At 38.0% G+C, this 57,671-nt stretch carries 58 protein-coding genes, 1 other RNA gene and 1 pseudogene; 23 read left to right on the forward strand and 37 right to left on the reverse strand.

Annotation, left to right across the window (positions count from 1 at the left end; all coding sequences use genetic code 11):
- Window positions 1-247: 247 nt before the first annotated feature.
- From IE867_RS08040 to IE867_RS08055, 4 genes are read right to left on the reverse strand one after another with little or no spacing between them, the layout of a single operon-like run.
- Window positions 248-1,348, reverse strand: coding sequence for an ABC transporter ATP-binding protein (locus tag IE867_RS08040; RefSeq protein WP_192484212.1), 1,101 nt, complete (start codon window positions 1,346-1,348; stop codon window positions 248-250).
- Between the two features lie 35 nt (window positions 1,349-1,383).
- Window positions 1,384-2,241 carry a sn-glycerol-3-phosphate ABC transporter permease UgpE gene (gene ugpE / locus IE867_RS08045; RefSeq protein ID WP_225629996.1) on the reverse strand — a complete coding sequence of 286 codons (858 nt, stop codon included), beginning with the start codon at window positions 2,239-2,241 and terminating at the stop codon, window positions 1,384-1,386.
- Window positions 2,238-3,122 (reverse strand): sn-glycerol-3-phosphate ABC transporter permease UgpA, encoded by an 885-nt coding sequence (ugpA, locus tag IE867_RS08050; RefSeq protein WP_192484213.1) that lies wholly within the window; start codon window positions 3,120-3,122, stop codon window positions 2,238-2,240. The genes ugpE and ugpA overlap by 4 nt, the downstream gene beginning before the upstream one ends.
- A gap of 3 nt (window positions 3,123-3,125) precedes the next feature.
- Window positions 3,126-4,499, reverse strand: a complete 1,374-nt coding sequence (locus IE867_RS08055; protein ID WP_192484214.1) for an extracellular solute-binding protein — start codon at window positions 4,497-4,499, stop codon at window positions 3,126-3,128.
- Window positions 4,500-4,800: 301 nt separating this feature from the next.
- Here IE867_RS08055 and IE867_RS08060 point away from each other — a divergent pair, with 301 nt between their 5' ends.
- The 5 genes from IE867_RS08060 to prmC all read left to right on the forward strand — a co-directional run bounded on the left by IE867_RS08060 (window position 4,801) and on the right by prmC (window position 8,792).
- Complete coding sequence (locus tag IE867_RS08060) at window positions 4,801-5,058, forward strand: type II toxin-antitoxin system HicA family toxin (protein ID WP_151194389.1); 258 nt, start codon at window positions 4,801-4,803, stop codon at window positions 5,056-5,058.
- On the forward strand, window positions 5,055-5,402 hold the full coding sequence (locus tag IE867_RS08065; protein WP_192484215.1) for a type II toxin-antitoxin system HicB family antitoxin: 348 nt from the start codon (window positions 5,055-5,057) through the stop codon (window positions 5,400-5,402). The genes IE867_RS08060 and IE867_RS08065 overlap by 4 nt, the downstream gene beginning before the upstream one ends.
- Before the next feature lie 211 nt (window positions 5,403-5,613).
- The gene (gene hemA, locus IE867_RS08070; RefSeq protein ID WP_192484216.1) at window positions 5,614-6,858 is read left to right on the forward strand and encodes a glutamyl-tRNA reductase; all 1,245 of its coding nucleotides are present in this window, start codon (window positions 5,614-5,616) and stop codon (window positions 6,856-6,858) included.
- Between the two features lies 1 nt (window position 6,859).
- Complete coding sequence (prfA, locus tag IE867_RS08075) at window positions 6,860-7,951, forward strand: peptide chain release factor 1 (RefSeq protein ID WP_192484217.1); 1,092 nt, start codon at window positions 6,860-6,862, stop codon at window positions 7,949-7,951.
- Window positions 7,944-8,792 carry a peptide chain release factor N(5)-glutamine methyltransferase gene (gene prmC, locus IE867_RS08080; protein WP_192484218.1) on the forward strand — a complete coding sequence of 283 codons (849 nt, stop codon included), beginning with the start codon at window positions 7,944-7,946 and terminating at the stop codon, window positions 8,790-8,792. Before prfA ends, prmC begins: the two co-directional genes overlap by 8 nt.
- Here prmC and IE867_RS08085 read toward each other — a convergent pair.
- The gene (locus tag IE867_RS08085; protein WP_192484219.1) at window positions 8,787-10,148 is read right to left on the reverse strand and encodes a flavin monoamine oxidase family protein; all 1,362 of its coding nucleotides are present in this window, start codon (window positions 10,146-10,148) and stop codon (window positions 8,787-8,789) included. The genes prmC and IE867_RS08085 overlap by 6 nt on opposite strands.
- A 317-nt stretch (window positions 10,149-10,465) precedes the next feature.
- Between IE867_RS08085 and IE867_RS08090 the strand changes: the two genes are divergently transcribed.
- Window positions 10,466-12,694: a glycoside hydrolase family 18 protein gene (locus IE867_RS08090; protein ID WP_192484220.1), complete on the forward strand. Its 2,229-nt coding sequence runs from the start codon at window positions 10,466-10,468 to the stop codon at window positions 12,692-12,694.
- Window positions 12,695-12,775: 81 nt separating this feature from the next.
- Window positions 12,776-15,136 carry a glycoside hydrolase family 18 protein gene (locus IE867_RS08095; RefSeq protein ID WP_192484221.1) on the forward strand — a complete coding sequence of 787 codons (2,361 nt, stop codon included), beginning with the start codon at window positions 12,776-12,778 and terminating at the stop codon, window positions 15,134-15,136.
- Between the two features lie 27 nt (window positions 15,137-15,163).
- Here the strand turns inward: IE867_RS08095 and IE867_RS08100 are convergent, their stop codons facing one another.
- From IE867_RS08100 to IE867_RS08110, 3 genes are read right to left on the reverse strand one after another with little or no spacing between them, the layout of a single operon-like run.
- Entirely contained in the window at window positions 15,164-16,267 is a 1,104-nt protein-coding gene (locus tag IE867_RS08100; protein WP_192484222.1) for an anhydro-N-acetylmuramic acid kinase, read from the reverse strand.
- A complete protein-coding gene (locus IE867_RS08105) occupies window positions 16,264-16,653 on the reverse strand; it encodes a hypothetical protein (protein WP_192484223.1) in 390 nt (129 codons plus the stop codon). The genes IE867_RS08100 and IE867_RS08105 overlap by 4 nt, the downstream gene beginning before the upstream one ends.
- 4 nt (window positions 16,654-16,657) lie before the next feature.
- The gene (locus IE867_RS08110) at window positions 16,658-17,314 is read right to left on the reverse strand and encodes a thioredoxin fold domain-containing protein (protein ID WP_192484224.1); all 657 of its coding nucleotides are present in this window, start codon (window positions 17,312-17,314) and stop codon (window positions 16,658-16,660) included.
- A 238-nt stretch (window positions 17,315-17,552) separates the two neighbouring features.
- On the opposite strand from IE867_RS08110, the gene IE867_RS08115 reads away from it, so the two are divergent.
- From IE867_RS08115 to dksA, 3 genes are all read left to right on the forward strand, one after another.
- Window positions 17,553-18,938: an APC family permease gene (locus IE867_RS08115; RefSeq protein ID WP_192484266.1), complete on the forward strand. Its 1,386-nt coding sequence runs from the start codon at window positions 17,553-17,555 to the stop codon at window positions 18,936-18,938.
- Between the two features lie 155 nt (window positions 18,939-19,093).
- On the forward strand, window positions 19,094-20,338 hold the full coding sequence (locus tag IE867_RS08120; RefSeq protein WP_192484225.1) for a dicarboxylate/amino acid:cation symporter: 1,245 nt from the start codon (window positions 19,094-19,096) through the stop codon (window positions 20,336-20,338).
- Window positions 20,339-20,638: 300 nt separating this feature from the next.
- The gene (gene dksA / locus IE867_RS08125) at window positions 20,639-21,052 is read left to right on the forward strand and encodes an RNA polymerase-binding protein DksA (RefSeq protein ID WP_192484226.1); all 414 of its coding nucleotides are present in this window, start codon (window positions 20,639-20,641) and stop codon (window positions 21,050-21,052) included.
- A 17-nt stretch (window positions 21,053-21,069) separates the two neighbouring features.
- On the opposite strand, the gene IE867_RS08130 is transcribed toward dksA, so the two are convergent.
- From IE867_RS08130 to glnA, 4 genes are all read right to left on the reverse strand, one after another.
- Entirely contained in the window at window positions 21,070-21,240 is a 171-nt protein-coding gene (locus tag IE867_RS08130) for a hypothetical protein (RefSeq protein WP_192484227.1), read from the reverse strand.
- A 23-nt stretch (window positions 21,241-21,263) separates the two neighbouring features.
- Complete coding sequence (gene cydB, locus IE867_RS08135; RefSeq protein WP_192484228.1) at window positions 21,264-22,439, reverse strand: cytochrome d ubiquinol oxidase subunit II; 1,176 nt, start codon at window positions 22,437-22,439, stop codon at window positions 21,264-21,266.
- Window positions 22,439-24,016, reverse strand: a complete 1,578-nt coding sequence (locus tag IE867_RS08140) for a cytochrome ubiquinol oxidase subunit I (protein WP_192484229.1) — start codon at window positions 24,014-24,016, stop codon at window positions 22,439-22,441. The genes cydB and IE867_RS08140 overlap by 1 nt, the downstream gene beginning before the upstream one ends.
- Before the next feature lie 331 nt (window positions 24,017-24,347).
- Window positions 24,348-25,760, reverse strand: a complete 1,413-nt coding sequence (gene glnA, locus IE867_RS08145; protein ID WP_192484230.1) for a glutamate--ammonia ligase — start codon at window positions 25,758-25,760, stop codon at window positions 24,348-24,350.
- A 149-nt stretch (window positions 25,761-25,909) separates the two neighbouring features.
- Here glnA and IE867_RS08150 point away from each other — a divergent pair, with 149 nt between their 5' ends.
- Window positions 25,910-26,392 carry an RNA pyrophosphohydrolase gene (locus tag IE867_RS08150; protein WP_192484267.1) on the forward strand — a complete coding sequence of 161 codons (483 nt, stop codon included), beginning with the start codon at window positions 25,910-25,912 and terminating at the stop codon, window positions 26,390-26,392.
- Window positions 26,393-26,397: 5 nt separating this feature from the next.
- Entirely contained in the window at window positions 26,398-28,656 is a 2,259-nt protein-coding gene (gene ptsP, locus IE867_RS08155) for a phosphoenolpyruvate--protein phosphotransferase (RefSeq protein WP_192484231.1), read from the forward strand.
- A 28-nt stretch (window positions 28,657-28,684) separates the two neighbouring features.
- On the opposite strand, the gene IE867_RS08160 is transcribed toward ptsP, so the two are convergent.
- The 7 genes from IE867_RS08160 to IE867_RS08190 form a co-directional block, all read right to left on the reverse strand.
- On the reverse strand, window positions 28,685-29,380 hold the full coding sequence (locus IE867_RS08160) for an outer membrane protein (protein ID WP_192484232.1): 696 nt from the start codon (window positions 29,378-29,380) through the stop codon (window positions 28,685-28,687).
- 268 nt (window positions 29,381-29,648) lie between these two features.
- Window positions 29,649-30,317: a hypothetical protein gene (locus IE867_RS08165; protein ID WP_192484233.1), complete on the reverse strand. Its 669-nt coding sequence runs from the start codon at window positions 30,315-30,317 to the stop codon at window positions 29,649-29,651.
- A gap of 82 nt (window positions 30,318-30,399) precedes the next feature.
- Entirely contained in the window at window positions 30,400-31,413 is a 1,014-nt protein-coding gene (locus tag IE867_RS08170; RefSeq protein WP_192484234.1) for a nucleoside-specific channel-forming Tsx family protein, read from the reverse strand.
- 98 nt (window positions 31,414-31,511) lie between these two features.
- The gene (locus tag IE867_RS08175; RefSeq protein ID WP_192484235.1) at window positions 31,512-33,296 is read right to left on the reverse strand and encodes an Hsp70 family protein; all 1,785 of its coding nucleotides are present in this window, start codon (window positions 33,294-33,296) and stop codon (window positions 31,512-31,514) included.
- Window positions 33,297-33,803: a DUF2760 domain-containing protein gene (locus IE867_RS08180; RefSeq protein WP_192484236.1), complete on the reverse strand. Its 507-nt coding sequence runs from the start codon at window positions 33,801-33,803 to the stop codon at window positions 33,297-33,299.
- Window positions 33,804-33,883: 80 nt separating this feature from the next.
- Window positions 33,884-34,060, reverse strand: coding sequence for a hypothetical protein (locus IE867_RS08185; protein WP_192484237.1), 177 nt, complete (start codon window positions 34,058-34,060; stop codon window positions 33,884-33,886).
- Between the two features lie 218 nt (window positions 34,061-34,278).
- Window positions 34,279-34,833, reverse strand: coding sequence for an L-threonylcarbamoyladenylate synthase (locus IE867_RS08190; RefSeq protein ID WP_192484238.1), 555 nt, complete (start codon window positions 34,831-34,833; stop codon window positions 34,279-34,281).
- Window positions 34,834-35,019: 186 nt separating this feature from the next.
- Here IE867_RS08190 and IE867_RS08195 point away from each other — a divergent pair, with 186 nt between their 5' ends.
- The 7 genes from IE867_RS08195 to IE867_RS08225 are packed head-to-tail and all read left to right on the forward strand — an operon-like array spanning window position 35,020 to window position 39,150.
- Window positions 35,020-35,403, forward strand: coding sequence for a hypothetical protein (locus IE867_RS08195; RefSeq protein WP_192484239.1), 384 nt, complete (start codon window positions 35,020-35,022; stop codon window positions 35,401-35,403).
- Window positions 35,404-35,409: 6 nt separating this feature from the next.
- Entirely contained in the window at window positions 35,410-36,051 is a 642-nt protein-coding gene (locus IE867_RS08200; protein WP_192484240.1) for a phosphoribosylanthranilate isomerase, read from the forward strand.
- The gene (locus IE867_RS08205; protein ID WP_192484241.1) at window positions 36,044-36,406 is read left to right on the forward strand and encodes an ApeI family dehydratase; all 363 of its coding nucleotides are present in this window, start codon (window positions 36,044-36,046) and stop codon (window positions 36,404-36,406) included. Before IE867_RS08200 ends, IE867_RS08205 begins: the two co-directional genes overlap by 8 nt.
- Entirely contained in the window at window positions 36,403-37,161 is a 759-nt protein-coding gene (locus IE867_RS08210) for a glycosyltransferase family 2 protein (protein ID WP_192484242.1), read from the forward strand. Before IE867_RS08205 ends, IE867_RS08210 begins: the two co-directional genes overlap by 4 nt.
- Window positions 37,154-38,113 (forward strand): LpxL/LpxP family acyltransferase, encoded by a 960-nt coding sequence (locus IE867_RS08215; RefSeq protein ID WP_192484243.1) that lies wholly within the window; start codon window positions 37,154-37,156, stop codon window positions 38,111-38,113. Before IE867_RS08210 ends, IE867_RS08215 begins: the two co-directional genes overlap by 8 nt.
- Window positions 38,103-38,528 (forward strand): acyl-CoA thioesterase, encoded by a 426-nt coding sequence (locus IE867_RS08220; RefSeq protein ID WP_192484244.1) that lies wholly within the window; start codon window positions 38,103-38,105, stop codon window positions 38,526-38,528. The genes IE867_RS08215 and IE867_RS08220 overlap by 11 nt, the downstream gene beginning before the upstream one ends.
- A complete protein-coding gene (locus IE867_RS08225) occupies window positions 38,521-39,150 on the forward strand; it encodes an outer membrane lipoprotein carrier protein LolA (RefSeq protein WP_192484245.1) in 630 nt (209 codons plus the stop codon). The genes IE867_RS08220 and IE867_RS08225 overlap by 8 nt, the downstream gene beginning before the upstream one ends.
- 74 nt (window positions 39,151-39,224) lie before the next feature.
- Here IE867_RS08225 and IE867_RS08230 read toward each other — a convergent pair whose 3' ends face one another.
- The 8 genes from IE867_RS08230 to dnaA form a co-directional block, all read right to left on the reverse strand.
- Window positions 39,225-39,551: a type II toxin-antitoxin system PemK/MazF family toxin gene (locus IE867_RS08230; protein WP_318779334.1), complete on the reverse strand. Its 327-nt coding sequence runs from the start codon at window positions 39,549-39,551 to the stop codon at window positions 39,225-39,227.
- The gene (locus tag IE867_RS08235; RefSeq protein WP_203249864.1) at window positions 39,548-39,808 is read right to left on the reverse strand and encodes an antitoxin MazE family protein; all 261 of its coding nucleotides are present in this window, start codon (window positions 39,806-39,808) and stop codon (window positions 39,548-39,550) included. The genes IE867_RS08230 and IE867_RS08235 overlap by 4 nt, the downstream gene beginning before the upstream one ends.
- A 39-nt stretch (window positions 39,809-39,847) precedes the next feature.
- Complete coding sequence (aroE, locus tag IE867_RS08240) at window positions 39,848-40,648, reverse strand: shikimate dehydrogenase (protein WP_192484246.1); 801 nt, start codon at window positions 40,646-40,648, stop codon at window positions 39,848-39,850.
- A gap of 147 nt (window positions 40,649-40,795) precedes the next feature.
- Window positions 40,796-41,719 (reverse strand): citrulline utilization hydrolase CtlX, encoded by a 924-nt coding sequence (gene ctlX / locus IE867_RS08245; protein WP_192484247.1) that lies wholly within the window; start codon window positions 41,717-41,719, stop codon window positions 40,796-40,798.
- 19 nt (window positions 41,720-41,738) lie between these two features.
- Entirely contained in the window at window positions 41,739-43,022 is a 1,284-nt protein-coding gene (locus IE867_RS08250) for an arginine deiminase (RefSeq protein WP_203249865.1), read from the reverse strand.
- Window positions 43,023-43,060: 38 nt separating this feature from the next.
- Window positions 43,061-44,134, reverse strand: coding sequence for an ornithine cyclodeaminase (locus IE867_RS08255; RefSeq protein ID WP_203249869.1), 1,074 nt, complete (start codon window positions 44,132-44,134; stop codon window positions 43,061-43,063).
- A gap of 218 nt (window positions 44,135-44,352) precedes the next feature.
- On the reverse strand, window positions 44,353-45,465 hold the full coding sequence (dnaN, locus tag IE867_RS08260) for a DNA polymerase III subunit beta (protein WP_192484249.1): 1,113 nt from the start codon (window positions 45,463-45,465) through the stop codon (window positions 44,353-44,355).
- Between the two features lie 14 nt (window positions 45,466-45,479).
- Window positions 45,480-46,994, reverse strand: a complete 1,515-nt coding sequence (gene dnaA, locus IE867_RS08265; RefSeq protein WP_192484250.1) for a chromosomal replication initiator protein DnaA — start codon at window positions 46,992-46,994, stop codon at window positions 45,480-45,482.
- A 631-nt stretch (window positions 46,995-47,625) separates the two neighbouring features.
- Between dnaA and ffs the strand changes: the two genes are divergently transcribed.
- Window positions 47,626-47,723, forward strand: an RNA gene (ffs, locus tag IE867_RS08270) — signal recognition particle sRNA small type.
- Window positions 47,724-47,735: 12 nt separating this feature from the next.
- Here the strand turns inward: ffs and IE867_RS08275 are convergent.
- Complete coding sequence (locus tag IE867_RS08275) at window positions 47,736-48,503, reverse strand: glucosaminidase domain-containing protein (protein ID WP_192484251.1); 768 nt, start codon at window positions 48,501-48,503, stop codon at window positions 47,736-47,738.
- A 148-nt stretch (window positions 48,504-48,651) separates the two neighbouring features.
- Between IE867_RS08275 and pepD the strand changes: the two genes are divergently transcribed.
- The 3 genes from pepD (at window position 48,652) to IE867_RS08290 (ending at window position 51,082) form a co-directional block, all read left to right on the forward strand.
- Window positions 48,652-50,130, forward strand: coding sequence for a beta-Ala-His dipeptidase (pepD, locus tag IE867_RS08280; RefSeq protein WP_192484252.1), 1,479 nt, complete (start codon window positions 48,652-48,654; stop codon window positions 50,128-50,130).
- Window positions 50,131-50,413: 283 nt separating this feature from the next.
- On the forward strand, window positions 50,414-50,617 hold the full coding sequence (locus tag IE867_RS08285; protein ID WP_225629999.1) for a type II toxin-antitoxin system HicA family toxin: 204 nt from the start codon (window positions 50,414-50,416) through the stop codon (window positions 50,615-50,617).
- A 36-nt stretch (window positions 50,618-50,653) separates the two neighbouring features.
- Entirely contained in the window at window positions 50,654-51,082 is a 429-nt protein-coding gene (locus tag IE867_RS08290; RefSeq protein WP_192484253.1) for a type II toxin-antitoxin system HicB family antitoxin, read from the forward strand.
- Between the two features lie 26 nt (window positions 51,083-51,108).
- Here the strand turns inward: IE867_RS08290 and IE867_RS08295 are convergent, their stop codons facing one another.
- The 9 genes and pseudogenes from IE867_RS08295 to IE867_RS08330 form a co-directional block, all read right to left on the reverse strand.
- Window positions 51,109-51,501 (reverse strand): hypothetical protein, encoded by a 393-nt coding sequence (locus IE867_RS08295; protein ID WP_225630000.1) that lies wholly within the window; start codon window positions 51,499-51,501, stop codon window positions 51,109-51,111.
- Between the two features lie 232 nt (window positions 51,502-51,733).
- Window positions 51,734-53,086, reverse strand: a complete 1,353-nt coding sequence (locus tag IE867_RS08300) for an AMP-binding protein (protein ID WP_192484254.1) — start codon at window positions 53,084-53,086, stop codon at window positions 51,734-51,736.
- Window positions 53,083-53,496: a COG4648 family protein gene (locus IE867_RS08305; RefSeq protein WP_192484255.1), complete on the reverse strand. Its 414-nt coding sequence runs from the start codon at window positions 53,494-53,496 to the stop codon at window positions 53,083-53,085. Before IE867_RS08305 ends, IE867_RS08300 begins: the two co-directional genes overlap by 4 nt.
- Before the next feature lie 167 nt (window positions 53,497-53,663).
- Entirely contained in the window at window positions 53,664-53,918 is a 255-nt protein-coding gene (locus IE867_RS08310) for an acyl carrier protein (protein WP_117003938.1), read from the reverse strand.
- A 3-nt stretch (window positions 53,919-53,921) separates the two neighbouring features.
- Window positions 53,922-54,200 (reverse strand): phosphopantetheine-binding protein, encoded by a 279-nt coding sequence (locus tag IE867_RS08315; protein WP_192484256.1) that lies wholly within the window; start codon window positions 54,198-54,200, stop codon window positions 53,922-53,924.
- Window positions 54,200-54,991, reverse strand: coding sequence for a lysophospholipid acyltransferase family protein (locus tag IE867_RS08320; RefSeq protein ID WP_225630001.1), 792 nt, complete (start codon window positions 54,989-54,991; stop codon window positions 54,200-54,202). The genes IE867_RS08315 and IE867_RS08320 overlap by 1 nt, the downstream gene beginning before the upstream one ends.
- 138 nt (window positions 54,992-55,129) lie before the next feature.
- Complete coding sequence (locus IE867_RS08325; RefSeq protein ID WP_192484257.1) at window positions 55,130-55,423, reverse strand: ArsR/SmtB family transcription factor; 294 nt, start codon at window positions 55,421-55,423, stop codon at window positions 55,130-55,132.
- Between the two features lie 81 nt (window positions 55,424-55,504).
- Window positions 55,505-55,693 (reverse strand): annotated as a pseudogene (locus IE867_RS15085) (IS1595 family transposase); the annotation flags it as partial.
- A gap of 125 nt (window positions 55,694-55,818) precedes the next feature.
- On the reverse strand, window positions 55,819-57,201 hold the full coding sequence (locus IE867_RS08330) for an MFS transporter (RefSeq protein ID WP_192484258.1): 1,383 nt from the start codon (window positions 57,199-57,201) through the stop codon (window positions 55,819-55,821).
- Between the last annotated feature and the right edge of the window lie 470 nt (window positions 57,202-57,671).

The raw sequence follows: 57,671 nt of genomic DNA on the forward strand, positions 1-57,671 counted from the left end.
AAAAACAAGAACTAACAACCCGCAAAAATTTTTGCTCAAAGTATTTAAGTATCTACATTTTATATCTCTTTAAACATCTTCAAAACCTTGCTACCAAGGCATTCTTGCGAACATTCTCGCTGAGAACGAGGTGCCATTATACACACCAATTACAACCCCGCAACCCCTTTTTTTATCTTTTTTAACTTTTACAACTTTTTATTGGATTTTGGTTGAAACACAACCTAAAAAGAGATTGATACGGTGGTTATTCAACCAAGTCCACTGTTCTATTTAAGGCAATACGTTTCCTTGTATTTCGATCAAAAGCATGAAGATGCTCTTTTTTAACATGTAAATGTACAGCTTGACCAATATCACCTTGCCAATAACCATCCATTCTAACTGTGATTTTTGCGTCACTATTTTGCACACAACCATAAATAAGGGTTTCGCCACCAAGGTGTTCAACCATATCGACAATGACACTAAGATCAATATCGTCATTTAGCTCTTTTAATACAATGTGCTCTGGGCGAATACCAATAATAATTTCACGACCTGAATGATTATCCCCCTTTAATAATAGTGGTAGTACACCGCCATCATCCAACATGATACCTTGCTCAGCAACCTTAGCATTTAGGAAATTCATTGCTGGCGCACCAATAAAGCCTGCGACAAATGTGCTTCGTGGTTTTTGGTAAATTTCTTTGGGTGTTGCAAACTGTTCTATATAACCTTTGTTTAGCACCACAATACGATCTGCCATTGTCATCGCTTCAACTTGATCATGCGTCACATATAAACTGGTAATCCCAAGTCGCTGCTGTAGACGTTTTATCTCTAGCCGCATTTCAACTCTTAGCTTGGCATCAAGGTTAGATAATGGCTCGTCAAATAAAAACAACTTTGGATTACGGATAATCGCGCGCCCCATTGCCACACGCTGGCGTTGACCACCTGATAGCGCACCAGGCTTGCGATCAAGCAAATGATCGATTTTTAAAAGCTTGGCAATTTCTTCAACGCGTTTGTGGATTTCGGCTTTGGCTGTCTTTCTTACTTTTAAACCATACGCAATATTATTAAAAACACTCATATGCGGATAAAGTGCATAGTTTTGGAATACCATCGCAATATCCCGATCTTTTGGCTCTTTATGTGTAATATCATTACCACACAAGCTGATTTTTCCTGAAGATGTATTCTCAAGCCCTGCAACCATTCTTAGTAACGTTGACTTACCACAACCTGACTCACCAACAATCACAATAAACTCACCGGATTCAATCGCTAAATTAATATCGTGTAAAACTTCCGTCTTACCATAAGATTTAATGACATTCTCTAATACTAAATAACTCATAATGCTCTACTTAATTTTATTTATCTTAATTTACTCTATTTATCTGTTTCCATTAAGCCTTTGACAAACCAGCGCTGCATAATCACAACAATCAATACCGGAATAATCGTTGCTAACATAACCTCTGCCATAATGAAGTTCCAATTAGGGATTTGCCCTAGCGTATCTGCAATCTGCATCAGCCCCATGACGATCGTATGCAAGCTTTGATCGCTTGATGTGATAATGAGTGGCCATAAAAATTGATTCCAACCATAAATAAACATCACAATAAACAAGGCGACAATATTGGTTTTAGATAATGGCAGCACGACATCAATAAAAAAGCGCACGGGACCGGCACCATCAATGGCTGCAGCTTCTGCATATTGCCGCGGGATCGTCATAAAAAACTGACGAAACATGAAGGTAGCCGTGGCTGAAGCAATCAATGGCAAGGTTAGCCCGGCAAAAGTATTGAGCATCCCTAGACTTACCACAATGTCATAAGTTGGCACGATACGCACTTCCACTGGCAACATTAATGTCAAAAAAATCGCCCAGAAGAATAGCATCTTAAACCTAAAGTTAAAATAAACCACAGCATATGCTGATATCAACGCTAAGATAATCTTACCAACAGCAATTGCAAGTGCCATTAAAAAGCTATTCCATAACAGCAATAATGCCGGCGGGATATTATATTGACTACTTCCAACTAAAGCTGTTTGATAGTTTGTCGCAAACTCATGCCCTGGCAACATCGGAATCACTTGCGTTGCTGAGTTTAAGGTCTCAATCGATTGAGTTGATGTAACAAATGCGACATAAATTGGCAACAACATAATCACAATGCCCAATATTAATAGTGCGTGCGTCATAAATGTCAGCACAGGACGTCTTTCTACCATCATGCGTAATGCACCTTCTTTTCTATATATTTAAATTGAATCACCGACAATATGATAATAATCAGCATCAATATTACCGATTGCGCTGATGAGCTGCCAATTTGCTGTCCGATAAAGCCTGTAGCATAAACGTTATACACCAAGATATTGGTTGAATCCGCGGGACCTCCTTGCGTCATCGTCGCAATAATACCGAAGGTGTCAAAAAACGCATACACCAGATTGATCGTTAATAAAAAGAAGGTTGTTGGCGAAATCAATGGAAAAGTAATCTGCCAAAATCGCCTTATAGGGCCCGCACCATCAATAGCCGCTGCTTCAAGCATGGATTTAGGTACCGCTGCCAATCCCGCTAGAAAGAAGATAAAGTTATAACTGACTTGCTGCCATGAGGCACCAAAGATGGTAACCATCAATGCTTGCGTACCATTGCTATAATAATTCCAATCAACCCCAAAGTGCGCCAACACCCAAGTTACAACACCCACGGCTGGATTAAATAAAAAACCCCATAACACACCCGTTACAGCAGTTGCTACGGCATATGGCCACAAAATAAAAGTCTTGTAAATCTTGGCGCCGCGTATAACTCGCATTACCAGAACTGCAAATAACAACCCAAAACCCATCGCCAGAAATGTCACTGCAACAGAGAAAACTGCTGTTGTAATAAATGATTGTAAGTAACTATCGTCACTTAACAAAGCCCAATAATTCTCAAACCCAACAAAGTGAGACACTGTGCCCCAGAAATTGCTGCTATAAAAAGAACTGATAATGCTTTGAATTGCCGGATAGATAAAAAACAGCAGCGTAATCACCAGTTGCGGCAATATCAACAAATAAGGCAGCCATCCTGCCTTATAAAATCCTCGATGATGCATAAATTAAACCTTATTTTGTCTATAGAACTGATTGATTAACTTATTTCCCTTATCCACTGCATCCTCAAGTGCGTCATCAACACTTTGTTGATTCGAGAAAATACGCTCAAGCATTGAGTCATTTTCCTGACGAATCAACGGGAAATTACCCAGTCTAATGCCTAGGGTATAAGGTTTAGGTGGTGCATTATTTAAAGATTCAACAGCGATCAATGCATTAGGGTCTTTCTTATAATATCCCTCTTTTTGCATTAACTCATAAGCTGACTTGGTGGCTGGAACATATCCGGTATCCATTGCCCATTGCGCTTGGATTTTGGGTTGTGCCAAGAATTGATAAAAGGATGCGACACCTTTATATATAAGATCCGCATTAGGTGTATTCTTAGGTAATGCAAACGTCCACATAGCTCCTCCACCAATAATGGTATTTTGTGGCTTGTGTGTATCTTTTGTTTGCCAAAATGGAATTTTTGCCACGCCCACTTTGAATGTTGGTAATTTTGAATAATCTGCCAACAAAGATGATGATTGCAAAATCATCGCACACTTGCCACTGGTGAATAAGGTATCCGCAGAGCCTAAACGTCCGCCATATTGGAAAATACCTTTTGTTTGCCAAGCCTTAAGCTGTGCTAAGAAATCCGCTATTGTTTGATTGTCAAATATAAGTTTTGGCTTCATCGAATCAAAACCATTGTTCGCATTAGCAAATGCCAAATTATTCCACGCACTAAACTCTTCCAAGAGAATCCATGATGGATAAGCAGCTGTCATTGCACACGCCTGACCTGATTGAATTAGCTTCTCCCCCGCTTTAGTCAACTCCTGCCAAGTAACCGGTGGGTGTGTGACACCCGCTTTAGCCAAAACCTTTTTGTTATAAAAAAGCACAGGTGAAGAACTATTAAAAGGAAAGCCCGCAAGCTTACCATCAACACTATAGTAGCCACTCACCGCAGGCCAAAAATCACTTTGATCGATCGTAATACCCGTCATCTTTTCAAGCTCATACAGTGGAATAACTGCACCATTTGAGTAAATCATCATTGCCGTACCAATTTCATAAGACACCAACATATTCGGTTGTGTGCTTGAACGATAAGCTGTTGCCGCTGCGGTTAATGAGTTTTGATAATTGGATTTATTAATCGCCTCAACATAATACTTATGCTGACTTTGATTATACTTATTGACAATTTTATCTAAAGCATAGTTAAGTGAGCCTCCAAATGAATGCCATAACACCAGATGAACCCTGTCATCTTGTTGCTTTTTTCCCTCAAATACAGCCTTAGCTTTCTGCCAAAAATCACCAGCGACAGCTTGTGATAACAACCCACAGACAAGCACTACAGCTACGCACAGATAGCGCATTAGATCCCCTTTCTCGTAATTTAAATACTGAATTATTAATAAAACATGTTACAAAATTATGACAATAACAACAAATAAAAATAGTCAGCCAATATGATCGTGAACATATCCATAATCTTTATTCTATGATCGCTAGCTGAGCGTTAGTCAAAGCTACTTATACCCATCACAAATCATTTTACAGAATTTTTTGCTTTGTATTTTGACCCCCTTCGACTCCATTCAGGGAACAGGCGATATAAGCTTGCAAAAACACAAGTATCCTATTATATTTACAGCAACTAAAATATAGTTGCTTTTTATGACTAAGATAGATAAAGCGCTCGAGAAACTACTAGCATGCCCAAAAGATTTGACATGGGCAGAGTTATCTAAAGTTTTAAAAAGCTTTGGTTTTAGTGAGAGCAATGCAGGTAAAACAAGTGGCTCACGTGTACGCTTTTATTTAAACAAAGAAACACCACCACTGATGCTACATAAACCACATCCGAAGCCAACACTAAAAGAATATCAAATTAAAAATGTTATTGAGTATCTTAAAAAGGTAGGACTTATATGAGTAACGCAATGCAATACAAAGGTTATAGAGGTTCAATTAAAGTTAATCATAACGATGGCATTTTCCATGGTGAAATTATGCATATTAACGCCACAGTTTCTTATGAAGGGGAAAACTATCAGGACTTAAAGCAGGCATTTGTAGATGCCGTTGATGATTATCTGGAGTTTTGCGCTGAACATGATATCACACCTGAAAAGTCTTATAGCGGATCATTTAATGTAAGAACTGGTGTTGATAGGCATAGACAAGTGTTTTTTGTGAAAAGAGATGGTGAGTCCCTAAACGAGTTCATCAACACAGCGATTGATCACGAAATTAAAAGCAGGCTTTCCTCACAATAACACCCATCTAAACCACATGCCGATAAACCTGCACCATTAGTTGCTTTTCCAGTCATAGCACTTTTCTTTTTTTATGCTACAATACCGACCAGTTTCATGAGCAACTCTTATCACTTATTATCCGTAAATCAACAAATCAAATAGTGATTATGGTTTTAAGCAAAAGTCACTCATGCGATTAATGAGAATAATAAGCAAAGCAGGTAAATGAATGACGTTAGTTTCTTTAGCGATAGACTATAAAAAGGCTTCTTTAGATGTGCGCGGTGCATTCACCCTTGACAATGAGCGCCTTGGTCAACATTTAAAAACGCTAAAAGAACAACATGGCGTTGAGCAATGTCTTATTTTATCAACCTGCAATCGCACGGAAATCTATGCCGTTATTTCTGAGTTAAAACACTTAGATCATGTTATCAACTGGTGGCAACAATCGGCAAAACGTAATGATTTGGATTTGAAAAGTTTTCTTATCGTGCGTCAAGATACGCATGTTGCTCATCATCTAATGCGCTTAAGCTGTGGATTAGAGTCAATGGTTTTAGGTGAGCCGCAAATATTGGGGCAAATCAAATATGCCTATGCGGAGGCACTTGCCAATAACACCCTTGGTGGTGATCTTAATCGCTTAATGCAGAAGGTTTTCTCAGTTGCAAAACGCGTGAGATTTCATACTAATATTGGGCAATGTCCGGTTTCTGTTGCCTTTTCGGCAGTGACATTGGCCAAACAAAGCTTGAGTCACTTTGAAGATAAAACCATTATGGTCATTGGCGCAGGAAGCACGGCAATGCTTATGACAAAACACTTAGCAAGTCTGACACCAAAACGCCTTATTATTGTTAATCGCACACTAGAAAAAGCAAAACAACTGGCAACTGAGCATCATGCTGAAGCCTTTTCATTATCCGAGCTTAGCAGCCTTGCTAAGCAAGCTGATATTATTGTTAGTGCCGTCAGCTCACGTGAGCTGATTTTGACAACTGATATGCTAACCAATACAAATCCTAAAACACTAATTGATCTATCGGTGCCACGTGTCATTGATCCATTATTCGATCAAATAGATAATATAACTACCTACTGTGTTGATGATATTCAAGGACTTATTCAAAACAATAAAACATTGCGTGAAAAAGCGGCATTACGTGCTGAGAAATGGATTGAAAAAGGTCTAGATGATTATATTAATCAAGAAAAAGCTATTCTTTCCGATAACACGATCAAAGCCATGCGCAATCAAACCAAAGACATGATTGATGATGAGCTCAATCGTTGTCTTAAGCGCTTAGAAAATGGCGAAGACCCTAAAATGGTGCTAGCACGCTTTGCCCATAATGTTAAAAACAAATGGCTACATACGCCAAGCGTGTCACTGAGAAATGCTGCCGTTGAAGGGCGCAATGATATGCTTAACTTAGCTGAAGAAATTTTTGGCTTAAACACTGGACTATAAAATGAAAGACTCAATCAAACGAAAATTACAAGGCTTAATCGAACGCCATGAAGAAATTGCAGCTCTCTTGGGTGAAGCTGATGTTATTAGTGATCAGAATAAATTTCGCGATCTATCCAAAGAATATGCACAGTTAGAGCCTTTAGTTGCAACATTTAAAGCTTATGAGCAAGCACATGATGATATTGAAAGTGCCAATGAAATGCTCAAAGAAAGCGATCCTGAAATGAAGGAAATGGCAAAAGAGGAGCTTAATGACGCTGAAGAGCGAATTGATAGCTTAAGCAAAGCACTTGAGATTTTATTATTACCTAAAGATCCTAATGATGGTGCCAACGTATTTCTTGAGATTCGTGCAGGCACAGGCGGTGATGAGGCCGCTATTTTCTCAGGCGATTTATTTAAAATGTATAGCCGCTATGCCGAAACTCAAGGTTGGCGCATTGAGATTGTCAGCCAAAGTGATGGTGAACATGGTGGTTTCAAAGAAATTATTAGTAAAATCTCAGGCGAGAATGTCTACTCTCAACTTAAGTTTGAATCAGGTGCACATCGCGTGCAACGCGTACCAGAAACAGAATCACAGGGACGTGTGCACACCTCAGCTTGTACTGTCGCCATTATGCCAGAGGCTGATGAGGTTGAAGGGATTGATATTAACCCTGCAGATCTAAAAGTAGATACCTTTCGCGCTTCAGGTGCTGGTGGTCAGCATGTTAACAAAACAGATTCGGCCATTCGTATCACACATATCCCTACTGGTGTTGTTGTTGAGTGTCAAGACCAACGCTCACAGCATAAAAACCGCGCACAAGCCATGTCAATGCTTAAAGCAAGGCTCTTACAAGCTGAGATTGACAAGCAACAATACGAGCAATCTAGCCAACGTAAGAGCCTTGTTGGTAGCGGCGATCGCTCTGAACGTATTCGCACTTACAATTATCCGCAAGGGCGCGTCACTGATCATCGCATTAATTTGACTCTTTACAAGCTTGAAGAAGTCATGCAAGGTGATTTAGGTTCGGTAATTCAGCCACTTGTACATGAATATCAAGCCGATCTACTTGTACAAATGTCTGAAGAAAATGCCTAATAATACCATTCAAGCTATTCTAGCAACCTATAGCAAACAACTTGAGTCAACTTCTGATAGCGCACGAATTGATGTTGAAGTCTTACTTTGTCATGTATTAAAGGTATCAACTAGTTATTTATACACTTGGTCAGAAAAGTCTTTAAATGAAGATGAGTTTCAACAGTTTAGTGAACTATTCATGAGACGCTTACAGGGTGAGCCCATTGCTTATTTGACAGGTAAGCAAGCTTTTTGGGATCTTGAATTCCTTGTTGATAGGCACACATTGATCCCACGCGCGGATACTGAAGTACTGATTGAAACCATTCTTAATAAGTTCACACAACACACTAAACCGCAAGTGCTTGATTTAGGTACAGGCAGTGGCGCAATTGCCTTAAGCCTTGCTCATGCCCGACCCGCTTGGCAAATAACTGCTATTGATTATTGCGAACATGCGCTTAAAATTGCCGCTCACAACAAAGATCATTACCAATTAGATAATGTGAAGCTTTTGCAGGGCAGCTGGTATCAGCCAGTTGCTAATGAACAATTTGATATTATTGTCTCCAACCCACCCTATATTGATCAATCAGATCCCGCACTATGCGCGCATGTTCGTCAATATGAACCAAGCACCGCACTGATTGCCAAAAACAATGGGCTAGCTGATATAGAGCACATTGTTTGTCATGGCAAAGCACACTTAAAAGAAAATGGCTTTATGATTATCGAACATGGCTTTCAACAGGCACAAAGTGTTCACGACATCTTTAGCGCTTATGATTATAAAAACATCCAACATTATCATGATTTAAATGGGCATATTCGCGCAACCAGTGCCGAGAGTTCACTATAAATAAGGATCCTCAACAATCGCTGTACGTTTACGCACGTCTTCAGTTAATAAATCGATTTGCAGGATCTGATACGCTGAGCGTACACCACTTAAAAAGGCGCCATGCACCGTTGACGGGAAATAAAATGACGTTGCCTCACCGGCAAAGAACAGTTTATTATCAACCGGTTTACCCAATTTTTGCCGACGTTTTGCCTTCACCCCAACTGGCAAATAAGAATAAGAACCATAACTATACTCATCACTTGCCCAGCGCGTAATGCAGTGATTTTTAAGTCTTGGCAAGTTTTCACCGTACATATGTTTTAACGAGTCCATAATTAATGCTAATAACTCACGATCGCTTAATTGCTCAAGCTGTTTACCAACAACGCCTGCCGTAAATGCCATTAAAATTGGTTTTTTCGTTAAAGGATAAAAGTTCATCATCTCACGCGCAATGCGATGCTCTGGTGACAAACAAGCAATACTCTGCGCTTCTTTATCCCAGAACACTTCTTCAAACTCAAGATAAATTTTATTTAACACGCCCATTTCAAGCTGCTGAATGGATTTACGCTTGGCTTGAGGCAAATAAGGATTAAAGCCAATATCGGCATGTTTTAATACACCTAATGGTACGCTGACCAAAACATAGGTTGCTTGGTATTGTTTTGTCGAAGTCGATACCTGTACTAGATCACCACTGTAGTCGATATTTTGCACAGGATCACTGAAACGAATCTCCAAATGCTTCGCCAATAGATCAGCGATTTGCGCATACCCTTCTGGAAATAGTCGATCACTTCCAGCAAAATCAATATCAGCATGATGACTTTCAGCCGAGAGCTCTTTTGCCTCAATCGCATATTCATATAAAAACAATGTATCAGCAATATAGTCAATATAGAGTATATCTTCTTTAGTAATCTGATGATCAACAATAAACTGCCGCTTGATATCCGCAATAGATCTTAAATGACTTTCCTCATCGATTTTCACCGCTTCAAGATAATCAAGAAAATCAGCCATCCAATTAGCGATTTTTAACTTTTGCTCATGGCTTAATGCATTAAACTCCTGATCATACATCTCACGATGCACAATATTATCAGGCGAAGGTCCGCACATCTGTGAGCGCCATGTACTGATATTGTGCTTCTTCGCTAAGCGAGTAATTGGATTTTCTTGTACACCATGAATCCATGAAGCACCAAGATCAATCACTGCATCGGCAAAACATTGGCTGTGCACGCGTCCACCGACACGATCACGCGCTTCAAGCACCAATACATCAAAACCATTTAACATGAGATTGTTGGCTGCAGCAAGACCCGCAACACCGCTACCCACAACAATGACATCATATACTTGCATAAATCTATCCTTCTGATATTTACCTAAACTAGTATATCTGAGCACTTGACTATGTGGCAGTATTTCTTAGCATACAGTTCATTTTCAAGCATTATTCAACACAGTCAATTTTCCATATTTATCACAATAAATACACAGTCATTATCTCAATGAAAAAGATCAACATGCGCACACAAAATATAGACTTAGTACACTAAACAGCCCAGCAAGTCGCTTATATAATGATCTGACATTTTGCAATGACGCACTTATTTAAACCAGCCTGCACATCCGATAAGTCAGCGTATTTAATATATAAATAAAAACAGGAGCTTACCATGCCAAAATTTAAATCCTTAACTATACTATTTGCCACCTGTTTATCGGCAAATGTTTATGCCTCAAGCTATACAGCAAACATCGACATTCCACAAGGCGGGTGGTATCAAGGCGTTGATTTACCTGTAAACGCCGATACGCTTAACGTTAAATCAGGTGATGAGTTAACAATAGAAACCTCTATTGCAACAACAGGCATTAACTCTAGCTGGGGATCGCTCACCCTAGGAAATTGCAGCAATATTGATCAATTTAAAACGACCTGTAAAGTCAACTCCGTTAACACTTGGTCAAACAATTTAAGCTTTGGAATTAATGCGCCTAGCGTTCCATTTAGTGCCAAGACAGCTCGCATCACCGTCAGTGCAAATACACAGGAGAAATCTAAAGGCACGATTAAAGTTCAACTCCCAGAGAAGCCTGCTTATCTTGAGGGGCAAGAGCTAGCAACAGTGCAAATTTATCAAAATGATACACTGGTTGGTGAGGTGCGTGACACCTCGTGGGGAAAAACTGCTCAACTACACGTTGAATTTATTGGCAAACAGGCAAACTTCAATGTTAACGTACCTGCACTAGAAAAAGGCAAAGGAGTTGCACGCCCGAGCACATTTCAATTATCCAACAATGAAACTCAAACGGTTGAGATTAGCTATGAAGCGCCCGAACCCGTTTTAGAAGGTAATATTAAAATCAAGGCATCAACACCAGGCTCTCATGCTATCAAACCTAGCTATCAATTGAAGAATACTGAGGGCAAAGTCATCGATCAAGGCACGCTAAGCTTTGATCAATCAACACTTATTCAACATCTGCCAACGACCAAAGACGGCCAAGTTTATACACTAGAAGCCGAAACTTATGTTGATGATGGCTTTATTTATACAGCAGAATCGCCCTACGCATTAACCGTTAATAATGGCAAAACAACCAATGCTCAAGTTACTTATACACAAAAAGTACAACCAAGTGAACAAGTCTCAATTACAGTGCACCATTTCCCTGAGGGCAAAGAAGCTACGTTGACACTCACAAATAATAAAGGTGATACAAGAACACTCGAAATAAACAACAACGACCCACATGACATCGATATTCCACAAGATGATCAAACATGGACAGTTACTTTATCAGCAATTGCTGGTTATGGTGCCGAGATTACTCCTACAAGCTTTATCGCTTCAGGTGACTCTCAAACGATTAACATCAACTATCACCAAGTCAGCAATCAATGGCCAGATCAAGCCATTGTTGGTTATGTCCGAGGGTATGATGCCCCATGGCCAAGTCAACCCGCAACAACCACTGCGATGATCAAAACTGCAGCTGAAAAAGGTTATAACGTTTTTGTTTACGCATTTGCTGGTCAAAAATCCGATGGTGAGCCATTTCTGGTAAACTTCTTAGACAGCATGCTCAAAGATCTGCCAAACCAACTGAATGTTATACACAACCATAATGGCATTGCATTATTATCAATCGGTGGTGCTGAGAACTACTTTGATCCTGATCTAACTGGTGATAAAGCAAGACTTGCAGGGCAAAAAATGGGGCAGTTTTTAGCAGATCATCACTTTGATGGGCTAGATATTGATGTCGAGCACCCAAATGCAACTGCTACTGATGAAAACCTTACCAATTACATCAATGCCATGAGAGCCATTTTCAAGGAAAAGACTGGTAAAGATTTATATTTAACGGCTGCACCTCAAATCTCTGGTTGGTATGGTTCAGGTAAATGGGCATCAGGAAGTGCAAAATTTGCTGAGCAAATGTATACACAAGAATTTATGCAACATGCCAACTTTGACGCTGTTTTCATCCAAACATATAACCAATATGGTGGTGCAAACTTTGCTGGTTTAAAAGGTTTTGATACTGGGTTTTTATCAATGACATTCAAGCTATTAAGCCCACAAACACGTGCTGAAATGCCAGGTGTGCCGGAAAATGCTTTTAGCGTACCTCTTAATACCAAGATCATTTTAGGCGTGCCAAATTACAAAGCGCCAAGTGTCAGCGAGCAAGCTTATCGACAAGGACAGTGTTTGGCGGATGCCAGTTGTTCAGGTGTTGGTTTATACAACCCGAAAGATATTAATCAGGACATTACGCAAGGTGGTTTGAAGCAATACAATCAATATGGCGGATTAATGACCTGGATTCTAAACTCTGATGCTTATCAGGGTTGGAGTTGGGTTAATGGTGTAAAAAAATCACTAAGATAGTCAACCAACGCACTATTTATACAACCTTTTGTCAGTATGACAAATAGTACATTAGTTAAATCAATCATAAGGAGAAACATCATGACACTATCAAGGAAACTTATTTCAAGTGCGATACTCACCACCCTTTTAAGTAGCTCCGCATTTGCACTATCAGCACCAGAACCTCTAAGCTGTATGCAGGTTAAGCTTAATGCAGGCACTCAATACCCTGATCCATGGCAAGCAACGAGCTTGACACTGACTAATCTCTGTAATAAGGATATCGATCTAAGAGATGCCGCGCTTAAGATCACTGCCAACACTTCTTATGCTGGCGCCTATGTTTTATCGCCAACATTTGCTATCGCTTGGCCTGCCACCACCAACAGCACAACACAATTGGGTGACAATAAAGTGGCCACCTTTAAATTTGATAAATTCCAAGAAGGTAGCCAGTGGTGGAAACCAAAGACAACAATGCCTGCCAATGCCCAGTTGGTTTGGAGCAGCAATCCTGTCAAAGGTGAAAATATTATTTCATCTGCCTTTTACCCACATGGTGACACACCAATTGAGCAAAAAGGTCAAATGCATTTTAGCATTGCCGAAGGTTCTGATCCGTTGCCTGAAAATACTAAAGTTACCATTACCGGTAAAAATACAGGCTATACAACAACCATCGATTTTACGACAACTGCGACTGTCAAAGATATCCCTTATGGTGAGTACAACTTAAGCGCATCAGCTATTGTTGATGGCAAAACACTTGAGATCACCATGGTTCCTAGTCTTGTGAACTTATCAAAAGACCACCCACAAGCAAGCGCACAGGTGTCTTATAAAGACCAAAGTGCTGAGCTTATTGTCACATTGCATCGAGCACAACCGGCTGATGTCACACATGATAGTGTTACACTGAATCTTTTAAACAAACAAACACAGAGTACGTCACATCAAGAAATTAGCTGGAATGACAAGTCAACTTTTGTTTTAGATAAAAACACTGATTATGTATTGAGTGCAGATCCAATGACAGGCTCACGATACAAATATAGTTTTACCTTTGATGGCAAATCCGAGGCTGATATCAATATGAGCCAAGGACAAAAAACCATTCAGATGTCCTATACAGAAACACCAGTTCCTACTGGCACAGCTGAAGTTAGTGCTACAGGACTTGAAGGTCATACTGCGACAGTCTATTTCACAGGTGAAGATAAAGAAACGCATGACCTAGAAGTTTCTGATGATAAAGCGTATTTAATGAATTTAGCAGCCAATCAATCCTATAACGTCACAGCCAACACATTTACCGTAGATGGTTATCGCTATAGTCTTGATAATCCGCAGACGATTTCAATAAGCGAAAATAAAACCACACCAATAGCATTAGCATTTAACAAATCTCCTGTACCAACAACTAAGCAGTTTATTACTGGTTATTGGGAAAATTGGAAGGGCGCACTACGTCCACAAGGCTCAACTAGCGCTCATGATCCTGCTTATTACAGTAATGATATCAAGCCATATACACATGTGCTTTATTCGTTCTTAACCCTTGCTAAATCACCCAACCCAGATAATCCACAAGCTGCTTATTGGGACGGGCAAGCCATATATGAATCAATGACACAAGCTGATGTCATGAAAGTAATGACCAAAACAGATCCACTTTGGTTAAATGATCACGAATGGCAACGCGCAAAAGTAGATGCCTTAATCACAGCAGTGCATAACAATAATGGTAAATTTATCTGGGCAATTGGTGGTTGGTCAGATCTGACACAAACGATTAAGCCAGAGCAAATTGATGCCTTTGTCAATAAAGTTGTTGAGTTACTTAAACTCTCTGGAGATGGTGTTGATTTTGACTGGGAGCATTTAAGTCAAGATCAAACGATCACCAAGCAGCAACTTGATACACTAGCTGAAACTTTATTAAAACTTAGACAAGCGCTTGATAAAGCAGGTATGCAAGACAAGCAAATTGGTTACACAACCCGCTTTAATGCGTTTATGGAAAATGCCAAAGATTATGGCTTCTCGGACTTTGCATCTGATGGCGAAGGTTTAGCGATTAACAACTGGTTAAAAGCACGTAATAGCTCACTTAATGCCGTTGTTGATTGGGTCAATATCATGGCATATGACGTGGGTCCAAATGATATGCCAAATGGTGAAACATGGTCAATGCCTGTATACAAAGATGTATTTGACACATTTGCCCAACATATCGATAAATCAAAAATCGTGATGGGCTTTGAACCCGGTGGACAAGCCGCAGGCGGTGTCTGGGAAGGCATGGACATTGATAAATCAGTGATCGATCATATTGCCAGCATTCCATATGGCGGCAGCATGTTCTGGGCAATTAACCAACCTAAATTACCACCCTCAACAGAGGTTACTGGAGACAACGCCTATGAATTAGCCAATTACTCGCAGCAGAGGTTTAAGTGATTATGCAAAATGCATACATAAGCTGCATTAACAAGCATGATAACTTCCTGCAATAGTATCTTTAGTACTTCCTGTTGTCATTGAAAAAGGTATTTTTATCTTATTGATATGACAATAAGCAAACCAGGCAAAGGCAATTGTTTCAATCCACGCCTCGTCAATGCCCAAGGCATTGATTGCCTGCACATTGATATCTGGTAAATATTCTCGAAGCAAGCTTAACAAGAACTCATTACGTGCACCGCCACCTGCGACATAAAGCGCTTTAGTATCTGCTTGATACCTTAAAACAGCCTCAGCAATCGAGCGCGCCGTTAAATGATGTAAGGTTGCTTGCACATCTTGTATATGCTCGTCGGTAGACAACTGATTCTCTAGCCATTGTAGATTAAAATACTCAAGCCCTGTACTTTTAGGGGCACTTTGCGCAAAATAAGGATCTTGCATTAACTGATCTAATAATGTTGGCAATAATATACCACCGCGCCCCCACTGACCCGCTTGATCATAAACTTCACCACGATGCTTATGAATCCATTGATCGATCAAGGTATTGGCAGGTCCCGTATCAAAACCAATAAGTGCTTTCTCAGGGTGTAGGCAAGTAATATTAGCGATTCCGCCTAAGTTGAGAATCACCCGCGGCGTATCTTTATCCGCAAAAAATGCTTGATGAAATGCCGGCACGAGAGGCGCGCCTTGCCCACCAAAAATCATATCTTTATTGCGAAAGTCATTAACAACCGGAATACCTGTGAGTGCCGTGAGCACATTACCACTACCTAATTGAATACTGAACTTACGTACACCTTGTGGCTGATGATAAACCGTTTGCCCATGACAGCCAATGGCAATAATATCTTTTGCATTGAGGTTATTTGCTATTAGCATTTGCTTAACGCACTGCGCATAGCTTTCGGCTAATTGATAGTCTAAATCACCAAAATCAAATAACGATAATTGATAATCTTGCGCGAAAATATCTTTTATTCTCGCCTTAGTCTCAGCAGGATAGGCGAAGCTTTGCTGTGCTTTAAGACTAAATAACTCACCTTTAAACTCAACGACAGCACAATCAATCGCATCCATACTGGTGCCAGACATAATGCCAATATAATACTTACCACTCATGATTTATTACGCTTCTTATCTTTTAGATAATTAGCTAAAGGTAATGCAAACATACCAACAAATAACACAAGCGCGATAAAAAATAACAACTGCAACCACCAAGGAAAAGAGAGCATTACCTGCCACGCATTATTAAGCTGTGAGGTAGCACTTGTAAATACTTGTTTTTCTGTCGGCATATAACGTGCTGACACCATTGACACAGACACCAAATAAAATAACGTCACGATATACAATAATCCATATTGCTTATAGCGTTTGATCTTAAGATATTTTTGCTCAAGAAAGTAACTGATCTGATGATCATCATTACTGGCACAACTTGAAGTTAAGGTTTTAATCCACAAAAATGCCAACACAACGGCATAAATAACAAATACAATCATCTACTTACCAACTTTTTGCAACGCTTTTTATAAACACATCGACTTTCCGCTCATTCTCTGTCAATGCCGCATTATCGGCTTTTAAGGGTAATAACGCACCACCACTTATTCTTGCTTGACCTGCTGCGTTTTTATATACCACGACAGGCACTGAGTTAATCAATCCTTTTAAAATCGTCATATTATGATTAAATTGCTCAATTTCTTTGCTTGTCGGATCAGTCACTGGTGTGATACCACCTTCCTCTTTAGCATAATTAAAACCACTTTCATTTTGCTTTAGTGCGTCAAGCGGTGATTTTGCACTTAAAATAGCCATGGCTTTTAAGGGGCTTGAACGCTTGATAATACCAATGGGTACCCAGCGAATTGCTAAATTGCCAGCATCCACTTGCTTTTGAGTTGCCTCAAATAATGCATGGCAAAACATGCAATTAGGATCAAAGATCACATACATATTGCGCGCTGCCGTTTTTGCACCCTGCTCAATGAAGTTTGCTGTTTGCAATGCTTGATATAGTTTTTGAGCCGCTGGATCAATTGAGTTTAAATCGATCTTTTGTGCCTTATTACTTCCTTTGTCATGCGCACCAAAAAAGTAATACGCACCACCCAAAATAATAATCAATGTAACCAATAGCAGTAATATACGTCTTGCCATAAATTCAGTCCATTTCATCCAATCAAAAGTAAGCTAAAGCCTAGCGAATTTCATCTATTTTAGCCACTTTTTCTTGCTGAATTTATTCTATTACCCATCATAAACTACGTTACAACCAAACACCGTAAAATGATTTACGATGGGTATAAGTAAACGCATTTACAAATGCATATCTCAACTTGCTATTTATTTTTTATACGGCAAGATAGCGCCTAATATTTATAGCACATTTAAATTTATGTCTTACGATAAAACACTGACAGTGTCGAAATTGACACTCATGAATATCACTGCAATCATTAGCCTGAGCTCCATCGCCTTTATGGCAACCATTGGCCTGGCCTCTATTTTCTTTTATCTTTTAGCTGCCATCTTTTTTCTGATTCCGAGCGCTCTAGTCTGTGCTGAATTAGGTGGCATGTTAGTAAAAGACAATGGTGGCGTATACACTTGGGTGAAGCGTGCATTTGGTGAAAAAACTGGCTTAATCGCAATCTGGATGGAATGGTTTAATAATGTCATAAGCTTCCCAGCAAGCCTCTCAGCAATTGCGGCAACGATTGTTTATATCGGCTTTGATCAGATCGAGCATAGTAAGCTCACACTTTGTCTTACTATGCTTACCATTTTCTGGTTATTAACCCTGTTTAACTGTTTACCCATGCGACGAATTGTTATTCTTAATGTCATCGGTGCACTGTTGGGCATGATTTTACCTGGGGTATTGTTACTTGCTGGTGCGATTTATTTTCTGATCATGGGACAAGATAATGCTCACTTTAACCATTTCCATAATTGGTTACCCGAGTTATCATTTGTGACTTTTGCGCTATTTGTCAAAACTTTGGCAAGCTATTCAGGCATTCAAGCAACAAGCTTCCATGTTAAAAATGTGCAAAAACCCAAACGCAGTATTCCCCGAGCAATGATCTTATCAATTGTGATTATTGTGCTACTGTCGATCATCTCAACCCTTGCGTTAGTGATTATCACACCTCAAAACTCAATTAACCCTATGAGTGGATTAATTCAAGGGATTAGTGCCGTACTTAATCTTGCCGGTCTTGGTGAATTTCAAGGACTTATAGCCTTACTTATCGTCGTTGGCATGATCGCAGCATTAAGCACTTGGATGTTAGGGCCTGCTCGCGCCATGCAAGAAGTCGCTCAACAGAAACTTTTACCTCAAGCTTTTGCCAAACTTAACAACAATCACATGCCAACCAATGTACTGTTGATTCAAGGTATTATTGGTAGCCTGCTATCCTTTGTATTTTTGTTTATGCCAACGATTCAATCTGCCTTTGCATTATTGATCGCATTAACATCACAATTTACAGTTTTCATGTGGATTCTGGTATTTGCTGCTGCCATGCGTTTACGTTATAAAGAACCACATATTGAGCGAATTTTTCATGTTGGCTCCAAAAACAACCTGCTTTTAAATACCATTTGTATTTTTGGTATCCTTGCTTGCTTGAGTGGTATTTTCTTAGGGATTTTTCCGCCGGCTTTTTCACATATACAAAATATTTATGCTTATGTTACGACCATCGTTATTGCTGATATTATCATTATTCTTATTCCCTTTTTATGGACCTGGTTGCGTAAACCATTGCAGTAGTTCTGTGCTTGAATTAATCCACTTTTATACTATGCCGCTCGTGCATCATTTTGCCGTGTTTAATGTTGAAAAATTCAATGACAGAAATACTGTCAAATGATTTATGAACGGTATATAGTGCTATAAGAAAGGCATAAAGATAGAAGGGAGATCTCATGACAAACAAGAAACTCACTCGCAACATCTTAATTGGTATGGCGCTAGGTATTATCGTTGGGCTTATTTTTCACCCCTTCGCTGATAGCTATTGGGTTCACACCTATATCACCGGCGGGGTACTACATCTTATAGGGAAAATATTTCTGACTTTGATGAAGATGCTTGTTGTCCCATTAGTCTTTGTATCTATTGTTTGTGGTGCAAGCAACGTTGCTGATCCTAAAACCTTAGGACGTATTGGTGGCAAAACGATTATTTTATATGTGTGCACTACTGCTATTGCCATCACACTGGCAATTGTTGTGTCAATATTGTTTCAAGTTGGCAAAGGTGCGAATATTTCAACGGAAAACTTGAGCTTTCATGCAGCACCTGCGCAAAGCTTCTTGGAAACCATTTTAAGCTTATTTACAGCCAATCCCATTAACTCACTAGCAGAAGGGCGTTTGTTACAAATCATCGTCTTTGCACTGTTGTTTGGTATTGCCATTAACTTTGCTAAAGAAGCTGGTACACGGATCAAACATTGGTTTGATGATATTAATGAGGTGATCATGTCACTTGTAAGCATCATTATCGCACTCACGCCCTATGGTGTATTTGCCCTGATTGCTAAGCTTGTCATCACAACTGATCTTGATAAATTTGTTTATGTATTGGGTTACTTCTTTACCGTACTCATTGTACTGTTTATCCATCTTTTTGTTACCAATGGCATTCTTGTGGGCATATTAGCACGTCTCAACCCGATTACCTTCTTTAAGAAAATGCTGCGCGTGCAATTATTTGCCTTCTCTACAGCAAGTAGTAACGCGACCTTACCAGTAACATTAGAAACCGCTGAGAAAGAAATTGGCATTAACAATAAAGTCGCAAGCTTCACGATTCCTTTAGGTGCTACGATCAATATGGATGGTACTGCCATTATGCAAGGTGTGGCTACCGTGTTTATCGCACATATATACAACATTGACTTAAGTTTAGGCGCGTATCTTATGGTCATACTCACCGCTACCTTAAGCTCAATTGGTACTGCGGGTGTCCCTGGTATTGGTTTAATTACGTTAACGCTGGTATTAACCCAAGTCGGCTTACCGGTTGAGGGTATTGCACTTATTATCGGTATTGACCGCATTCTTGATATGGTCAGAACAGCTGTGAATGTCACAGGTGATATCTCTGTTACTGCGGTTGTTGCTAATAGTGAAAAGCAAATTGATCGCAATATATACCGCTCGTAAATCATGAGCAAATAGCACAATTCCCTGCCAATTGGCTTGTTTACTAACCAGAAACATGAGCATATAATTCAGATATCTTTCATCATTAATCATAACTCATAATCTTTGAAACCCCTTTATTGCTTATCATCTTCCAATCAAAGATCCCATAAAATTCCTACGCTTTTTTCAGCACTTTTCTTGACTTAATGACTAAGTTTTACTTTTTTTACTTATATGCAGTAAATTTATTAGTGATCGATTATTTTTTATGATATAAAAACGCCCTAATAAAAAACTAACTCGTTAATGGAGGCCGCTATGCTGACAGAAAAAGAACTACTAAATATGCCTGAAGATGCATATATGAATGAAGAGCAGTTGGCTTTTTTCAAGGAACTATTACTTCAGCAAAAACAAGAGTTAAGTGAAGCAATTGATGGCGCGAAGAAAAGCTTGGCTGAGTCTGAACGTAACACCGATTTAAATGATGTTGCTACCTCACAGGAGATGCAGCAACTTTATTTGCGTACTGTCGATCGCCAGAGTAAGTTATTACGCAAAGTCAATGAATCACTAAAGCATATTGAAAACGGTGAATACGGTTATTGTGAGTTGACTGGTGAGCCAATTGGTGTGCAGCGTTTACTGGCACGTCCAACAGCGACCTTATCGGTACAGGCCAAAGAAATTCAAGAGCATCAAGAAAGAACGCAAGGCATTATCAAAGCCTAATCTAATCCTTAGATATTTTATTTTTTATCGTTTTTATCAGGGTGATCCCCTTCATTAGCCACATGATTTGGATCATCACTGATTTCTTTGTATTTCCCTTTTTCAATTTTTTCATCAACATACAGTGTGAAGCGATAAGCAACATACATTGAAATCGCTAACATAATCATAATGGTGATATACCACATATTAAATTCCTCTATTAACTCAATTAGTAGAATGTATGACTATTTTGCTCTAAGTCATCTTTATCAAGTTTAGACTTACCACGCCATGCAGCACGAAAGCCCCAAAGTTTATAAGCAACAATCAATACCATAAATGCAAACGTGATATATAGCATACCCATCAGGCTATATTCAGAGGCTGACACATTCCAAATCGTCAAACTCTGGCTACCAAAGCCATTACTCCCAACCCAGTTGGAAGGTACTATGAACGGGAACAAGGCAAATGCTGCCGCACACATAATTGCAGCAATTGCTAAAGCGGAACACCAGTAAGCAAAGGCTTCATTTTTCTCTTTGGTAATAGCAGCAAGTAATAGCATCACATAACATAAAATGGGTGCGATCCACATCCATGGATGTAACGCGTAATTATGCAGCCATCCACCTGTCACCACATCAACCTGTGTGTTAAACGCAAGGCTTGCTGGCGTCCCGGTGATAATCATCCCAGGGATAACATATGCCAACATAATCAAGCCAATAGTAACAAGAAGTAAATTAATGATGATAAACAGATTAGATAAACGACGAAAACGCAAACCTAACTCACCTGACAAACGGCGATTTAAGTGCAAACACGCATGCATCAATACCATGCTTAATGCTAACATTGCGCACAAAATAGCAAAAGGTGATAACACACTAGCAAAGGCATTACCGGCATATACCGATCTTAGTAAGAAGTCATCATGATAAAACGGTAACCCATGGAATAGCGCGCCAAGCACCAAACCAAAAATAATCACGGGAATAAAGCTACTAATAAAAAGCCCCCAATCCCAAAATTTACGCCAACCATCGCCATCAAGTTTACTGCGATAATCAAACCCAGGCGGGCGTAGGAAAAAGGTAAATAGTACTAATAATAATGCCGGATATAACCCCGAGAAAATCGTGCCATAAACAGCTGGCCAAATCCCAAATAAGGCACCACCACCGATAACAATCCACGTTTGATTACCATCCCAAGTAGGCGCAATGGTGTTTAGCGCTAAGCGTCTCTCAACATCATTTTCTTTAAAGCCTTTATGTTTAGACATAAATGGCATCATGATCGTCACGCCAAAGTCACATCCTGCAGTTGTCGCATAAAGAATAAGGACCAAAAGAATAATCGCCCACCAGATAATTTGTAAGGTCATATAATCAAATAACATTATTGATACTCCTTATAATTATAATTGCCATTACCTAATGATTTTGGCCCTTTGCGTGCAACCTTGAACATAACAATTAACTCCACAACAAATAGCCCAATATATAGCAATGCAAAAAAGGCAAGGCTCACCACAATATTCCATGACGCCAAGGTCGATGCCCCCATACTTGTTGGCAATATACCGTGCACCACCCATGGTTGACGCCCCATTTCAGCAATAATCCAACCCGCTTCAGCCGCAATATAAGGTAATGGAATCGCAAAAACTGCTAACCATAAGAACCAGCGATATTTAAGCAATGTACGACGCAATACATGCACTGCACCAAAAACCATAACAAAAAACACAATGGCCCAACAGGCAAGCATCACTCTGAAGCTCCAATATACTGGCCACACTTCTGGAATAGTATCCTTAACAGCCTTAGCAACCTCTGCCGCACTTGCATTGTGCGGATCTTTGGCATGGGCCTGCAATATAAAGGCATAGCCAATATTGTCACGATACTTTTTGGTCTCTGGGTTTTTCGGATCAAAAATATCAAAATCGTGAGCTGTCCCTTTGCCATTTCTGATCTGCTCCAATGCTTTTAATGCGACTAAGCCATCATAAATACGCTCTTTATTTTCGCGCATAATAGGCTTCAATCCTTCCACTGTTGCAGACAAGCTGTGCCCCGCAATTAAGCTCAACATCCACGGAATTTGAATCTCAAAATAATTTTTCTCATGCTCTTGTGATGGAAAAGAAACAGCTGACCAAGCAGCAGGTGCTTTTTGTGTCTCCCACTGCCCTTCAATAGCAGCCATTTTAGCCGGTTCATACTTATCAACAGCAAGACCATTCGCATCACCCAAGAAGAAAATAAAGATCGAAGAACATAAACCAAAGCCAAGACCCACAGCAAGTGAACGCATCGCAAATCCAGTATTTCTCTTACGTAATAAATACCATGCGCTAATACCAACAACAAATGCTGCTGACACTAAATAACCCGCAAAAGCAACATGTCCAATACGAATTTGTGCTAGCTCCTGCATATAGATCTGCACAAAGCTTGTTAATTGCATCTGCATTGTCTCAGGGTTTAGGAATGTTGCTACCGGATGCTGCATCCAACTGTTTGCAACCAAGATATTAACAATCGACAAATTGGTACCTAATGCCAAGAAAAATGTAATCAACAGATGTGTCTTTTTACTGACTTTATTCCACGTAAAGAAAAATAAACCAAACAGTGTGGCTTCAGTCATAAAGGCTGTCAAACCCTCAATGGCTAATACTGTACCAAAGCTCTCCCCAATAAAGCGCGAAAAATATGCCCAGTTTAAGCCAAACTCAAACTCCATAGTAATCCCAGTAACAACACCCATTGCGAAGTTAATCGCAAAAAGTTTGCCCCAAAATTTAGTCATATCTTTATATACTTGCTTACCCGTTTTGACATAAGCAGCTTCCATAATAAAAAGCATCCAAGAAAGCCCAAGTGTCAATGGTACAAAAACAAAGTGAAAAATAGCCGTAAACGCAAATTGAGTACGTGATAAATCGACAAACAATTGTGTCATATCCATGTGTGGACACTCCCAATGTGTGAATGAAATTTTATTGCTCGATTGTAGAGGTTTACTCACCTATTGCAAGTTTAACAGCAGTTTAATTTCTTATGCATTCGATAAAGCAAATTTATTGCCATCCATAGCAAACTGAGTAATAAATCAAGAATAAGTTGCGTCAGCTATTACCTCTCCTCTTGCGGGATTGCTCGTGCAGCTTAAGCTGCACGGGTGAGGGGAATAAAATCACCATTGCCTAATTCCTCTCTTTTCAAGAGGGGTAGCAGCCACAGGCTGACGGGGTGTTTATAAAATCATAATTTTTTTCTAAAGTGCATAACTCCAGTTATTACAAACTATAATACATTTGAAATTCAACAGGATGCGGTGTCATATTAAGCTTCTGAACTTCTTCCATTTTCAGATCGATATAAGCATTTATCATATCATCTGAGAATACGCCACCAGCGGTTAAGAACTCACGATCTTCATCTAAAGCAGCAAGCGCCTCTTCTAGTGATGCTGCCACAGTTGGGATGTCAATAAGCTCTTCAGGCGGTAAATCATATAGATTCTTATCCATCGCTTCACCTGGGTGAATTTTATTTTTAATACCGTCAATTCCTGCCATTATCATTGCTGAGAATGCTAAATATGGATTTGCCATAGGATCACCAAAGCGCACTTCTATGCGACGTGCTTTTTCACTATTAACAAACGGAATACGAATAGATGCTGAGCGATTACGTGCTGAATATGCCAATAACACAGGCGCTTCAAAGCCTGGAACTAAACGTTTATAGCTATTGGTTGATGGATTAGTAAATGCATTTAATGCCTTAGCATGCTTGATAATTCCACCAATATAGTAGAGCGCTTCTTCTGAAAGCCCTGCATAGCCATTGCCTGCAAATAAGTTTTTACCTTCCTTTGAAAGCGATTGATGGACATGCATGCCTGAGCCATTATCTCCTGGGATGGGTTTTGGCATAAAAGTTGCACTCTTACCAAAACCGTTAGCCACATTATGGACTACGTATTTAAAGACTTGTGTTTGATCCGCTTTGTCTACTAACGTTGAGAACTTAGTGCCAATTTCGCATTGACCTGCCGTCGCGACTTCATGATGATGAACTTCAACCTCCTGACCCAACTCCTCCAAAATAGAGCACATTTCTGAGCGAATATCTTGCAGTGAGTCAACCGGTGGCACAGGGAAATAACCACCCTTAACACCAGGTTTGTGCCCATTATTGCGACCACCATAAAGATCATTAGTGCTCCATGCTGACTCATTACTTCTGATTTTATACTCAGAACCTTCCATGTCTGATTTGTACGTCACATCATCAAAGATAAAAAATTCAGGCTCTGGACCAAAGAATGCGGTATCAGCAATGCCTGTTGACTTGATATAAGTTTCACAACGTTTTGCGAGCGAGCGTGGGTCACGATCATATGCCTGCATTGTTGCTGGCTCTAAAATATCACAACGAATAATCAATGTCGGCGCTTCAAAAAATGGATCAATTAACATCGTTGATGCATCTGGCATCAAAATCATATCTGACTCATTAATCCCCTTCCAACCTTCGATAGATGAACCATCAAACATTTTACCGTCAGCGAAGAAATCTTCATCAACAGCACGCACAGGAATGGTGACATGTTGCTCTTTGCCTTTTGTGTCGGTAAAACGCAGATCGACAAATTCAATCCCATATTCACTAACCATGGCTTGATAATGTGTAAAGTCAGACATACTAATAACACTCCTTGAAATTTGGTTGATAGTTTTACCGCGATCTATTCTATCAGAGTTTTTTGCAAAATTTAGCAAGATTTTCAAGGAAAAGTTACCATCTTTACGGTATGCTAAACAGCAGGATAGTACTAGGTTTGGAAATGATCGTGATAGATCAAGAAGGTTTCAGAGCAAATGTGGCGATCATTATTATGAATGATCAAAACAAAGTGTTCTGGGGTCGTCGTGTCAACCAAAGTTCGTGGCAGTTTCCGCAAGGTGGTTTAAACTCCGGAGAAACGCCGATTGAAGCAATGTATCGAGAGCTTAAAGAAGAAGTAGGTCTTATGCCTTATGATGTCGAGGTGATCGCTGCAACAAGAACATGGTTAAGATATCGACTTCCCAGAGCGCTAATTAGAAGAAATTGCCCACTGTGTATTGGTCAAAAACAAAAGTGGTTTTTATTGCGTTTAAAATCAGCAGATAGTGCAATTAATCTTAATGCCAATCACAAGCCCGAGTTTGATGAATGGCGTTGGGTTAACTATTGGTACCCCGCAGGCAAAGTAGTTTCTTTTAAGCGTCATGTTTATCAAAAGGCGCTTGAGCATTTTTTTCCAGTACTTAAAGATTGGCCACGTGGGTAACTATCATGCTATGGCAATCTTTAGTTAAAATCATTGAGCTTAAGCATGAGCTTGATGTTGTATTATCAATGTTTGCTAAAGAAGCATGTAAAGTGCTTAGTGTCGATGCATGCAGTGTTTTTATTTTGGATGAAACAGAACACACCTACACATTAAGCGCTTCAACCTTAGTACCGACATTGCGATCGGGCATGATCTACATCAATGCCAAAGATGATCTTCTGGGTAAAGTTGCTTTGCGTGAAGAGGCACTTATTGTTAGCGATATGTCAAAAGCCTCAAGCTATAGCGTGCTACAAACACTTTCACGCAACCGTTTACAATCTTTGTTAGCAGCACCCGTTGTTCACAAAGGTGATGTTATTGCCATTATTGCGCTACAACTCAATGACAAAGACAAGATTACTGAAAGCTTACAAACTGATGTTGCAACACTGTGTGCTAATTTATCGCTACCACTAAACCGCGCCATTCATATTGAAGATGTTTCCGAGCAAATTGAAGACAAGCCGCAAAGTCCGATGTACTTTGATGGCGTTAGCGCCAGTGATGGCGTACAAAAAGGCATTGCGGTTGCACGTTATAATATTACCGACATTGAAGAGATTCCTGATAAACCCACTCAATCCGACGATGAAGAACGTTTATTTATCAGTGCGGTAAAGGATGTCAAAGAGTCTTTGGAGGAAATGCTCCAACGTGTCACTCTTCTTGCAGGTAGTGAGGAAGCACAATTATTTGAAGCCTACTTGCAAATGATCGATAGCAGCCGTTTTTATGACGCTATTATTGACTATATTCGTCAAGGCATTTGGTTGCAAAGCGCGATCAAACGGGTTGTCATCGAGCAGGCGACGATTTTTGAACAAATGGATGAGCCTTATTTTGTCGAACGCGCCAGTGATATTCGTGATTTAGGCAAGCGCATCCTATTAGCACTTGAGAATAAAACGCTAAAGAAAAGTCACTATGCCGTGGATACCGTTCTTGTTGCTAGCGAAGTTACTGCATCAATGATTGCTGAAGTACCCAAAGGGCGGTTAAAGGCAATTATCTCAGAGCATGGTTCTTCTTATTCACATGCTGCGATTCTAGCCAAAGCCTTATCAGTGCCTTTTGTTACAAGCATCAAAGCATTGCCAATTAGCTTCATTGATGGCAAAGAGATTATTGTTGATGCCTACGTTGGACGCATCTACATCCAACCTGCTAAAGGGCTTAAATCAGCATATGAGCGCTTAATCAAGCATGAAAGCCAAAAAGCCGTTGAATTACAAGCGCTTAAAGACTTATCTAGTGAGACAATTGACGGCCATGAAATAACACTTAAAGCAAATGTTGGTTTAATCGCCGATTTGGATCGTGCCTTAAGCCAAGGAGCCGCTGGTGTCGGTTTATACCGCTCTGAAATTCCCTTTATGATTCGTGAGCGCTTCCCCAGTGAAGATGAGCAACGCATTATTTATCAGCAAATTTTATCAACGTTCCCTGATAAACCTGCTGTTTTACGCACCTTAGATGTTGGCGCGGATAAAACACTACCCTACTTCTACGAAGAAGAGCAGAATCCGGCACTTGGCTGGCGCGGTATTCGCATGCTGCTTGATCAGTCCAACCTTTTTTTAATGCAAATAAGAGCAATGCTTAAAGCAAGTCTACATCATGATAATTTGCATATCTTACTACCAATGATTACAACTATTGAGGAAGTCAAAGAGGCAAAACAGCTTATTCGTCAAGCCTATAAAGAAGTTATTGAAGAAGGGTTTGATATCGATAAACCACGTATTGGCATCATGATTGAGGTTCCAGCGGCAGTTATACTTGCAGAGCGATTGATTAGCCTAGTTGACTTTGTATCCATTGGCTCAAATGACTTAGCACAGTACGTATTAGCCGTTGATCGCACCAACGAAAAAGTTGCCAATCTATACAATCAACTACATCCAGCAATGATTCGCACACTTTACCATTTGGTCAAAGTAGCCAACAAACACAACAAAGAAATCTCTCTTTGTGGCGAGCTTGGCGGCAATCCAATTGCTACCGCCCTTCTTATAGGAATGGGCTTTGGCAGCTTAAGCATGAATGCCTCTGCACTTCTTAAGGTTAAGCAGGTATTGCGATCTGTTACGAAAAAACAATGTCGCAATGTGTTAAAACAAGTGTTAAAGCTTGCCACCACTGGAGAGGTGCATACTTATTTGGAAAACTTCCTCGTTGAAAATGACTTAGGTGGCCTGATCCGTGCAGGGATTAGTTAACACCATAAAAAATCATCTTATCTTAGTACTAAAAAGCGATTGGAAATGTATAAGTCACACCCGCGGTTAATGCATTAAATTTACTAACCTGATCTTTGTTATTAACTTCACTATCACCAAATACATATTGATATTGAGCAAATACGGTCCAATTTTTATAAGTATATGCCGCACCGGCAGCCGCTATTGGCTTCCACGCATTGGCAGTTATTGAGAGCCCACTTTTATCGATGTTAGCACGCTCTGTGACATAGGCCATACCGCCTTTGCCAAATAGCTGCAAACCGAATGGTAGGGTGAACTTTAAAGTACCCAATACTGGAATCATCTGGTAATTTAGATTTGAATTATTGTCTTTGATAATGTGATAACCATAGTCATAGCCAGATTCAACACCAAATGAAATCGTATGGCTCAAAGCAAAATCAAACCCAACAATAGCACCACCAAAAACATTGCCATTACTCGCATTATCAAGATCAGTGCGTGAAATATCTGCTACTTTACCATAACCGCCTTGCACACCGAGCACCAACCCGTATGGTGCTTTTGAATCTTGATCATTACCCATATCGCTAGCACCCATAGCAGGTTGTACATTGATGTTATTAATGGTGTTTGCTTTGCTATCGTTATCTGCTACTGTACTTTGTGCACTTGTTGCATAGCTTATCGATGACACTGCTAACGATGATATAACGACTAATGATATTTTCTTAAGCATAATGGCTCCTTAATATTTGTGTATTTTATGTTTTTTGTATCTTTTGCACTCTATGCAATATTTATACAGATAAAAACTCCGGCATTGCCTAACAAACACTTCTGCTTACTAAACTTAGCGCGCCCCCATGTATACTCTCAATCAAGTAAAGGGCATTTTTATACACAAAAATTAAGAGAAAATTAAGGGCTGATAATATTTATAATTATCTAGTAATTTTAAAATTATTAGATCAATATAAAATTTTAAATGACATTTAAAATACACATTAGAATACGTAACGAATACCCACTTGCTCAGAATCAACGCTAATACCTGAGTTAACAACCGCATTTGCAAAACCAAATGGGACAAAGCCAAAAGTAGTAAAGCCTGCACTAATATATTGCGCAAAAATACTAAATCCAGGTGTAATATCATAAGCAAGTTTAAACTTAAATATACCCAGCGCCCCTTGCCCATCCGCTGCAGCACCGCCACCTAAACCAAGCTCAGCACTTAATGGTGAAGATAAATACATACCAACAAATCCTTCAACGGTACCACCATTGAGTTGGGTATACTCAGTTTTAACAACCTGACCATTACTGTAATTACTTGCATTTGGATCAATCGCCTTACCAAAATAGTAGTAATTAAGACTGACACCAGTATAGATATTTTTCCAAGTATTGCTTTGACCAAATCCCCACTGGTAACCTAAAGAGACATTAGCCGCCCCTTTATTTTGTGTCGGAAAGGTAATGTTTTGGCTAGTATTTCCCCAAATCGTCACCCATGAATCTTCATAGTATGACTGAGTTTGCGCGGCACCACCTGCCGCACTCATAAAGAAACCACTAGGAACATTGTGTGTGTTTTGTGGCTTCCCCTCAATATTTGCAAATAGTAAAACAGGGCTAGAGGATAATGCGATCATGATTGTTTTTAGCTTCATAGAGGCTCCATTACATTTAAAACGCTGACAATAATATCACCTTATGATCTTTTTTCAATCAGAAAATAAAATATGTAAGTCTCTATGCAAAAACATAGCTAATATCAAAATACTGTCCCCAACCGGTAGTATTTTGCACGCCACCACCGGTTATTGGGCTGCCATCTTTAACTCCAGTCATATTACCGAAATATTTCAAGCCATAACCCACAGCAAATCGCTTGCTATGCCAATACAGACCATTAAACCACTCTATCGAGTAGCTTGAGCGAGTTGAGTCATATTTATCCATACCAAAACTGTAATCAAAATAGCCTTGATACGATAAGAATGAACCATTGCCAAACGTATAAAATGGTTTAAACCAGTTAGTTGCTAACTTATAACCATCCCACGTATTTTCATTTGGAGCGCCATAGTTTTCGCGCACATAACGCGCATACAAGTTAACACCAACTTTACCAAGCCATGGCACTTCAACATCAACACCCGGTCCAATATAAACATTAAAAAGCTGCCTATCACCGACTTCTGCCAAAGTTGAGACATACCACTCTTTAATAGGACCAATGCTTAGATCCTTGTGCAAGATATCATTGATTGAAAATCTTGGCTGAATCTTAAAGAACATATTATCGCCGTCATGACGGTCATCTGAGCGTTGATTAAAAATATCAAATACATCTAAATAACCATACAAATCAACAAAACCAGAGCGACCACCAAACTCCATCTCAAGATAGGTCGTATCCGCGGCGTGATATGGCAAGCGCGCATTCTCACTACGCATTAGATTAAATTGCAAGAAGTTATAATATTGATTATATATTGTCTGATCACTACCATCTGACTTTTTAGCTTTTGTCGCCTTTTTAGATTTTGACTGAGTTTCTGCTTTGTCTGCCTTATCATTAGTAGACGTGATAGTATGAGCTGTTGCTGTTTTCTCAGCAGCGCTATTGCGTTGCGTGTTACTCACAATTGTTGTTTGATTATTACTATCTTCAACAATTTTAGCATCATTTGCATAGTTTATGCCTGCGGCAAAAATCGAAGTTAGACTTGCCAGACCCAAGGTTATTTTTTGATATTTCATTGAGAGTTTTTATTACATTCAAACCATAAGAGCCGGCATGTTAAGCTAATTCAGATGTTTTTAAAAGTCTTAAAATTGTATTTTTATGTTATTAAAAGTCATCGGATCGTTTCAAATGCAATCTTCCATTGATCGTTATTTTCCAAAGCCTTGGCAGTTAGCTCCAATGTACCAATTTCAGTATGCATCGCGCTAATATGCACAGGCACTGAAGTACCATTGGCGTAATTATCCGCAGATAAGGTCAAGCGCAATGGAGATAACTCAACCAATCCCGCCTGCTCCCAGTCGGTAAAGATATCGCCCAAACAATCATCAGCACGATGGTTTGCAGCAAAAAATCTAAACTCAACAGGCTCACCGACAACCAATGAGAATGTCTCAGCTTCATATACAAGCTCTTCTTCAGCTTCCATACCTTGCACGGCAATACATAGTGCTTCGATCTGTGGTTGAAAGCCTGGAATGGCTGGCATTGGTGACTCGATCCCAATATAGAATGAATGCGATGCGCCCCCTTTGATGCGAATACCATTGCCTTGTAAAGCATCGGCAAACACACTAGCACCAATGGCAACTGAAGTATCATAAGCTGCATGCCCAAGCTCGCAAGCTTCAGGATGCCCCTCTTTGGTAAGCCATTTATTAATAATCTGCATTAATTGGCGACGCAAAACCTGTGGTTTAAACACACCACCGTTAAACAATACTGCCGTCGGTGTGATGAATTTCTCATCCGCCTTCGCTTGCTTGCTTAAGAACAACGCAAGATGTTTGGTAATCGCAGCTTCTTGCGTGTAGCTTAAAGCGAAACGACTCAACCCCGTGCGTGGCGCATTATGTGGATGATCGTCAATGGCAACCTCAGGAAAAAAGCCTTGCAACATAATTTTTTCAACATCTTTTTTCGTCAAGGTTTCTGATACCGCATTAGCAAAGATATTCGATGAACGTCCAGGAATCGATACGGCAATTTCATTTAAGTTTTGGTCACTTAATAGTTTCTCTTTGGCATTTCTACAACTATGCACTAATGCCTGCATCTGCCATGGTTCTAAGCGTTGACCACCATCTAATAATCTCTGCTGCACGGTATGTGCTAACATAAGATCGATATTATCACCACCAATTAAGATATGATCGCCAACAGCGATACGCCTTAATGCAAGCGTCCCCTCTTCATCTTCAACCTTTATCAATGAAAAATCCGTCGTGCCGCCGCCAACATCTATAACCAAAATCACATCATCAGCCGTTAGCTGGTCACGCCATTTTTCATGATCATGAATCCAACCATATAATGATGCTTGCGGTTCTTCCAATAAGGTAACCTCTTCAAAATCACATAAACGTGCCGCCTCAGCTGTCAAATCACGCGCTGCAGGCTCAAAAGATGCCGGAATGGTAATAATAATCTTTTGTTGAAACAATGGCGCATCCGGAAAGGCGCTATTCCATGTCTTTTTAATATGTTCAAAGTAATGAGTATATGCCTCAAGTGGTGATATGCGCTCAACACCTTCAGCTGCTTGATATGGTAATAACGCTTTACGCTTATCAATCGTGGCCTGACACAGCCAACTCTTAACACTTGATATCACCCTGTTTGGTGTCGTTTGTGCTTTTGTTTTAGCATATTCGCCCACCAAGATGGTGGTTTCACTTTGCCACGGCAAAGCAATATCATCTAAGCTTAATTCCAATGCGTTAGGTAAATATAAAAATGACGGCATTAACGTTTTGGATTCATATTGATTCTTGGCCATAAACTGCGGAATAGCTAACGTACTAATCTCAGTATCATCTGCTATTTTCTTATAGGTAACTGCACAATTTGTTGTACCTAAATCAATTCCAATCAAATATTTTGCATGATGCGACATTTATAACACCTCTACTTCTGCTGGCTGTAATATATCTAGATTTGCTTCTTTGGCTACTTTGGGTAAATGCATTTTCTCTACTTTCCAACCTTGATGGATTAACTTACCCTTAAAGCGCGTACTGTGCACAACATTCCCCGTGAGCTCAACACTATACTTATCATAATTTGCCTCAAGTATAACCTCGTTATTTTCCTGATCGTGATAAACCGGCGCCAAAGTACAGTATGACTCAAGCGCTTTTTTGCACTGATCATGAACAACGCGTGCCACAGTTGCCACCTGCTCATTGTCATAGTGATCAAGGTTTTGCGCCAGAAAATCTAATAAGCGCCCCTTTTTTTGCAAAATAGACAATAGCTGCTTAGCAGATTCGGTACTTTCTGTACCTTCATCAGTACACCTTATTTCCTGCTGAGTATCAGCCACAATCTCAGCGTCGATATTTTCAAGCTTACCTTTTATTAAGCAGCTTAAACGCTGCCTCCATGTTAGTTTCATTGGCATATATTATTTTCTTTGAATAAAAAATTACTCATCATGCATGAAAGTTAGTTTAGCCTATGGCGTTGGCAGCGACAAAGCTTTTATTGCTGAAGTTTAATCTCAGCATACTTTTGCAGCCACTGCGCTTTCACATCGACATTATGCGCAATGGTATGCTCCATCAAGATAAACACAATCAAGTAATGAATCACAAAATAAGCAATAACAATCGCTGCTGCAACATAGAAAGCTTTATGTTCTTTGAGATGTTTTTTCATTCTAGCTAACCCAGATGTATTGTGAATACATCTAATCTAGCAGAAGGTTGCTCCCTTTGATATTAAGGATTTTTTATTGATCATATAAGCGGAAACCCTATACGAATTAAATAAAAAATTGAGTTTCAATCCCCCTCATCCGTGCAGTATAAACTGCACGAGCAATCCCTCAGGGGGAGAGGTAATGCTCATGCTTCACTTTAATGATATTAGGTTATTTATGCTCGCAGTATATCTCCCGTTAATAGATCAACCAACCTTGATGGCTTAGTTGCAACAAAATCACCTTGCGGATAGATATAATCGACCCTCTCACCGAAATAATCATACACCTCATGCGCCGATGTTGCTGCAGGCATATTGGAGACATTAGCACTGGTTGAAACAATGGCTTGATCAAGCATATTGGTTAATTCACTCAATAGAGAATGAGTGGTTAAGCGCACGGCAATACTTTCAAAAGGGCCTGTCAACCAGCGAAACTCTGGCTTAACAGGCACCACCCACGTTGTCGCCGTATCATAATGTGTTTGTAGTTTCACAAAATGCTCTTTGGTGAGACGTGTTACATCAATAACACGTAGCAAATGCTCAATATTACTTGAAAGCACAATAAACCCTTTGTTGGCACTGCGTTTTTTCAGTGTCACAATTTTTGCCACCGCATCTGGCTCAAGGATGGTGCTTAAGCCGTACACAGATTCCGTTGGTAAGGCTAAAACTTTTTGCGCTTTTAATAACAAAACGAGCTTTTCAAGATTATTCTTATGCATTTACTCTATCAATAACGGTTAACGATAAACTCCTGACACTATAACAAACTGATTATCAAGGTGATAGTAGACTGATAAATAAAGATTTCAATCTAAGCATCTTCGTTAGGTTATCCAAGTTTACACTTGATTATATTTAAACTTTTAGGCACGCTTATGGTAAATGACAAGCAACATGGAGCTGTTATGCAAACCAATGAAATTGATTCTAGATTAAAACTTATTCTTTCCGCTCAAGTCGATAAACTAGACGAGCTAGAAAAAGTATGGATGTCAGGTTATGCTCATGGCCAACAAAATCAATCTGATGAGCTAAATCCATTTCCAGAAAAAACTGTTGAACACAATTACTGGGCAGAAGGGTTTGAAGCTGGCGAGTTTGGCGATGAGCCACTATTCCCACAATACATCTCAATCCTTACCGAAGAAGCGACAAGTGAAACAGACCCTCAAGTTGAAGACCGTAAGAAATTTCACTTAACTAAAGTCGATGGGCTTCTGGCAACCACGGGTGTAACTGTTGCAACCGCGTCGATGGTTGCGGCAGCTTTAATCAACTTTATGGCATAACATAATATGCCTAAAACCCGAATTAAAATTTGCGGTATTACTAACCTTGATGACGCCTTGTATGCGATTGATTGCGGTGCTGATGCGCTCGGATTTGTGTTCTATGATAAATCCCCGCGGTTTATTGATATTACTAAAGCCAAACAAATTATCAGTCAATTACCACCTTTTGTTAGTTGCTGTGGGCTTTTTGTCAATGCAACACAACAAACGATTCAAGCAGGTATTGATGCTAATATCAGCCTTATTCAATTTCATGGTGATGAAACTACCACAGAATGTGAACAATTTAATTTCCCTTATATTCGCGCAATCCGCGCTAAAGATGCTGACACACTGGTCAACGCACAAAACGCGTACCCCAAGGCACGAGGTTTATTGATTGATAGCTATGATCCAAATCTTTATGGTGGTTCAGGGCAAACCTTTGACTGGTCAATCATTCCAAGTGATATGCGCCAGAAAATCATTCTTGCAGGTGGACTTACTGAGGAGAATGTACAATCGGCAATTACAATGGTTAATCCCTATGCAGTTGATGTTAGCGGTGGCGTTGAATCACAAAAAGGGATAAAATGCCGCCAAAAAATCAAAGCATTTTGTGATGCTGCTCATAGTGTAAATACAATAAGTGATGTCCATGATTAATGATCATACCCGCCTGCCACAAATCATTCATCAAAGCATTACACAAAATGAGGATGAAACACGGCTTGAACTGGATATTTATTTTCATCGTGATCTGATCTTTTTTAAAGGGCATTTTGACAACGCACCTATTTTGCCTGGTATTGCGCAGACTGACTTTGTCATTGCCTTTGCTGCTCGCTTTTTAGAAATTGACAAAAAAACCATTGCTAATATTCCACAACTTAAGTTTAGTCGGGTGATTTTACCCGAGTCTACATTAAAATTATGCATTAGCAAAAAGCCAAGCCTTTTGACATTTCGCTATATTGATAAAAACAATGCTACTTACTCAAGCGGTAAGATCAAACTATGAAACCTGCCTTTTTAATCCCAGTTTATAACCATGGTGATACTTTAGAGCAGGTTGTTTCAGCATTACAACCTTATGATTTAACTTGCCTGATTGTCGATGATGGTAGTGACGACGAAACAAAGTCTTTTATTACTGATATCATTGCAAAATTTGATTGGGTCAAAAGCATCTCACTCCCGCAAAATGCTGGCAAAGGCGCTGCTATTTTAGCTGGATTTGAGTGGTTATTAGCACATAGCTACACACATGCTTTGCAAGTTGATGCGGATAATCAGCATGACTTAACGGATGTTCCCAAGTTTTTGCAAGTGGCTTATGATATGCCTGATTATCTGATTTCAGGCATGCCTATTTATGATCAAAGCATTCCTAAATCACGCTTACATGGGCGTAAGATTACCAATTTCTGGGTTGCTATCGAGACATGGAGTAAATCACTCACTGAAAGCATGTGTGGCTTTAGGGTGTATCCACTGCAAGCACTTCAACCCATCCTTTCAAAGATTCACGGCATGCGCATGGATTTTGATATTGAGATTCTGATTAAAGCGTATTGGCAAGGCATTGAGGTTAATTATATTCCAACCAAGGTGGTTTACCCCGTTGGTGGGCGCTCACACTTTCGGTTATGGCGCGATAATTTGCGTATTTCTTGGCTACACACTCGACTTTTTTTTGGTATGTTTTACCATATGCCACGACGTTATTTTAAATATAGAAAACGCAAAAAATGCAACACAAAAAAACATGCATGATTCAGACAAAGCGAAATTAAAACAAACTCACTGGTCAAAGCATCGTGAAAAAGGCAGTATTATCGGACTTAAGCTGACATTATGGATCGTAAAGCTTTTGGGTCGACATCTAGCCTATCTTTTGACATATCCGGTCATAGGCTATTTCTATCTATTTAGCCGTAAGGCACACCTAGCAATTAATATATATTGTAAAAATCTGCATTTTTATGCACAACAACAAAACCTTGATATACACGTCAAACCATGGCCTATTTTTATTAACTTTGGTAAGAGCCTAGTAGATAAAATTGCTGTTTGGAATGGGCAGATTACACGCAAACATTTGAACTTCATGAATCGCCATGAATTAATTGAGCGCATTGACCAGAAAAAGGGGACAATTATATTTACCGCCCATCTTGGCACAATTGAGATAATGCGTGCGATCTCCAACTCATATCCTAATAGCCGAATCAATGCCTTGGTGTTTAATCAACATGCGCAAAAATTTAATGACACCTTATCGCAAATTAATCCCCACTCGCAATTAAGCCTAATTTCTGTTAGTCACTTTGATATGACTTTAGCAATGCAATTGCAGCAAAAAATTGATCAAGGCGAAATTATCATTATCGCGTGTGATCGCACCCCTGTGACCAACATTACCAATAACCAACGTACGATAAAAGCTCAGTTTCTAGGGAAAGAAGCTTATTTTCCACAGGGTGGATTTTTATTGGCGCATCTTCTTAAAACGCCTGTTTACATGATGCTATGCCTTAAAAAAGGCAAACAGTTTGACGTGGTTTTCAAACCTTTTGCGGAGTCTATTAACTTGCCACGCAGCGAACGTCACGAGCATTTGGCTGATTATGTGCAACAATATAGTGACTTCCTTGCTGGGTATTGCCTAAAATACCCAACACAATGGTTTAATTTTTTTGATTTTTGGCAGTCTAATGACGGATAAACCAATCACTCATATCACCGATATTGTAATACCATTTTTTGATGTTGATAGTTTGCAAATCGCTTGGCATGGTCATTATGTCAAGTACTTTGAAGTCGCGCGTTGTGAGCTTTTAGATAAAATCGGTTATAACTACCACGCTATGGCGCAAAGTGGCTATATGTGGCCAGTGGTTGATTTGCAGATTAAATACATCAAACCTGCGAGCTTTGGACAGACTATCGAGGTACACAGTCAGGTGATCGAATATCAAAACCGCCTGAAAATAGGCTATCAAATCTTTGATAAAGCAACCGGACAAAAACTAAGTAAAGGGCACACAACCCAGCTTGCAGTGACTTTGCATAATCACGAATTACAATTTCAATCACCTAAGACCCTTATCCAAAAAATAGAAGGCTTTCATTATGATTAACTCTTTCTTTAAACGCTTAAGCACTACTTTTTTAGTGGTATTTATACTATTGAACTTAGCTCAAGCCTCAACAGATAATATCTTCGATCATCCACTATCCGCAAGCAATGAACAGGCATTTATTGAAGTTCAAAAAGAGCAAGCACAAATTAGTCATATCACCGGCAACTTCACACAAACCCGTTTTATGAAACTGTTATCCAAACCACTAAAATCCAGTGGTCGTTTTGAGTTATCAAAAACGCAAGGTTTAAAATGGCTGCAAGACAAGCCTTTCCAATCCACCTTAATTGTTACTGAAGACAACATTAAACAATCCATCGAAGGCAAAACTGCTGTTGTTATCACCAAAAAAGAGCAACCGATCGTATTTTCATTTACGACCGTATTCTTATCGATATTCAAAGGTAATACTGATGCTCTAAAGCAATATTTTAAAATTTACTTTATGCAAAACGGCAACACTTGGCATATTGCACTTAAACCATTAGGCGCTCCCCTTGATAAAGCCATCCAAAGCATTGAAATGACGGGTACAAAATATGCTTCACGTATATTTGTCAATGAATCGCAAGGCAATCAAATGTTAATTGAATTTAGCGATGTGAGAGCAGCAGATTAAAAGGATTAAACGTATAAGTTTAGACCCAACTTGATAGTTGCTAGTTTTTCTAACGCGATCTCTCTAATCAAGTTTTATGCAATGCCAATAAATACAGACAACAATCTTTCAATTTCTAGCATGTTGTTTCTATTTAATCGACCAAATGGCGTACCAATTTGCTCCCTTGTCACAGTATGCAATTTGTCAATCATGACCTGTGAGGTTTTCATCAAGCCATTAACTTCACTGGCTTTAACGGTGTATCGAAACAATGGCGTTTCCCTTATTTCACTGGTTACTGGTAAAATAGTCACCGATGGGTGCTCTGCAAATAAATCTGATTGAATAACCAACGCAGGTCTTGGTTTACCATAATCTCCTCGTAAAGAAACCGTCACCAAATCACCTCTTTTAATCACTTCCAACCCTCATTGTCAGAAGAATCATCAATCCAGTCCATAGTATCGCGCTCATGCTGATCATTTAGTAAAAGTCTCGACTGCCTTAAACATTCTTCCTTAAATCCATATTTACGCGTATCTGGAACCCAAATTTGCAAAGGTCTTAACCCTTGCGCTTTTAATTCGTCTCTATGTTTTTTAACTCGCTCTTGGATTGATCGTGGCATTGCATTCTCCATCAACAGTGTTTCATGTAACAATTGTAGTTTAATCATACGTTACATGCAACATATGGTTTTACTTATCAAATTGAATTACTGCACCTCCACGCCGCGCCAGTGCTGAAAAGCAATCTTGCTTAACTCCAATAACATCCCCTTGCCATCTATTGCCTGAATATTATGTGATTGACACCATGCAGTAAAAACTGTGCCATTTGGTGCATACATTAAGTCATATGCCAATGCGCCATTTGCAAAGTTATTAAGTTTTAATGGTAGATTCTCCTTGGCAACGCTCGCTGAAGTTGCATTGATTACAACATCAAATACACCTGCAATTCCATTTAAAGCACAGGCACTCAATTTAACCACACTATTTGTTGAGCGTGCCACTAGGTTATGCGCTTTTTCTTTAGTGCGATTGGCAATCGTAATACTTTCTGGATTTTCACGCACTATAGCGCCTAAAATCCCTTTAGCAGCGCCACCGGCACCTAAGATTAAAACTCGCTTATTCTGCAAGCTGATATTTAAATTATTTTTAATATCATTCACAAGTCCAAGACCATCAAGATTTAAACCAATAAACTCACGATCACTATTGATAATCACATTACTCACTGCTTGTGCTTCTTGTGCTAGATCATCTAATTTATCGCAATAACGGTATAGCTCTTCTTTAAATGGTAAGGTAACACTTAAGCCTTTGACAGCTTGATCAAGACGCAGCACATTCAAGGTTTGTTCTAGATTATCAGGACAAATTTCCAGTGCCTCATAATGCATAGTTTGTCCTGTTTTAGCGGCAAAATCTGTGTGAATTTGGGGAGATAAACTATGTTTAACGGGATTACCTATAACATAATATTGATCTACTGGTTGCTTGATAGGCATCTATATCATCCTTTGTTATATTAGATATCAAGAGCCTATTGAAGCATTTTCAGAGATAACTGAGAAGTGTTTTATTAGCGCTAGAGTAAGTAAGGTATTATTTCCCGCATTGGATTATGTGCAATCACACTCCCCTAGGCTTCTATCTTAGAATATTTCAGCAACCATACAGCGCACACTTCCACCACCAACACTTTCTATGGTGGAAACATCAAAAGAAAGACGCTGATTAAAGCTATCTATCATCTCCTTTTGTTGTGATGTCAGGCTATCCTCAGCTTGTTTGGACATTAGTAAATATTTTTCACCTTTATTATTACCAACCTGAATCATATTGCCTGCCATGGAATATAACTGATCAAAGCTAATATTTATAATATACTTGCCGCTATCAGATAACTTTCTCTTTATTAAAGCCTGCTCTTCTTTATCTGGGATTGCATCTAAACAAATAATCACAAATTGATCCGCAACTGCAAGCATGACGTTAGTGTGATAAATTGCCTTTCCCTCTTTATCTTCGCTATTAAAAACAACCAACTCATAACCCATAATCTGAGTTACATGCTGCGCCAACTCGACATCAGCTCTGTTTGACTTTGCTAAATAGGCAATTTTATTTGCATGATCAAAAACAAAAACACCGGTGCCCTCAAGTGCGTGCTCAACTGCTCCAATGCGGCGCAAATCAGTCACAATATAATCTTCACCTGTTTTCTGCTTTAAAGTTTCACATAACAACTCAAGCTGCACTTCTGCCTGTCGATTTAGATTATGCATGGGATAAATAAATAGACGTTTAACACCATCTATTTCATGAGTACTAAACCAATTGTTGGGAAAAACCGCATCTGGTGTTACCGCTTTAGGCGAAGGCAAAACAACCACTTCAATACCATGACTCTTTAGTTTACAAACCATGTTATTGAACTCCGACATCGCTCTACTGGCAATAATTTCTTTTGGCAAAATATGTTTATTTTGAAAAGAGTTACTAACCGCTGTTTGCTCGTTATAGGAGAAGTGTGTAGGTTCAACCATTATTACTTTTTTTGCTATCAAATTATCCATCCATTCACCTCTTCAAAACTTATATACCATCTCGCACTATTGGCATAGACATACATCTTGGACCTCCACGGCCTCTAGATAATTCAGAGCAAGGTATTTGGTGAACGGTAATATCATTTTCCTGAAGCAACCTATTTGTAATAACATTACGTTGGTAAACAAAAACCTCACCAGGACGAAGTGTTAATGTATTTGCGCCATCACTCCATTGCTCCCTAGATCCCGTAATGAAATCATCACCACCACAATAAATAAGCTCCATTTTTTTATCTAGTTCTCTAGATAATATGACTTCAATTGAACCTGTTAATTCTTCACACTTTACCTGCTGTCCATCAGCTTTTGATAACTTATATATACTTGATGTATGTGCTATATCTCGATGCATCGTCATTTTTTGATGGTCTACTTGAGTAAGCACAGTATCTAAGTGCATAAACGCGCGGCTCACAGGGATTTTAATAGCAAGTATTTTGCTTATTTTATGTGACTCATGATATTTCTTATTGAAAAATAACTCATGTGCAAACTGCTCAATTGCCTCTGCTGAGGTTCTTTGTGAAATCCCTATTGCCAAAGTATTCTCATCTAAAACAAGTATATCCCCACCTTCAATTGACCCCGCATTCATTCGTAAATCTATTTTAGTCGCTTGAGAAAAACGTGGATGATACTGCAAAACACTATTAATAAAAGTGCTCTCACGTTGCCTTGTTGGCGCATACATACTGTTAAGTGAGATCATATTCCCAAAAACAGAGGCTGGATCTCTTGTAAAGTATAGATTAGGTATCGGCTGAAGCCAAAATTGTTCTTTTTTTGCAGACTGTGAACTTAGGCTATTATCGGTGATTTTTATTTCATTTTTCTTTATGCCTGCCATTAATTTTTCACACAGCTCCTTACCAGAGAATTGCAGCAAATACTCCATTAAAGCAGTTGTTATTTTTATATTTTTCAACCCAGAAACACTAAGAAGCTCACTAATAACGTTGAGCTTATATGATGATTCAGTCAATACTTCACTAACAAGATCTTCTAAATACAAAACCTCTGTATCGTTATTTCTCAGTAGTTGCACAAATTCATCATGCTCTCTTTGTGCTGTATCTAGATATGGAATGTCATCAAACAGTAATTCCTCTAAACTATCTGGCGTTAAATTACATAACTCCACCCCAGGTCTTTTCAATAATACAGTTCGCAATTTACCAATTTCACTTGGAATGCATAAATCAATTTCTTGGTTAATATTGGGCATATGACTATCAGCCTTAGTTTCACAAAGCATATTTTTCTCCATTCATATTATTTTAATTTTGGGGCTCACCCTCTGAAAAACTATAATTCAACTTGATATTTTTGATGTATCTGTAATGCGCCATTATCACCATGCTCATTTAATACGGAGAATAAATCCTTAGGATCTTTTAATGCCGGAATCATGTTCATTGGTACACCAATATTGTATTTCTCAGCCAATTGATATGTAAGCTTCAATGCCGAAAAATCCTCCAAAGCAAAACCAACAGAGTCAAATACAGTAATCTCATCTTGGCTAACGCGTCCTTGCTTTTCATTTGAGATAAGTTGCCATAATTCAGCATAAACAACTTTCTTTGCTTCTTCTTCAGTGAAATGTTGAATCTCACCTTCAATAAACGATTGCTCAAAAAATTCAACCACTACTTTAGCGCGTGGCAATATTGCTTGATCTAACTCAGTTTTGCCTGGGCAATCACCACCTAGACCATTGATATGTACACCTTCTTTAATCCAGCTATTTTCAATCACAACAGCATGTGCTTTGCATGCAGTACACACCGTAATAATATCAGCACCCTTGACGGCCTCTTCATTGCTCGCACAAGGAATGAGCTCAAAGTCGTAAGCTTGCATGTTTTTCTCAAAACGACGCATCGCCTGTGGATCAATATCATGGTAACGAATCGTTTTAATATCACGCACAATGGCTGTTGCTAACGCTTGGAAATCGCTTTGTGCACCTGTACCGATTAATGCCAAGGTGTTGGCATCTTTTCGTGCTAAATAATCAGTTGCTAACGCTGAAGTTGCTGCTGTGCGCAAACCTGTTAACACCGTCATTTCTGAAATCAACAGTGGATGACCATCAGATACTTTTGATAACTGCCCTGTCGCTATAATCGTTTGCTTATTCTGCAATGGATTCTTTGGATGTCCATTGACATATTTATAGGCAAATAACTCTTTATCCGCTGTCGGCATTAATTCAATGACACCATCTGGCACATGAAATGCTGGGCGTGGTATTTTATCAAACTCTTGCCAACGTAAAAAATCACCCTTTAAAGTTGTCATTAAGTCAACTAAATACTGTCTTAAACCATGTTTATGAATAAGCTCAGCTAGCTTTTCAACTGAAATTACTTTGATCATTAAATTTCTCCTATCCCACATATTTTATATATAAAGTTATATAAGATTATAAAACTTTATACTGAATATATTTTTAACAATATCACATGCACTTACCATAGATAAATAGATCATGTTTTTATTGTAGATTTGCAACAAGAGGTAATATAAATTTAATAATCAAAAATAGCAAATAGATTCATGCACAGATTTTTAAGCCCACTATTATAGGTGTTTTAAAGCTTAATCGGACTCACAACATACGTACTGCGACTATCATCATCCTTGATAAGTAAACTCATTTGCGGGCTATCAAAATAAAAATCAATGTGCTCTGAATCTAACACATCAACAATATTTAAAAGGTAATTTACGTTAAAACCAATTTCCATTGGTTGGTCACTATATTTTACTTCCATTTGATCTTGTGCTTCTTCATGCTCTGGATTATTTGCTGATAGAAGCAAAGCATTATCCTGAAGCTCTAAGCGCACACCGCGATACGTTTCATTCGATAAGATAGCCGTACGTAGTAATGCCTGTTTTAATTCAACTCGATTAGCAACTAATAGCTTTGTATTATTCGGTGGAATCACTCTTGTATAATCAGGGAAACGCCCTTCAATAAGTTTTGATGTAAACTGAAAATCAGGCAAGATGATTCTGAAATAGTTTTTACCAATTTGCACTTCAATTTCAGCATCCTCAGGCGCTGACAACGTGCGCTCTAGTTCTTTAATCGCCTTGCTTGGCACAATAATCTGAACAGCATCTAGGAAAGTATCTTCTATTAATACTTCAGAGCTAGCCATACGATGACCATCAGTCGATACAGTGCGAAATCTATCGTTATTGACTTCCCATAACATACCATTTAAGAAATAACGCACATCATTATTTGCCATGGCAAATTTTACACGCTTAATTGCCGAGTTAAGCTGGGCATATGACAGCTTAAACATCGCTCTACCTGTATCTTCATTCATCACAGGAAAGGATGATGCTTTCAAGATTGACATGGTAAATTTACTGCGATTACATGCAATTAATACCCGATCATTTGCTTCTTCTGTTATTTTGAGTGATGCGCCCTCTGGTAGGTTACGTACAATATCATGAAGCTTTTTAGCAGGAATAGCGATACTACCATCATCAGATGCTTCTTCAAGCTCAACATAACTGACAATTTCAGTCTCTAAATCAGAGGCCTTTAAGCGCAGTTTACCCTCTTCAATAATAAATAATACGGAGCTTAGCACTGGTATCGTATGCTTTTTATCAGCAATCGATACTAAACCTTGTAACGGCTTTAATAATGCATCGCGAGAAAGTGTAAATTGTAACATCATATCTCCCCTGGGAATTAATGCGCTAATTTGCGCGATAAGTTTTGATAATCATCCTGTATATCAACATTATTGACAATCAGTTTCTTTATAGTCCTTACAGCATGTAAGACTGTAGTGTGATCTCTACCACCAAAAAAGCCACCAATTTCCGGCAAACTATGATTGGTAAACTCTTTAGCTAACGCCATTGCCATCTGCCTTGGGCGTGCAACATCACGACTTTTTTGCTTTGATAATAAGTCTGTAATTTTAATATTATAATAATCAGCAACAACACGTTGGATATTATCTACTTTGACAATTTTATCCTGTATTGAAATAACATCTTTTAAGCATTCATAAGCAAGTTTCTCATCAATGGCTTTTTTATTAAACTGAGCATAGTTAAGTACGCGTCTCAACGCCCCTTCTAATTCTCGCACATTAGAGCGAATATGCTTTGCCATAAAAAGTGCTACATTTTGATCAATAGGTCGACCAAATTGACTCGATTTATGTAATAAAATCGCACTTCGTGTTTCAAGATCAGGAATGTCAATTGTAACAGTTAAACCATAACCAAAGCGTGAAACTAGACGCTCTTCAAGTTTAGGAATTTCCTTAGGATACTTATCGCAAGATAAAACAACCTGCTTACCATTTTCAAGCAAAGTATTAAATGTGTGGAAAAACTCCTCTTGAGAGCCTGCTTTACCCGCAATAAACTGGATATCATCAACTAATAATACATCGACAGAGCGATAAAAATTCTGAAACTCATCACCTGAGTGTAAACGTACCGCATCAACATAGTCTTTAACAAAGCGTTCAGATGTTACATATAGCACTTTTGCTGTTGGGTTATTATGTAATACATAGTTACCAATAGCATGCATTAAATGTGTTTTACCCAGTCCACTACCACCATAGATAAACAATGGGTTATACGCCAATCCTGGATTGATAGAAACTTGCATCGCTGCAGCACGAGCTACTTCATTTGCTTTACCAACAACAAAGTTATCAAAATTATATTCTTTTTTTAATGGTGAGCCAAAATCAACACGTTTTTGATCTTTTGGCACGGACAATGCTTCATCAAAGCCATAAAGCTCACTGGAAATACCTGAGTTTTTATCCACTTCAAGTTCACTTTTTTCATCCGCTAACTCATTATGCTCACCCAAAGTATCAACAACTACTGGTGTAATCGCGACGTTTTTATTGAAAAGATCCGTCTGTGGGCCAACGCTACTTTTGATTGTTTGAGTTTGCATTGCTGTGGTTTGTGTTTCCACATTTTGCGTGTTATCGCTCTTTTTTACTGAAAACTCAACAATTAAATGGCTATTTTGTTTGTATTTTTTCAAGGTATCCACAAGAACCTGTTGATATTTGGTCTTAACCCAACCAAGAAAATAATTATTCGGTGCATAAATTGTGAATAAACTACCTTGATCATTTGTTTTTAATGGGGTTATCCATATCCTATACTCTTGTTCAGACAAGTTGTCTTTTAAATAATCCAAACATTGTGACCAAACATTCATACTTACAATGCATCCTATATATATCAAGGGTTTCTAGTATTTATTTAAAGCTTTAAATAGACTAGAAAAAGTTTATATTTTTAAATTAGCTTCGGATTATATCAAAGCTTTCACAGCATGCAATGCTTGTGACAAAAGTCTGTGGATAACTTTGTGGATAATGGTGTGAATTTCTTGTTAATTGCATTGTTAATAACTATGTGTATAAGTATGTTCATATCCCTTTGGATTTTTTTGTGGAAAAAATTCACACAGGAAAAAAGAATTGATAATCCACAGACAATAAACAGCAAATACACATCATTATCCACAAAAGTATACACAACAAAAAGTAGCGGTTTTAAAGGGTTTCAGATAGTTTATCCACAAATATCCACAAACCAATAACAGAAAAAACAAAGAAAAAGAATTTATCTATTTAAAAAAAGAAAAAGGGAAAGATGAAAAGAAAAGTGGATAAAAAGAAAAAAAAGGAGGATTCAATAAAATCATTTATAAACAGATATAATAATCCCATGAAACAAACTGTGAATGTTTTATCAAACTCAAAACGATAAAAAAGGTGATCTGTGAATTATTTCAAAATAATGATTGAAAAGACTTATGAAAATATGAATAATGGCAACCGCTGGTTTGGTTCTCTTGCGACACTAGTTTATGAACCCCGTCAGGTCCGGAAGGAAGCAGCGGTAATAAATGATGTGTGTGCCGAGATGTAAGCTAAACCAGTATTCGATTGGATTAGTTATATTGATATAAATTATTGTAATCCATGGTTGAGATAATGCGTTTTTCATATTCACCATCTTCAAGTTCAGAATAATGCACCAAAGTTTTAATGAGATCTTTACCTGTTATAGGTTTATCCTCTTTGGTTAATTGTGAACGTAATACACGAAACTCTTGAAAATTAGTACCTGTATTCAGTAAGTTAAAATAAGATTGCACACTATCTTTAGGAGATGGAAAAACTTGAACTTCATTAATTGCACCTGCTCTACGTTGTTTAGGAACAATACCACAACCTTTGGTAAAACAATGTTGACCAAAATAATTATTCCCATCAACGGCAAAGCGAGAAGTTCCCCAGCCAGTTTCAAGCGCTGCTTGCGCAAGTACCATACTTGTTGGAATAGTATTAACTTTAATCAATAGATCTTTAACTATTTGAGTTAAAGAATTTTCGTCAAAATTAACTTTATATTGTTCACACAATCTAGATAATTGACCTTGCTGCGCTTTAGAAAGCTTTTTGTTTTGATTAAGCATTGCAAGCATAGTTTCTAATGCCTGTCGTTGGCTTAAGACATCTTTTTGTACTTGATGAATAAACGGCAACATATAGTCAATAAATGCCTGTTTACGATCACTAACATTGCTAATAGCTTGAAAATCAGGCTTGGCTGTTGTTGTATTTTCTGTACTTTTAGAGCAACTTGTTATAAAGCTTGCTAAGCTAAAAGCTAAAAGTCCTGATATAGATAGTCGAAACAATGTTGTTTTTCTCATAATTATCTCCTCTTATTATTCTCTCTATATACATTGAATCTTTAGCATAGACTATAACCGCTAAGAAAGGTTGTTTGTGCTGCTTTTTTTATACGAACTCATCTGATAGACTGCGGTAGTTATTATTGTAAATAAAATACAGGGGAATATGATGACAACAGCAGTTGATATGGTTAGCGAATTAAATATAGAAACATTAAAGAATGAATCTATATGGCAATATTTCATTGAAATAACTCAAATTCCAAGACCGACCTTTCATGAAGAAAAAATCAAAGCTTATTTATTAGAATGGGCGAAAAACAACAACTTCAAAACGAAGATTGATCAAGCTGATAATATCGCGATTTATGTACCGGCAACCAAAGGCTATGAATCACACAAACCAGTTGTTTTACAGGCACATAAAGATATGGTGTGTGAGAAAAATGAAGAAGTAACATTTGATTTTCTAAATGATAGTTTACAGCTAGAGATTGTTGATGGATGGCTTAAAGCAAAAGGCACAACACTTGGTGCTGATAATGGTATAGGCATTGCTGCAGCAATGGCAGCTGCAACGGATAAAGATATTAAACGTCCAGCACTTGAAATATTAATCACTGCTTCAGAAGAAAGAGGATTAATTGGTGCGAATAATTTGAGTAAAGACTTATTAACAGCCAATACGATGATCAATCTAGATACAGAAAGCTGGGGAGATATCTATGTCGGTTGTGCCGGATCACAATCTGCAACAATGATATTTAAAAATGAAATCATTGAGCAATCTCCTTCACTTCAAAGTATTGAAATCATTGTCAATGGCCTTAAAGGAGGACATTCAGGTTTAGACATTGATAAGCCGCGTATTAATGCGGCAAAGTTTATGAGTATGATGCTTGATAATTTAGATCAAAACCATTCATATAACATTAACGAAATCAAAGCAGGGAACCTACCAAATGCCATTCCACGTGAAGCTAAGGCTATTATTTCTTGTCAAGTTGAAGATATAGCGCAAATAAAAGAAGCGTTAACGCATTATTATCATAATTGGTTTGCGATTTACCAAAAAAATGAGCCTAATTTTGCATTAACAATCAAAGAAGTAACAATGGCAAAAACGGCATTTAATGACGATTTGAAAAGTCGTTTATTAAACGTATTAACAAGTATACATTCAGGTGTATTAGCGATGAGTCCTGCGATGCCAAATCTGGTAGAAAGCTCAAACAACGTATCTTCGATTAAATTAAAAGATGACGATATTGTTATTACTATTTATACACGCAGTGATAATAATTTAGCGATCAATAATTTTATGCAATCGGTTAAACGCATAGCAGCTCAAAATAACGCGATTTTTAACAAATCACAACTATCTCCTGGCTGGAAGCCAGATATGAGCTCTAATGTACTTAAAATTGCTAAAGATAGCTATTTTTCACTTTATTCTAAAGAGGCAAATATCAAAGCGATTCATGCTGGTTTAGAGTGTGGTGCTATCGTTGATAAATATCCACACATGGATATGGTTTCAATAGGACCTTCAATTGAAGGTGCACATTCACCTGATGAAAAAGTAAAAATCAATACAGTTAGCGAGTTTTATCAGCTATTGAAAGCAATGTTAGAGAGATTATAGAAAAAGGAGTAAAGAGAGTAAGCAAAAGTCATCGTTGTGTAGGTGAGTCACTCTATGTGCTTGACGACATAAAGGTTATCTAAGGAGGGGAGGGAGGATGACGACCCACCTAACACATCCCTAGTATAGTAAAGGATTTTAAAAGTGTTAGTGTTTTTCTAAAAAAAAGTGAAAAAATTTTCTCAATATAATAAACACCTTGGAAATATAAGGTTTTCAGCATGATTAATGGTGGATATATAAAAGAAACTTAAACTATGTCACCTTAATTTGTAATATTTTTATGTTATTCTTAGGCAACCATAGTAATTTGATGATAACAACGCCTGTTTCTGGAAAAGATGTTTTAAAAACACTATTAAAAAATGGATGGGAATTACATAGAGTTAAAGGTTCTCACCATATTTTGATTAAATCAGGAGTAACAATAACTATCCCAGTGCATGGTAATAAAGACATGAAAATCGGTCTGCTTAAATCAATATAAAAGCAAACTAAATTAAAATTTTAAGGTGGTAAATAAATGTTAAAATATCCATTTAAAATTACTAAACATAGCGATGATGGAGAATATTACCTCATTGAATCTATTAATTATCAAGGCGGTTTTAGTCAGGCTGATACGCTTGAGGAAGCCTTTGAAAATGCACATGAGGTAATAGACTTGCTTGTGGGTTATGCTATAGAGCAAGATAAAATTGAATTGCCAAAACAAGTAAAAGGCAAAGATATTTATATGATTGCACCATCAATAGAGTATGCAATTCCAATTATGCTAAAGCAAGCCAGACAAGCAAAAGGTATGAGTGCACCACAAGTGGCTAAAGCGCTTGGTGTACCTTATCAAAATTATTGGCGTATCGAGAAAGGTGAGCGTAAAAATTTAACCATTAATACCTTGCAGCGTGCTGCTGCGGTACTTGGATTAAGTGTTGATATTAGTTTTGTGTAATATATCAAAAATATTATCATTGATCGTTATGGATTGCTGTTTTCAGGATAAATAACCGAATTTTTATGATCATCATTCCAGATTTCTTGCTCACTTAATGTTGTCTCAATCAACTCAATAGGAGCGCCTTCCACTTCAATCATTGCAACTTTAAATCCTGCAAAAGGCTCATAGGGCGCCATGATAATTTTCTGGTTTTTAATGGCTTCAGCTAAGTTATCCACTTTAAAAGCGACATGAGTTTTGATTTGAATCAGTGGATGCAAAGGACATTCTTCTTCAAAACGATGGTATTGGATACGAAAAGGATTATGTCCTTTAGTCGTGTACATTTTAAATGATGAGCTATAACGTTCATCTGGATGTTTTTCTGTTGTAGGGATGCCCATATGGTGGTATTGATAGTTGATGTTCGTCATGCTAGAAAATGATATTGTCTAATTTTTAGCAAATAATAATATGTTGATCTAAACTTGTAAACTTAAGTTTTAAGGCATAAGTAGGCTATGACCACAATTACTGCCCACTTCGATTTTGTAAGCGTTGACTGAACGTAAGTCGAAGCCTCTATGAAGTGTGATTTTCCTCAAGCTTACCACACTTCGACTTACACTCAGGGTACGGTGAGCACTTATGGGTGAATATTTAGTCTTAGCCCATAAATAATTGCAAAATTGCCTCACGATCAATTTTACTTTGTGCATTAACAGGAATTTCATCACCATAGCGAAACGATTTAGGCAGTAATATTTTCTCAAACCAATGACCTAGGAAGTGACGCAAAGTGTTATTGAATGCTAAGGCACTCAAGTGCTCTTTTTGTTGTTTACCTGATGGTGATAAAACGATAAAAACACCAATATATTCGCGCGATTTTTCAAGTTTTAGCGCATAAGAATCATCAACCCAAGTGTGTGCTTTAAGTTTATCTTCAAGCTCTGTAAGTGATAGACGTTTGTCTTCAAGCTTTACAATCCGTCCTTTGCGACCTTGTAAGATAAATTGATTAGGCTTGATTAACTTAATGACATCATCCGTATCAATAAATGGTTCAAGAAAAAAATCAGCATAAACACGCAATGTCTGATCTTTATTTTGTGTTATTTGCACATCATCAAAGCATTGCCAAAGTGGATCACTTAGTTGTTTGCGCCAAGCAATAATACCTGTTTCACTACTACCTAATATTTCATTAACAGTTAACTTTAAATGATTAGTTAAGCTCAGCGCTACTTCATTTTTTAATAAGCTCCCTGCGCTAAAACAAGTAATCTTAGAAAGGTTTTCTTCAAAAGTTAAACGCGATAACAAAGCAGGGCTTGAGATAAAAACAAATAGATGATTTATATCTCTTAATTGTTCTAACTCCTCACTTAATTCAATGCGCTGACTATAGATAGGGCATCCTATTAAGGCGGGCCATAGAAAATAAAAAATAAAGCCATAAAGATGTTGATGATGGACACTGCTAGTAACCATTTGTTCTTTATCAAGCTTAAAAAAGTTATTTAAGATATTAATCTCATTGACTAAGTGCTTAAATTTTTTAGTGATTTTTTTAGGTTTTCCTGTAGAGCCTGAAGTGAAAAAGATAATATCTGAGGTGAATAGGCAATCATTTATTTTATCCTCAAATAAATCATTAGCATTAAGATCAATTGCCTTATTGTTAAAACAAAAGCATTGTTGCTTTTCATTAAAATAAATTGTTGCAATGTCTTCACTATTGGCAATATCCTCAAAAACACCACATGTATTATTAGGTGGCAAGATAATGGACTTGTTAGTAATTAAGCCACTAAAAAAACCGATATAAAAATGATAAATATTGTCACAATAGAGAGTGATTGAAGCTTCTTTTTGTTGGCTTAAAAAATGCGCGAGTGGAAATATGATTTGTTTAATTTCACCAAGCTGCGTTGGAAGGTTGTTTTTTTTGCCATGGCAAAAAATGATTTTGTCATCATCGAAGTGTCGAAATAATAAGTCTAAATAATCTTTCATTTGCTGTTTTTTCTTTTAATAAAAATGCGCACAACAAACTCACAAACAAAAAATGCACCAATCAATATATAAGAAATCAATCCATTATAGATTGTCCAAACATGTAATGAACTAAACAAAGCGCTATAGCAAGAAACTAAAGCATTTAACAGAAAGAAAACACACCACGCAATCGTTACTTTACGTGTGTATGCACTGACAAAGTGCGGTAGTGGTTGACGTGATGTTTTTTTGGCAAATTGATAAATAATATTCTCTTTTGCGAATAATGAAGTAACAAAAATACCTAAAAAAGCAAGATTCATGGCAACAGGGTAAAGTTTAATGAAGATGATATTGAGTGACAGCATTCCTAATAAACTGATAGCAATACCAATGCCTGAGAGGGTAAATAATGCATATTTAGGCATGATGCTATGATCGTTTTTGTGATTGAAAATCGCTCGTAAGCCAAAAAGGCAAAGGATAATTAAACTTAACCCTTGTACGGATAAAAACTGTATGCCAAAAAAAATAACAAAGGGATAAAGTAAAATAGCAATAGCAATGATAAGGGTGGTTAAGCTACGTAAGGACATTATTGGTTGTTAATTTCTTGGTCAATGATTGTGACGATATCATTGACAGTTTTTACTGATTTAAATTCTTCAGGTTTAAACTGTTTGTCAGTTTTACTTTGTAAATAAACAATAAGATCTACCGCATCAATACTATCTAAATCAAGATCTTCATATAAACGCGCTTCAAGTGTTACATCTTGTGGATCAAGCTCAAAAAGCTCAGCAAATATTCCTTGAAGTTCTTGGAGAATTTGCGCTTTTGATGTACTCATTTTTTACCCCTTATTATTTTGCGTCTTTTGTGTTGCAATAAACTGCGCTAATGTTTTAACTGATTCAAAGTGCTTTTTGACATCATCAGTGTCTTCATTGAGCTCAATATTATATTTTTTCTTCAAGGCAACGCCAAGCTCCAATGCGTCGATGGAGTCTAATCCAAGTTCGTCACCAAATAATTGCATATCACTGGCAATATCTTTAGTAGTAATATCTTCTAAATTAAGCACGTCAATAATCAGTTCTTTTAATTCTAGTTCAAGTAGGGTGTTATTCATTAATCAATATGACCTTGTAATTGTTGTTGTAATATCTTTGTTAACCTTCTTGCGGCAACCGAAGGAAGTTGATTGCACTCATTTAAAATCGCTTGAGTATCAATAAGATCCTTAACCGTTAACGTAAAGATAGGTTTTGTCGCGGGTATTTTATACCATTTATCATTTTTTGCCAGTGTACTGGGGATACAGCTTAAATGAATAATGCGAATTGGTACTCCCGCGCGAATGGCAATTTGTGCCGCTCCTCTTTTTAATTGGATTGGCATATGAGGAATAGAACGCGTACCTTCAGGAAACATCAATAAGTTATTACCTGAATTTAATGTTGCCTTGATATCACTAAATGTTTGTTCAGGGTCGATATTGGGAATATACCCTGCAGTGGAGATAACGCGTCGTATAAATCGATTGTGCCATAATTGTGCTTTAACGATGTTGTCACAAAAGGGTAGCTTAGAGACGATTGAGACATAGTCAATTAAGGTGGGGTGATTGGCGATGATTAATGTGCCTTTGTCTTTTTTTAATTTGTCAAAACCAATAAAATGAAAACGAATAAGACCTAAGCCAGACATCGTCGCGGTAAAGAAACGAAATGTTAAATAAATACAATATTGCGCAATATGTTTTTTTTTGCTTTTTTGCTGTTTTGAACGAGTTATTTTAGCAATGACTACTGCCATAGGAATAATAATATACCCTAATAGTAAACCACCTAAAGAGAATAATAAAAAACAAAATCCTGTGGCGATTAGGCGCCATAGGTAGTTTATTTGGTTAAACAACATATGTATTGATATGAACAATTAAGTTTAGGCTATTATCAATTAAACAGCATGGTTAGTCAAAAAGACTCATCTATCGCTTAAGGTAGTACCATTAGTCTCTAAACTTCTATATTTTATCGCTTTTTCAGGAGCGACTAATTAGCTTAAATAATCTAATTGAATATGCTTAGCAAGCAGCCTTAATTTATCTTGATTAATCACACAGTAAAGCATTTGACGACTACGGTTTTGCTTTATCAATCCAACTTTTATAAGTCTTTTTATATGATGGGAAAGTGTTGAAGCAGGAATATTCAAATTCTCTTGGATTTTTCCTACTAAAATACCTTCTTTTCCATATTTGACGGAGCACTTAATTATTTGAAGACGGATACTATGCCCAAGTTCAGCAAATATTTCAGCAGCTTCTTCATGCGTGATTTTATTATTCATCTCTTATTTCCGGTTAGGCTCATTATCTGCGTTGTGATAATTATAATTATTGCACAGTTGTTCTTTACAAGGGATGTTTTCTAGCAACGAGCAAGTTAATGCTTTTCCTCGCTTCTTTGCATTATGAATAAACTCAAAAAATGCCAGATACTTTGGTAGTTTTTCCTGAGAAATCCCTCGATGTGGTCTCAACTATGATCTCAGTAGAGACCGACAATCCTCTTGAATGTTAACATGAACTTCATGAAACCCATCAGCATCCTCATTGCGTTCATTTACCCTCATGTAACCCTAACCCGCGATGCTATGTCTTCGATTACATAGAGCCTTTGGGTTAAATATTTTCTATGTAATCAAGCTAACTCAAATAAGCAACAAAAGTTATATTTTTAAGGTTATTGTATTTTTTTGCGCTGTATTTTTAACAAAGCAATTGCCAAGATGCCTCCAAGAATCGATAGTACAATATTTAGTTTGAGAACATTTTGAAAACCAATATTATGATTTATTGATGCTGAATATACAATTGTTGCAATCGCTATACCAAAAGTAGCTGAGATATAAATAGCGGTACTAATAATTCCAGAGCCATCTGCCACCTTATCTTTCTCGATAGCTCCAAGACCAACAGCTGGTGCTAATGTTGAAGTAATACTAAAGCTTGCGCCAAGTAAAATTAGACCGAGGGATATGCCATAAAATTCAATGCTTTGGACCCCTAAAATAAGAACTAAAGATCCAATCAACTGAATAATAAAGCCAAGCAAAAAAACTTTTTTACTTGAGATGATATTTAGTAATTTAGGAGTATAAAAGGATGCCAAGAACAAGGTGAATGTTACAAATAACAAAATACTTCCAGCCTCAAAAGAGCTATAGTGTAAATTATTCTGGCTATAAATGTTAAAGAAATAAATTAAATCTTCCATGATGAAGAAACTAATAAAGTAACACAATACTGAAAATAAAAAAGTTAAATTAGAAAATATTTTGAAATCTATGATCGGGCTCTTAGTAGATTTTTTCTCAAAAACTACAAAGATTATAAGTAGTACTAAACTAAACACTAATAATACAATTGAATAGTAGCTTGACCAACCATAACCCTCTCCATACATAAGCAACCAAGTTAATGGTACTAAGAAAAAAGTAAACAGGATCACTCCTATAAAATCAAACCCTTTCAAAGACTTAACAGCTATGACTTTAGTTTTATCTATACTAATATTGCTTGTTGCAAATATAATAATACCTACCACAGCAATAAAGTAAAAAATTAGTTGCCAGCCCATTAAATCTGAAAAAAATCCACCTATCACAGGACCAACCCCCATGCTTAAACCCATAGAGGCTGACCAAACTGCAATGGCTTTGGCATGTTTGTTCTCTGGAAGAGTTTGTTTTAGCATCGCCAATGAAGTTGGAATAATTAATGCTGCTGAAACTCCTTGCAAACACCTCATGATAACAATTAGACTGAAAGAATTGGTTAGAGCAATGATAATAGAAGATAGTATTAGCAGCATAAGCCCTAAATTAAACAATTTTGTCCTTTTATAAATGTCTCCCAATCTAGAAACCGGAATAATTAAAAGCGCAGATATCATCGTATATCCATTAATCAACCACTCTAAAGAACTCAATGAAACTCTAAATTGATGCTCTACTTTAGGCAATACTGCCATTAAAGATGTCGTTGAAAATGCCATAATGAATGCAGCTAACGCCATAGACATGATAAAGAGCAAATGCTTCGACTCGTTATGCTTTTCGTTCATTTTTCACCTCTTATAAAATTTATAAAATAATATTTCTATATTTCTAGAAATATGGATATTAAAGCGTAAGAGAATTAATGTCAAGAACAAAAGTAACCGTTCTAAGATAAGTTATTACCTGAGTTTAATGTTGCTTTGATATCACTAAATGTTTGCTCAGGATCAATGTTGGGAATATAACCTGCAGTGGAGATAACGCGTCGTATAAATCGATTGTGCCATAATTGCGCTTTAACTATATTGTTACAAAAGGGTAGCTTAGAGATGATTGAGACATAGTCAATTAAGGTGGGGTGAGTGGCGATGATTAATGTGCCTTTGTCTTTTTGGGCGCATTCGCGATTTGTGGGTAAATCAGCTGTAGTTTAACTTGAACTGAATGTGATACTTATGTACAAATAGCCTACCGCCTTTAAAACATAAGCAAATTACGGATGAATTTAGCTGAGCAAAACCTAGAAACGATTTAG

Origin of the sequence: Cysteiniphilum marinum, from assembly GCF_014857925.1 — a bacterium.
Taxonomy (GTDB): Bacteria; Pseudomonadota; Gammaproteobacteria; order Francisellales; family Francisellaceae; genus Caedibacter; species Caedibacter marinus.

Excerpts from the sequence above, each read along its gene's own strand:
- dnaA (WP_192484250.1), bottom strand. The coding sequence starts at position 46,994 with ATGAATGTTTGGTCACAATGTTTGGATTATTTAAAAGACAACTTGTCT.
- ugpE (WP_225629996.1), bottom strand. The coding sequence starts at position 2,241 with ATGATGGTAGAAAGACGTCCTGTGCTGACATTTATGACGCACGCACTA.
- IE867_RS08195 (WP_192484239.1), top strand. The coding sequence starts at position 35,020 with ATGCAAACCAATGAAATTGATTCTAGATTAAAACTTATTCTTTCCGCT.
- aroE (WP_192484246.1), bottom strand. The coding sequence starts at position 40,648 with ATGCCTATCAAGCAACCAGTAGATCAATATTATGTTATAGGTAATCCC.
- IE867_RS08285 (WP_225629999.1), top strand. The coding sequence starts at position 50,414 with ATGTTATTCTTAGGCAACCATAGTAATTTGATGATAACAACGCCTGTT.
- cydB (WP_192484228.1), bottom strand. The coding sequence starts at position 22,439 with ATGTTATTTGATTATATGACCTTACAAATTATCTGGTGGGCGATTATT.
- IE867_RS08130 (WP_192484227.1), bottom strand. The coding sequence starts at position 21,240 with ATGTGGTATATCACCATTATGATTATGTTAGCGATTTCAATGTATGTT.
- IE867_RS08180 (WP_192484236.1), bottom strand. The coding sequence starts at position 33,803 with ATGCCAATGAAACTAACATGGAGGCAGCGTTTAAGCTGCTTAATAAAA.
- IE867_RS08085 (WP_192484219.1), bottom strand. The coding sequence starts at position 10,148 with ATGCAAGTATATGATGTCATTGTTGTGGGTAGCGGTGTTGCGGGTCTT.
- IE867_RS08275 (WP_192484251.1), bottom strand. The coding sequence starts at position 48,503 with ATGAGAAAAACAACATTGTTTCGACTATCTATATCAGGACTTTTAGCT.
- dnaN (WP_192484249.1), bottom strand. The coding sequence starts at position 45,465 with ATGATGTTACAATTTACACTTTCTCGCGATGCATTATTAAAGCCGTTA.
- IE867_RS08320 (WP_225630001.1), bottom strand. The coding sequence starts at position 54,991 with ATGTTGTTTAACCAAATAAACTACCTATGGCGCCTAATCGCCACAGGA.
- IE867_RS08300 (WP_192484254.1), bottom strand. The coding sequence starts at position 53,086 with ATGAAAGATTATTTAGACTTATTATTTCGACACTTCGATGATGACAAA.
- ugpA (WP_192484213.1), bottom strand. The coding sequence starts at position 3,122 with ATGCATCATCGAGGATTTTATAAGGCAGGATGGCTGCCTTATTTGTTG.
- IE867_RS08160 (WP_192484232.1), bottom strand. The coding sequence starts at position 29,380 with ATGCTTAAGAAAATATCATTAGTCGTTATATCATCGTTAGCAGTGTCA.
- IE867_RS08120 (WP_192484225.1), top strand. The coding sequence starts at position 19,094 with ATGACAAACAAGAAACTCACTCGCAACATCTTAATTGGTATGGCGCTA.
- IE867_RS08100 (WP_192484222.1), bottom strand. The coding sequence starts at position 16,267 with ATGAGTGGTAAGTATTATATTGGCATTATGTCTGGCACCAGTATGGAT.
- IE867_RS08325 (WP_192484257.1), bottom strand. The coding sequence starts at position 55,423 with ATGAATAATAAAATCACGCATGAAGAAGCTGCTGAAATATTTGCTGAA.
- dksA (WP_192484226.1), top strand. The coding sequence starts at position 20,639 with ATGCTGACAGAAAAAGAACTACTAAATATGCCTGAAGATGCATATATG.
- IE867_RS08310 (WP_117003938.1), bottom strand. The coding sequence starts at position 53,918 with ATGAGTACATCAAAAGCGCAAATTCTCCAAGAACTTCAAGGAATATTT.
- IE867_RS08210 (WP_192484242.1), top strand. The coding sequence starts at position 36,403 with ATGAAACCTGCCTTTTTAATCCCAGTTTATAACCATGGTGATACTTTA.
- pepD (WP_192484252.1), top strand. The coding sequence starts at position 48,652 with ATGATGACAACAGCAGTTGATATGGTTAGCGAATTAAATATAGAAACA.
- IE867_RS08190 (WP_192484238.1), bottom strand. The coding sequence starts at position 34,833 with ATGCATAAGAATAATCTTGAAAAGCTCGTTTTGTTATTAAAAGCGCAA.
- IE867_RS08095 (WP_192484221.1), top strand. The coding sequence starts at position 12,776 with ATGACACTATCAAGGAAACTTATTTCAAGTGCGATACTCACCACCCTT.
- IE867_RS08165 (WP_192484233.1), bottom strand. The coding sequence starts at position 30,317 with ATGAAGCTAAAAACAATCATGATCGCATTATCCTCTAGCCCTGTTTTA.
- IE867_RS08315 (WP_192484256.1), bottom strand. The coding sequence starts at position 54,200 with ATGAATAACACCCTACTTGAACTAGAATTAAAAGAACTGATTATTGAC.
- hemA (WP_192484216.1), top strand. The coding sequence starts at position 5,614 with ATGACGTTAGTTTCTTTAGCGATAGACTATAAAAAGGCTTCTTTAGAT.
- IE867_RS08090 (WP_192484220.1), top strand. The coding sequence starts at position 10,466 with ATGCCAAAATTTAAATCCTTAACTATACTATTTGCCACCTGTTTATCG.
- IE867_RS08220 (WP_192484244.1), top strand. The coding sequence starts at position 38,103 with ATGACGGATAAACCAATCACTCATATCACCGATATTGTAATACCATTT.
- IE867_RS08215 (WP_192484243.1), top strand. The coding sequence starts at position 37,154 with ATGCATGATTCAGACAAAGCGAAATTAAAACAAACTCACTGGTCAAAG.
- IE867_RS08225 (WP_192484245.1), top strand. The coding sequence starts at position 38,521 with ATGATTAACTCTTTCTTTAAACGCTTAAGCACTACTTTTTTAGTGGTA.
- ptsP (WP_192484231.1), top strand. The coding sequence starts at position 26,398 with ATGCTATGGCAATCTTTAGTTAAAATCATTGAGCTTAAGCATGAGCTT.
- IE867_RS08200 (WP_192484240.1), top strand. The coding sequence starts at position 35,410 with ATGCCTAAAACCCGAATTAAAATTTGCGGTATTACTAACCTTGATGAC.
- IE867_RS08040 (WP_192484212.1), bottom strand. The coding sequence starts at position 1,348 with ATGAGTTATTTAGTATTAGAGAATGTCATTAAATCTTATGGTAAGACG.
- IE867_RS08055 (WP_192484214.1), bottom strand. The coding sequence starts at position 4,499 with ATGCGCTATCTGTGCGTAGCTGTAGTGCTTGTCTGTGGGTTGTTATCA.
- IE867_RS08250 (WP_203249865.1), bottom strand. The coding sequence starts at position 43,022 with ATGGAGAAAAATATGCTTTGTGAAACTAAGGCTGATAGTCATATGCCC.
- IE867_RS08290 (WP_192484253.1), top strand. The coding sequence starts at position 50,654 with ATGTTAAAATATCCATTTAAAATTACTAAACATAGCGATGATGGAGAA.
- prfA (WP_192484217.1), top strand. The coding sequence starts at position 6,860 with ATGAAAGACTCAATCAAACGAAAATTACAAGGCTTAATCGAACGCCAT.
- IE867_RS08065 (WP_192484215.1), top strand. The coding sequence starts at position 5,055 with ATGAGTAACGCAATGCAATACAAAGGTTATAGAGGTTCAATTAAAGTT.
- prmC (WP_192484218.1), top strand. The coding sequence starts at position 7,944 with ATGCCTAATAATACCATTCAAGCTATTCTAGCAACCTATAGCAAACAA.
- IE867_RS08185 (WP_192484237.1), bottom strand. The coding sequence starts at position 34,060 with ATGAAAAAACATCTCAAAGAACATAAAGCTTTCTATGTTGCAGCAGCG.
- IE867_RS08110 (WP_192484224.1), bottom strand. The coding sequence starts at position 17,314 with ATGGCAAGACGTATATTACTGCTATTGGTTACATTGATTATTATTTTG.
- IE867_RS08115 (WP_192484266.1), top strand. The coding sequence starts at position 17,553 with ATGTCTTACGATAAAACACTGACAGTGTCGAAATTGACACTCATGAAT.
- IE867_RS08330 (WP_192484258.1), bottom strand. The coding sequence starts at position 57,201 with ATGAACGAAAAGCATAACGAGTCGAAGCATTTGCTCTTTATCATGTCT.
- IE867_RS08170 (WP_192484234.1), bottom strand. The coding sequence starts at position 31,413 with ATGAAATATCAAAAAATAACCTTGGGTCTGGCAAGTCTAACTTCGATT.
- IE867_RS08205 (WP_192484241.1), top strand. The coding sequence starts at position 36,044 with ATGATTAATGATCATACCCGCCTGCCACAAATCATTCATCAAAGCATT.
- IE867_RS08140 (WP_192484229.1), bottom strand. The coding sequence starts at position 24,016 with ATGGATATGACACAATTGTTTGTCGATTTATCACGTACTCAATTTGCG.
- IE867_RS08060 (WP_151194389.1), top strand. The coding sequence starts at position 4,801 with ATGACTAAGATAGATAAAGCGCTCGAGAAACTACTAGCATGCCCAAAA.
- IE867_RS08175 (WP_192484235.1), bottom strand. The coding sequence starts at position 33,296 with ATGTCGCATCATGCAAAATATTTGATTGGAATTGATTTAGGTACAACA.
- IE867_RS08305 (WP_192484255.1), bottom strand. The coding sequence starts at position 53,496 with ATGCCTAAATATGCATTATTTACCCTCTCAGGCATTGGTATTGCTATC.
- ctlX (WP_192484247.1), bottom strand. The coding sequence starts at position 41,719 with ATGGATAATTTGATAGCAAAAAAAGTAATAATGGTTGAACCTACACAC.
- IE867_RS08235 (WP_203249864.1), bottom strand. The coding sequence starts at position 39,808 with ATGATTAAACTACAATTGTTACATGAAACACTGTTGATGGAGAATGCA.
- IE867_RS08105 (WP_192484223.1), bottom strand. The coding sequence starts at position 16,653 with ATGATTGTATTTGTTATTTATGCCGTTGTGTTGGCATTTTTGTGGATT.
- glnA (WP_192484230.1), bottom strand. The coding sequence starts at position 25,760 with ATGTCTGACTTTACACATTATCAAGCCATGGTTAGTGAATATGGGATT.
- IE867_RS08295 (WP_225630000.1), bottom strand. The coding sequence starts at position 51,501 with ATGACGAACATCAACTATCAATACCACCATATGGGCATCCCTACAACA.